Source organism: Streptomyces sp. NBC_00872, from assembly GCF_045161915.1.
Classification (GTDB): domain Bacteria; phylum Actinomycetota; class Actinomycetes; order Streptomycetales; family Streptomycetaceae; genus Streptomyces.
The window spans coordinates 7,823,237-7,880,907 of sequence record NZ_CP108806.1 but is presented as its reverse complement, the minus strand read 5'-3'; the positions used below and the strand labels follow the sequence as shown (position 1 = coordinate 7,880,907).

49 protein-coding genes and 5 pseudogenes (1 of these 54 cut by a window edge) are annotated in these 57,671 nt (G+C 68.9%); 21 read left to right on the top strand and 33 right to left on the bottom strand.

Annotation, left to right across the window (positions count from 1 at the left end; all coding sequences use genetic code 11):
* The 4 genes from OG214_RS33770 to OG214_RS33755 form a co-directional block, all read left to right on the top strand.
* A protein-coding gene (locus OG214_RS33770) for a hydantoinase/oxoprolinase family protein (RefSeq protein WP_405986864.1) crosses the window boundary here: on the top strand, positions 1–323 show its 3' end. It extends 1,807 nt beyond the left edge of the window; 323 of the gene's 2,130 nt are visible here — the last part of the coding sequence; its start codon lies beyond the left edge, outside the window; its stop codon occupies positions 321–323.
* 122 nt (positions 324–445) lie between these two features.
* Positions 446–1,108, top strand: coding sequence for a hypothetical protein (locus OG214_RS33765; RefSeq protein WP_405987684.1), 663 nt, complete (start codon positions 446–448; stop codon positions 1,106–1,108).
* 4 nt (positions 1,109–1,112) lie between these two features.
* Positions 1,113–2,399 carry a transporter gene (locus tag OG214_RS33760; RefSeq protein WP_405986863.1) on the top strand — a complete coding sequence of 429 codons (1,287 nt, stop codon included), beginning with the start codon at positions 1,113–1,115 and terminating at the stop codon, positions 2,397–2,399.
* 109 nt (positions 2,400–2,508) lie between these two features.
* Entirely contained in the window at positions 2,509–3,576 is a 1,068-nt protein-coding gene (locus OG214_RS33755) for a hypothetical protein (protein ID WP_405986862.1), read from the top strand.
* A gap of 104 nt (positions 3,577–3,680) precedes the next feature.
* Here the strand turns inward: OG214_RS33755 and OG214_RS33750 are convergent, their stop codons facing one another.
* The 13 genes from OG214_RS33750 to OG214_RS33690 form a co-directional block, all read right to left on the bottom strand.
* Positions 3,681–4,454, bottom strand: coding sequence for a methyltransferase domain-containing protein (locus OG214_RS33750; RefSeq protein WP_405986861.1), 774 nt, complete (start codon positions 4,452–4,454; stop codon positions 3,681–3,683).
* An 80-nt stretch (positions 4,455–4,534) separates the two neighbouring features.
* Positions 4,535–5,761 (bottom strand): metallopeptidase TldD-related protein, encoded by a 1,227-nt coding sequence (locus OG214_RS33745; protein WP_405986860.1) that lies wholly within the window; start codon positions 5,759–5,761, stop codon positions 4,535–4,537.
* 3 nt (positions 5,762–5,764) lie between these two features.
* Positions 5,765–7,138, bottom strand: a complete 1,374-nt coding sequence (locus OG214_RS33740) for an MFS transporter (protein WP_405986859.1) — start codon at positions 7,136–7,138, stop codon at positions 5,765–5,767.
* A 40-nt stretch (positions 7,139–7,178) separates the two neighbouring features.
* Positions 7,179–9,389 (bottom strand): JmjC domain-containing protein, encoded by a 2,211-nt coding sequence (locus OG214_RS33735; RefSeq protein WP_405986858.1) that lies wholly within the window; start codon positions 9,387–9,389, stop codon positions 7,179–7,181.
* The gene (locus OG214_RS33730; protein WP_405986857.1) at positions 9,379–10,644 is read right to left on the bottom strand and encodes a hypothetical protein; all 1,266 of its coding nucleotides are present in this window, start codon (positions 10,642–10,644) and stop codon (positions 9,379–9,381) included. The genes OG214_RS33735 and OG214_RS33730 overlap by 11 nt, the downstream gene beginning before the upstream one ends.
* Positions 10,641–11,525: a hypothetical protein gene (locus OG214_RS33725; protein WP_405986856.1), complete on the bottom strand. Its 885-nt coding sequence runs from the start codon at positions 11,523–11,525 to the stop codon at positions 10,641–10,643. The genes OG214_RS33730 and OG214_RS33725 overlap by 4 nt, the downstream gene beginning before the upstream one ends.
* On the bottom strand, positions 11,522–12,571 hold the full coding sequence (locus tag OG214_RS33720; protein ID WP_405986855.1) for a DUF692 family multinuclear iron-containing protein: 1,050 nt from the start codon (positions 12,569–12,571) through the stop codon (positions 11,522–11,524). Before OG214_RS33720 ends, OG214_RS33725 begins: the two co-directional genes overlap by 4 nt.
* The gene (locus tag OG214_RS33715; RefSeq protein WP_405986854.1) at positions 12,568–14,565 is read right to left on the bottom strand and encodes a B12-binding domain-containing radical SAM protein; all 1,998 of its coding nucleotides are present in this window, start codon (positions 14,563–14,565) and stop codon (positions 12,568–12,570) included. The genes OG214_RS33720 and OG214_RS33715 overlap by 4 nt, the downstream gene beginning before the upstream one ends.
* Positions 14,566–14,665: 100 nt before the next feature.
* A complete protein-coding gene (locus OG214_RS33710; RefSeq protein WP_363082162.1) occupies positions 14,666–14,803 on the bottom strand; it encodes a hypothetical protein in 138 nt (45 codons plus the stop codon).
* 243 nt (positions 14,804–15,046) lie between these two features.
* Complete coding sequence (locus OG214_RS33705) at positions 15,047–16,723, bottom strand: phosphodiester glycosidase family protein (RefSeq protein ID WP_405986853.1); 1,677 nt, start codon at positions 16,721–16,723, stop codon at positions 15,047–15,049.
* A gap of 254 nt (positions 16,724–16,977) precedes the next feature.
* A complete protein-coding gene (locus tag OG214_RS33700) occupies positions 16,978–18,186 on the bottom strand; it encodes an IS701 family transposase (RefSeq protein WP_405986852.1) in 1,209 nt (402 codons plus the stop codon).
* Positions 18,187–18,605: 419 nt separating this feature from the next.
* Positions 18,606–19,760 carry an IS701 family transposase gene (locus OG214_RS33695; protein WP_405986851.1) on the bottom strand — a complete coding sequence of 385 codons (1,155 nt, stop codon included), beginning with the start codon at positions 19,758–19,760 and terminating at the stop codon, positions 18,606–18,608.
* 367 nt (positions 19,761–20,127) lie between these two features.
* A complete protein-coding gene (locus OG214_RS33690) occupies positions 20,128–20,781 on the bottom strand; it encodes a ScbR family autoregulator-binding transcription factor (RefSeq protein ID WP_405986850.1) in 654 nt (217 codons plus the stop codon).
* 157 nt (positions 20,782–20,938) lie between these two features.
* Between OG214_RS33690 and OG214_RS33685 the strand changes: the two genes are divergently transcribed.
* Positions 20,939–21,901, top strand: a complete 963-nt coding sequence (locus OG214_RS33685; RefSeq protein ID WP_405986849.1) for a ScbA/BarX family gamma-butyrolactone biosynthesis protein — start codon at positions 20,939–20,941, stop codon at positions 21,899–21,901.
* 78 nt (positions 21,902–21,979) lie between these two features.
* Here the strand turns inward: OG214_RS33685 and OG214_RS33680 are convergent, their stop codons facing one another.
* Both OG214_RS33680 and OG214_RS33675 read right to left on the bottom strand, forming a co-directional pair.
* Positions 21,980–22,744 carry an SDR family NAD(P)-dependent oxidoreductase gene (locus OG214_RS33680; RefSeq protein WP_382859585.1) on the bottom strand — a complete coding sequence of 255 codons (765 nt, stop codon included), beginning with the start codon at positions 22,742–22,744 and terminating at the stop codon, positions 21,980–21,982.
* Positions 22,745–22,828: 84 nt separating this feature from the next.
* The gene (locus tag OG214_RS33675) at positions 22,829–23,536 is read right to left on the bottom strand and encodes a ScbR family autoregulator-binding transcription factor (protein ID WP_363082155.1); all 708 of its coding nucleotides are present in this window, start codon (positions 23,534–23,536) and stop codon (positions 22,829–22,831) included.
* 399 nt (positions 23,537–23,935) lie between these two features.
* On the opposite strand from OG214_RS33675, the gene car reads away from it, so the two are divergent.
* Positions 23,936–27,436 carry a carboxylic acid reductase gene (gene car, locus OG214_RS33670; protein WP_405986848.1) on the top strand — a complete coding sequence of 1,167 codons (3,501 nt, stop codon included), beginning with the start codon at positions 23,936–23,938 and terminating at the stop codon, positions 27,434–27,436.
* A gap of 113 nt (positions 27,437–27,549) precedes the next feature.
* Positions 27,550–28,260, top strand: coding sequence for a methyltransferase domain-containing protein (locus OG214_RS33665; RefSeq protein WP_363082153.1), 711 nt, complete (start codon positions 27,550–27,552; stop codon positions 28,258–28,260).
* Between the two features lie 124 nt (positions 28,261–28,384).
* Here the strand turns inward: OG214_RS33665 and OG214_RS33660 are convergent, their stop codons facing one another.
* Positions 28,385–28,828 (bottom strand): MarR family winged helix-turn-helix transcriptional regulator, encoded by a 444-nt coding sequence (locus OG214_RS33660; protein WP_382859859.1) that lies wholly within the window; start codon positions 28,826–28,828, stop codon positions 28,385–28,387.
* A gap of 187 nt (positions 28,829–29,015) precedes the next feature.
* On the opposite strand from OG214_RS33660, the gene OG214_RS33655 reads away from it, so the two are divergent.
* Entirely contained in the window at positions 29,016–30,407 is a 1,392-nt protein-coding gene (locus tag OG214_RS33655; protein ID WP_363082151.1) for an MFS transporter, read from the top strand.
* Positions 30,408–30,622: 215 nt separating this feature from the next.
* Here the strand turns inward: OG214_RS33655 and OG214_RS33650 are convergent, their stop codons facing one another.
* Together OG214_RS33650 and OG214_RS33645 are read right to left on the bottom strand one after the other, a co-directional pair.
* A complete protein-coding gene (locus OG214_RS33650; protein ID WP_405986847.1) occupies positions 30,623–32,533 on the bottom strand; it encodes an anthranilate synthase family protein in 1,911 nt (636 codons plus the stop codon).
* On the bottom strand, positions 32,530–33,207 hold the full coding sequence (locus OG214_RS33645; RefSeq protein ID WP_363086006.1) for an isochorismatase family protein: 678 nt from the start codon (positions 33,205–33,207) through the stop codon (positions 32,530–32,532). The genes OG214_RS33650 and OG214_RS33645 overlap by 4 nt, the downstream gene beginning before the upstream one ends.
* A 30-nt stretch (positions 33,208–33,237) precedes the next feature.
* On the opposite strand from OG214_RS33645, the gene OG214_RS33640 reads away from it, so the two are divergent.
* Complete coding sequence (locus OG214_RS33640; protein ID WP_405986846.1) at positions 33,238–33,360, top strand: hypothetical protein; 123 nt, start codon at positions 33,238–33,240, stop codon at positions 33,358–33,360.
* A gap of 90 nt (positions 33,361–33,450) precedes the next feature.
* Here the strand turns inward: OG214_RS33640 and OG214_RS33635 are convergent, their stop codons facing one another.
* Positions 33,451–34,656, bottom strand: a complete 1,206-nt coding sequence (locus tag OG214_RS33635) for a 3-deoxy-7-phosphoheptulonate synthase (protein WP_405986845.1) — start codon at positions 34,654–34,656, stop codon at positions 33,451–33,453.
* A gap of 515 nt (positions 34,657–35,171) precedes the next feature.
* Here OG214_RS33635 and OG214_RS33630 point away from each other — a divergent pair.
* On the top strand, positions 35,172–35,513 hold the full coding sequence (locus OG214_RS33630; RefSeq protein ID WP_405986844.1) for a hypothetical protein: 342 nt from the start codon (positions 35,172–35,174) through the stop codon (positions 35,511–35,513).
* Between the two features lie 115 nt (positions 35,514–35,628).
* Here OG214_RS33630 and OG214_RS33625 read toward each other — a convergent pair whose 3' ends face one another.
* The 6 genes from OG214_RS33625 to OG214_RS33600 all read right to left on the bottom strand — a co-directional run bounded on the left by OG214_RS33625 (position 35,629) and on the right by OG214_RS33600 (position 43,903).
* A complete protein-coding gene (locus tag OG214_RS33625; RefSeq protein ID WP_363086282.1) occupies positions 35,629–35,829 on the bottom strand; it encodes a DUF4236 domain-containing protein in 201 nt (66 codons plus the stop codon).
* Positions 35,830–35,940: 111 nt separating this feature from the next.
* Positions 35,941–37,317: a nitrate/nitrite transporter gene (locus OG214_RS33620; RefSeq protein ID WP_405986843.1), complete on the bottom strand. Its 1,377-nt coding sequence runs from the start codon at positions 37,315–37,317 to the stop codon at positions 35,941–35,943.
* A gap of 211 nt (positions 37,318–37,528) precedes the next feature.
* Positions 37,529–37,891: a nitrite reductase small subunit NirD gene (gene nirD / locus OG214_RS33615; RefSeq protein ID WP_405986842.1), complete on the bottom strand. Its 363-nt coding sequence runs from the start codon at positions 37,889–37,891 to the stop codon at positions 37,529–37,531.
* Positions 37,888–40,422: a nitrite reductase large subunit NirB gene (gene nirB, locus OG214_RS33610; protein ID WP_405987683.1), complete on the bottom strand. Its 2,535-nt coding sequence runs from the start codon at positions 40,420–40,422 to the stop codon at positions 37,888–37,890. The genes nirD and nirB overlap by 4 nt, the downstream gene beginning before the upstream one ends.
* Before the next feature lie 143 nt (positions 40,423–40,565).
* Complete coding sequence (locus OG214_RS33605) at positions 40,566–41,783, bottom strand: NAD(P)/FAD-dependent oxidoreductase (protein WP_405986841.1); 1,218 nt, start codon at positions 41,781–41,783, stop codon at positions 40,566–40,568.
* A complete protein-coding gene (locus OG214_RS33600) occupies positions 41,780–43,903 on the bottom strand; it encodes a molybdopterin oxidoreductase family protein (RefSeq protein WP_405986840.1) in 2,124 nt (707 codons plus the stop codon). The genes OG214_RS33605 and OG214_RS33600 overlap by 4 nt, the downstream gene beginning before the upstream one ends.
* 192 nt (positions 43,904–44,095) lie before the next feature.
* On the opposite strand from OG214_RS33600, the gene OG214_RS33595 reads away from it, so the two are divergent.
* Together OG214_RS33595 and OG214_RS33590 are read left to right on the top strand one after the other, a co-directional pair.
* The gene (locus OG214_RS33595) at positions 44,096–45,250 is read left to right on the top strand and encodes a uroporphyrinogen-III synthase (RefSeq protein WP_363082815.1); all 1,155 of its coding nucleotides are present in this window, start codon (positions 44,096–44,098) and stop codon (positions 45,248–45,250) included.
* On the top strand, positions 45,247–45,924 hold the full coding sequence (locus OG214_RS33590) for a sirohydrochlorin chelatase (RefSeq protein WP_405986839.1): 678 nt from the start codon (positions 45,247–45,249) through the stop codon (positions 45,922–45,924). Before OG214_RS33595 ends, OG214_RS33590 begins: the two co-directional genes overlap by 4 nt.
* Before the next feature lie 153 nt (positions 45,925–46,077).
* On the opposite strand, the gene OG214_RS33585 is transcribed toward OG214_RS33590, so the two are convergent.
* Positions 46,078–46,320: a hypothetical protein gene (locus tag OG214_RS33585; protein WP_363082813.1), complete on the bottom strand. Its 243-nt coding sequence runs from the start codon at positions 46,318–46,320 to the stop codon at positions 46,078–46,080.
* 272 nt (positions 46,321–46,592) lie between these two features.
* The gene (locus tag OG214_RS33580; RefSeq protein WP_363082812.1) at positions 46,593–47,081 is read right to left on the bottom strand and encodes a hypothetical protein; all 489 of its coding nucleotides are present in this window, start codon (positions 47,079–47,081) and stop codon (positions 46,593–46,595) included.
* Here OG214_RS33580 and OG214_RS33575 point away from each other — a divergent pair.
* The 4 genes and pseudogenes from OG214_RS33575 to OG214_RS33560 all read left to right on the top strand — a co-directional run bounded on the left by OG214_RS33575 (position 47,080) and on the right by OG214_RS33560 (position 50,372).
* A complete protein-coding gene (locus tag OG214_RS33575) occupies positions 47,080–47,643 on the top strand; it encodes a hypothetical protein (RefSeq protein ID WP_363082811.1) in 564 nt (187 codons plus the stop codon). The genes OG214_RS33580 and OG214_RS33575 overlap by 2 nt on opposite strands.
* 197 nt (positions 47,644–47,840) lie before the next feature.
* Positions 47,841–49,049 (top strand): hypothetical protein, encoded by a 1,209-nt coding sequence (locus tag OG214_RS33570; protein ID WP_405986838.1) that lies wholly within the window; start codon positions 47,841–47,843, stop codon positions 49,047–49,049.
* An 80-nt stretch (positions 49,050–49,129) separates the two neighbouring features.
* A pseudogene (locus tag OG214_RS33565) lies at positions 49,130–49,977 on the top strand (IS5 family transposase).
* Positions 49,974–50,372: a hypothetical protein gene (locus OG214_RS33560; protein ID WP_331746043.1), complete on the top strand. Its 399-nt coding sequence runs from the start codon at positions 49,974–49,976 to the stop codon at positions 50,370–50,372. The pseudogene OG214_RS33565 and the gene OG214_RS33560 overlap by 4 nt, the downstream one beginning before the upstream one ends.
* Before the next feature lie 121 nt (positions 50,373–50,493).
* Here the strand turns inward: OG214_RS33560 and OG214_RS33555 are convergent, their stop codons facing one another.
* The 3 genes from OG214_RS33555 to OG214_RS33545 all read right to left on the bottom strand — a co-directional run bounded on the left by OG214_RS33555 (position 50,494) and on the right by OG214_RS33545 (position 51,510).
* Complete coding sequence (locus OG214_RS33555; protein ID WP_405986837.1) at positions 50,494–50,640, bottom strand: hypothetical protein; 147 nt, start codon at positions 50,638–50,640, stop codon at positions 50,494–50,496.
* 93 nt (positions 50,641–50,733) lie between these two features.
* On the bottom strand, positions 50,734–50,883 hold the full coding sequence (locus tag OG214_RS33550; RefSeq protein WP_405986836.1) for a hypothetical protein: 150 nt from the start codon (positions 50,881–50,883) through the stop codon (positions 50,734–50,736).
* A 447-nt stretch (positions 50,884–51,330) separates the two neighbouring features.
* Positions 51,331–51,510: a hypothetical protein gene (locus OG214_RS33545; RefSeq protein WP_405986835.1), complete on the bottom strand. Its 180-nt coding sequence runs from the start codon at positions 51,508–51,510 to the stop codon at positions 51,331–51,333.
* Here OG214_RS33545 and OG214_RS33540 point away from each other — a divergent pair.
* From OG214_RS33540 to OG214_RS33530, 3 genes and pseudogenes are all read left to right on the top strand, one after another.
* A pseudogene (locus tag OG214_RS33540) lies at positions 51,431–51,634 on the top strand (RHS repeat-associated core domain-containing protein); the annotation flags it as partial. The gene OG214_RS33545 and the pseudogene OG214_RS33540 overlap by 80 nt on opposite strands.
* 358 nt (positions 51,635–51,992) lie before the next feature.
* Positions 51,993–52,982, top strand: a complete 990-nt coding sequence (locus tag OG214_RS33535; protein ID WP_405986834.1) for a polymorphic toxin-type HINT domain-containing protein — start codon at positions 51,993–51,995, stop codon at positions 52,980–52,982.
* Entirely contained in the window at positions 52,973–53,443 is a 471-nt protein-coding gene (locus OG214_RS33530) for a hypothetical protein (protein ID WP_363082820.1), read from the top strand. The genes OG214_RS33535 and OG214_RS33530 overlap by 10 nt, the downstream gene beginning before the upstream one ends.
* A 219-nt stretch (positions 53,444–53,662) precedes the next feature.
* Here OG214_RS33530 and OG214_RS33525 read toward each other — a convergent pair.
* From OG214_RS33525 to OG214_RS33515, 3 genes and pseudogenes are all read right to left on the bottom strand, one after another.
* A pseudogene (locus OG214_RS33525) lies at positions 53,663–54,955 on the bottom strand (tyrosine-type recombinase/integrase); the annotation flags it as partial.
* Positions 54,955–55,179, bottom strand: coding sequence for a helix-turn-helix domain-containing protein (locus tag OG214_RS33520; RefSeq protein ID WP_405986833.1), 225 nt, complete (start codon positions 55,177–55,179; stop codon positions 54,955–54,957). The pseudogene OG214_RS33525 and the gene OG214_RS33520, both read right to left, overlap by 1 nt.
* Positions 55,179–56,620: pseudogene (locus OG214_RS33515) on the bottom strand (replication initiator). The gene OG214_RS33520 and the pseudogene OG214_RS33515 overlap by 1 nt, the downstream one beginning before the upstream one ends.
* Between OG214_RS33515 and OG214_RS33510 the strand changes: the two are divergent.
* Positions 56,504–56,830, top strand: a pseudogene (locus tag OG214_RS33510) (NUDIX hydrolase); the annotation flags it as partial. The pseudogenes OG214_RS33515 and OG214_RS33510 sit on opposite strands and share 117 nt — an antisense overlap.
* Before the next feature lie 441 nt (positions 56,831–57,271).
* Positions 57,272–57,568, top strand: coding sequence for an immunity 53 family protein (locus tag OG214_RS33505; RefSeq protein ID WP_363086290.1), 297 nt, complete (start codon positions 57,272–57,274; stop codon positions 57,566–57,568).
* Positions 57,569–57,671 lie beyond the last annotated feature (103 nt).

The following is a 57,671-nucleotide window of genomic DNA, read 5'->3' as shown; positions in this document are numbered from 1 at the left end:
TCCGCGGCGGATTCCGTGCCACCCGGCACCCGGTGCGGGTCGTCGACGCCGACGGGGTCGTACGGCTGCACGCGCGGGACGCCCGCGTCGAGACCACCACGGTCGGCTCGGCGCCGCAGGTACTCGCCTCGCTCGTCGAGGAGGCCACGTCCTACGGCGACGGCGGGGTGCGCGCCCCGGCGCTGCGTCTGCTCGTCGGCGCCAGGATCGCCGATCTCTCCGGGGTCCTCGACCCGCAGCCGCTGCTGGCGCTCGCCCGCGGCGAACTGCGCTCCCGCGCGGCCGACGAACCTCTCGTCGCCGTGGTGGAGGCACGGACATGACCGTCACACGCCCGGAGACGGGCCTCGCGGACCGGCACCCGTTCACGGACCCGCGTGGACTCGCGGACCCACGTGGAATCGCGGACCCCCGTGGGCTCACGGACCCATGTGAACTCGCGGGTCTGCGGCGGCTCGCGGATCTCGACGACACCGAGTTCGGCGCGCGGCTGCTCGCGGACACCCCCACCCATGAAAGCCGCGACCCGGAGCTGCTGCGCCGATGGGCGCGCGCCGCCGCCGAGTTCGGGGCCGCGCTCGCTCCCGTCGCGAGCACGGCACGTGTCGTGGAACGGGACGGCGGCCTGGAGCGGGGGCTGCTCGCCCGCTACACCTCCAGACCGCCGACCGTCGAGCTGCACACCGACGCCATAGCCGCCGCCGAGGACCTCGCACAACGCCTCGGCTGGGGCGACTGGTATCCGGCCGGATCCGTACGCGCCGCGGCCCTCGCCCATGAGGCGGTCCACGAGCGGCTCCACCACGGCCCCGCGAAGAAGGCGCTCAGGCGGGCACTCGGCCACACCGTGCTGCGCGTCGGCCGCCGCCGGGTGTACGGCCATGTCGCGGGCGCGGACGAGATCGCCGCGCACGCCTACGCCCGCGCGGTCTGCGGTCTGGGCCGCAGTCCCCTCCTGCTGACGGCCGCGCTCGCCGCCTGGGCCGAGCCGGGGGCCGCCCGTCCGACGCACGACCCGCAGGGCACGCACAACCCGCAGGGCACGTACGGCCCGCACGGCACGTACGGCCCGCACGGCACGTACGGCCCGCACGGAAGAGAGAAGTAACGCCATGGGCATCGTCATCCTGCTGATCATGGCGGCCGGTGTGGCCGCGATGCTCAGCCGCAAACTACCCACGGCCTTCGCCCTCGTTCTGCTGGCCGTGGTCATCGCCTTCGTCTCGGGCGCCCCGCTGACCGGCGACAGCAGTGTGCTCGACACGGTCCTCCAGGAAGGTGCCCCCGCACTCGCCGCCACCATGATCGCGATCCTGCTGGGCTCCTGGCTCGGCAAACTCCTCCACGAGACCGGGATCGCGGGCACACTCGTCCGCAAGATCGTCGAATTCGGCGGTGACCGGCCGGTCGTGGTCGCACTCGGCGTCCTCGCCGTCTCCACCCTGGTCGGTACGGTGACGGGTTCCGCGCCCGCCGCGATGCTCGCCGGCATCATCGGTATCCCGGCGATGATCGCCGTCGGTATCCCGAAGGTCACCGCCGCGGGCACGATCCTGATGGGTATCGCGGCCGGTATGCCCTTCGAGCTGCCGGTCTGGCAGTTCTTCTCCAGCGCGCTGGAACTGCCCGTACCGACCGTGCGCGGCTTCATGCTCAAGCTGTTCCCCTTCGCGCTCCTCGCGGCCGTCCTGTTCGTCCTCGTCGAGACCCGCCGCAAGGGTGTCGAACACGCCTGGGCGCTCCGCTCCGTCGCCGACAAGCCCCAACGGCCCTCCCGGCGCGAGCAGTTGGGGGACGCGCCCTGGTACGCGCTGCTCACCCCGGTCGTACCGCTCGTCCTCGCCCTGGGCTTCGAGACCGCCATCATCCCCTCGCTGCTGGCGGGGATCCTGTACGCGCTGGTCACCACCACCCGGCCACGGGAGATGAACAAGCGGCTGCTGCGCACCCTGTACGCGGGCTTCGAGGTCGCGGCGGCGCCCATCGCGCTCTTCGTCGCCATCGGCATCCTGCTGGCGGCGGTGAAGCTGCCTGGCTCGGTGGACGCGCTCGAACCCCTGGTCAAGGCCGTCAGTCCGCAGAACCCCCTGCTGTTCGTGCTGGTGTTCACCCTGCTCGTACCGCTGTGTCTCTACCGCGGCCCGCTGAATGTGTACGGGCTCGGCGCCGGTATCGCGGGCGTCCTGATCGCCGCCGGCGTGTACCCGGCCGTGGCGGTGCTCGGCCTGACCACCTCGTACAACCAGGTCTTCGGTGTCGCTGATCCGACCAGCACCCAGACGGTGTGGGCCGCCCAGTACGCGGGCGTCACACCACAGCAGGTGATGGCGCGCACACTCCCGTACGTCTGGTTCGTCGCCCTCGGCGGCTTCGGTGTCACCGCCGCCCTCTACCTCTGAGGCGTCCTCAGCTCCGATCTCTGAGGCGTCCCCAGCTCCGATCCGCCTGTCTCTGAGGCTTTTCCCCACACCCCACCTGTGGCACATCACTCCCAGGACGGAGTCCCCCATGATCGAGCCGCACCACCCCAGCCGCCGGGTCTTCCTGCGTGGCGCCATGGCCACCTCGGCGGTCATCGCCGTCGGCGCGACGGCGGAAGCCGCGTCGGCCGCCCCGGCCGCCGGCACCCCCGTTGCCGCCGCTCCGGCCCCTGCCGCTCCGGCCCCTGCTGCCGCCGCCGCTCCCGGCGGATTCCCCGACTACCGTTACGTCAAGACGCTCCTGACGCCCTCACAGCTCAGGTACAACCCCACGGGCGAGATCATCTTCCCCTGCATACGCGGCGCTTCGGGACGCCTGGCGGCCCCGCTCGGCCGCTACTACCTGTACTACGCGCCGCACGACGCGCCCGGCGGTATCTGCCTCGCCTACGGCGACTCCATCGAGGGCCCGTTCACCGAGTATCCGCGCAACCCGATCGTGTCCAACAGCTGGCAGCCCCACTACTCCGTCAGCCATGTCTCGTCCCCGCACGTCATGTGGAACGAGAGCGCCAAGGAGATGTGGCTGTACTTCCACGGCGAGAACACCACGACCCGGCTGGCCCGCTCCAAGGACGGCGTCAACTTCACCTACGACAAGGTGGTGCTGTCCACCTCGATGATGCCGGCGGGGACGACGGAGACCTCGTACGCCCGGGTCTTCGCGCACGAACTGCCCGCGAGGAACGCGCACTTCGTCATGCTCTTCATGCTGAACAACACCACCAACCACCGGGACATCTGCTGGGGCTGGTCCCCGGACGGCCGTCAGTGGACCTTCGATCAGAAGCCGCTGATCAGCCACGCGGACGTGGGCGCGGTGAACATCGGGGGTCCGCATCTGCTGACCCGCGACGGCAGCGCGTTCGTCGTCTACAACAAGGACAAGGAGAGCGGCGGCGACCTTATGATCACCGAGGTCGGCGCCGACTTCACACGCCGCGACCACCTCGGTCTGTTCTACAACTCCTCCGCCGGAGCCCCCGACAACGGTCGCAGCGCCGCCCCGAGCTTCGGCACACAGGACGGAGTGCCCTACATGGTCTACGAGTCGGGGGAACGCCTGAAGGGCGCCATCGCCGTCGCCCGGGGCTGACGGTGACGCCACATCCGGCGTAGCCTCCGCGTCCTTGCCGCGCCGTGCCCCCATCGGCGCGGCAAGGACGCGACGCCACGAGGTGTGCGGACTTGCCGGATAGCTCAGCGGGAGCAGATCACGCTGACAAGGGAGAACGACGCGAAGAACGTCCCCTGGGAGAGGTCCGCGAACCAGCGGTGGCCACGGTCCCGGTCGATATGGCCGGCCTCGATGGCCTGTTGCATATTGCGGCCGAGTCCCAGCGTGTGGTCCGCGTCCTGGAAGTCGCGGAACACCGGTGTCGTGGCGCGGACCGTCTCGACGCCGAAGCCCGCCTGCTCGGCGAGGCGGGCAAGGCGGCGGCCGATGGTGGCGTGACGTACCACCTCCGCGGTGGTGTAGCGGGTGAAGGCGCGGCTTGTCTCCAGGTCTTCCGCGTCGACGACCAGGGTGTCCCAGTCGGGTTCGACAAGACCGATCAGAGCGCCCGGCCGGGTGGCGTGACGCAGCTGTACGAGTACGTCGGCGGGTTCGGCGACGTGCATGAGAACCCGGTCGATCTTGGCCCGGTCCACCGTCCCCGGCTCGACGGGAAGGGCATGGGCGTCCCCCTCGCGGATCTCCACACCAGGCAGGTGTTCCGTACGCCGACGGGCCTCGGCGAGCATGGCGGGATCACGATCCACACCGATCACCGAGCCCCGCTCACCGGCGCGTTCCGCCAGCGCGGCCAGGTCGGTGCCCGGACCGCATCCCACGTCCAGCACGGTCTGACCCGGCCGTACGTCCAACAGGTCGATCAGCTCCCGCTTGTACGCACGACCGGCATCGCCGGCGGCGGCCCGCAGCATATAGGCGGCCTGGTCGGGTCGGGACACCCCGAGTTTCGTCGACATGCGCGTAAGTCAATCACTCGGGCCGATCATGACGACCGTCTTTGAGTCAGCCTCCGAACGAGGACAGGCCGACGGACGGTTCAGTTCGCGGACGCGCCCCGCATCGGCACCACGGTCAGCCGGCCGAAAGACATGGACGGGCTCTCCACGCTGACCGGCAGCTCCTGCCCGTTCTTGCCGCAGCCGGTGACCGGATTGAAGACAACCGGGTCGTCCGCCACCTCGCGCAGCTCCCGCAGCGCGGCTGTCTTGCGGCCCTTGATGTCGAGACGGCGGACGAGCACCCCGGTGAGTTCACCGTCCTCGATCCACTCCGCATAGGCCGGGCGGACCACGAACATCTCCTCCACCGAACCACCGCCCCACGCGCCACGGCAGTACAGCCCGCGCCGCACGGACCGGATCAGGTCGGCGGACGGCGTGGCCCCCGCGGTCACCCGCAGGGCCGACATCCTCGGCTGGACGAGTCCGGCCCCGAAGGACCGTCGGCCGTTGCCGGTACGCGGCAGTCCCTGGCGGGCCGCCTCCGCGGCGTCGGTCATCACACCCGCCACCGTTCCCGCGTCCACCAGCGGTGTCGCGGTCGCGAGGGTCCCTTCGTCATCACACCGGTACGAGGTCTCCAGTCCCTCGGCCGGACCGTCCAGCACGGTGAGAGCTTCCGTACCGACCCGCGTGCCCAGCTCCAGCCCCGAACGTGCCGCGTAGTGACGGTAGTTGTCGGCCTCCAGGCTGTGCCCGAGTGTCTCGTGGACAAAGTGCACCGCGACTTCGGGAGCCAGCACCACGGCCCCCGTGAACTCCGCCTCCAGGGGCACGGCCGCCGAGGCGGCTCGGATCTCACCCGCCACCTGGGCCGCCGCCGACCGCAACGCGGCGACCGGATCCGCACCGGCCCACTGCCACAGCAGTGGTACCGGCCGGCCTGGCGTGGGCACCTGGATCTGTACGAGGGTCTCCAGCCGGATCCGCCGGACCGGTTCCTCGCCGCCCGCGACACCGTCCGCCCGACGGCTCTCCCCGCCACTCGTCCCGCCGCTCGTCCCGCCGCTCGTCCCGCATCTCTCTCTGCCGCTCGCCCGGTGGCTCACCGTGCGGCGGCCCACTCGGGCGACGACCCCTGCCTCTCCCGCTCCCACGCGCTCGGCGATCTCCCGAGCCGTACGGTGCACCGCGAGGGCCGTCGCACGCACCCGGGCCGGTCCCGTCGGCGGAGCGTCCTCGTCGCGACCGGTGGCCCGCTCGGTGATCGCCGGTTCCGATGACGGACCGGAGACCGTCACCCCGCGATACGCGCCCTCGTCCACGCGTCAGGCCTCGCTCACCACCGGACGCCCGGCCTCGGCTTCGGCCTCGGCCTCGGCCTCCGGATGGGAGTCCGGCGCCGCGCGCCCGCCGAACTCCCGTACGCCGGATACGAGGAGCGGTACCAGCGTGCTCACCACGAACAGCGCGGCACCGGTCAGCGTGATCACCCATACGGGCACCTTCGCGAGCGCGAGCCCCACCAGCGCGTAGCCGACCGGCGCCGCCGCTGTGGAGGACAGCCAGTCCAACGACATGACGCGGCCCAGGAGTTCATCCGGAATGGTCCGCTGGAGGGCACTCATCCACAGCACCTGGAACGAAGCGAGCCCGGCACCGGCGGGAATCGCGGCAAGGGTCAGTACGGGAACGGAACTGGTCACCCCGAGAAGCCCCACCGCCAGCCCGAACGGCAGCAGTGAGAGCAGCGCCACCGTGCCGGAACCGCTGCGAATCCCGCGACGTACCAGGATCCCGCCGATCAGCGCGCCCGCGGAGAAGGCGGCCAGTACGACCCCGTAGGCGACCGTGTCCGACGTCGATCGCAGGAGCCGCTCCGGCAGCAGGACGAACCAGACCGGGACGGTGGTCAGCACATGGAACAACGACATCAGCAGGATCGCCCAGACCCATGGCCGCGACCGGGCCTCACGGAATCCCTCCAGCACCTCTCGGATCACCGAACCGCCCCAGGCCGACTCCGCGGGTTTCCCGGCCGGCTCCGTGGATTTCTCCGCCGTGGCAGTGGCAGTGGCCGTGGCCTTGGTCTTGGTCCTGGCCTTCTCCTTCACACCGAGCAGCAGCAGGGCGCTGGCCGCGAAGGTGGCGGCGTCGAAGAGCAGCGCGCTGCGGGCGCCGATCAACGCGACCACCGCGCCGGCCACCGTGGGGCCTAGGATGCCGATCGTGCGCTCGGTCGCCGTGGTCAGTGAATTCGCCGCTTCCAGTTGCCGCTTGGGGACGATCCGGGGAAGCAGCGACTCGTAGGCCGGGTCGAAGAAGGCCTCTCCCGCGCCGACCAGCAGCACCAGCAGCGCGAGCGCCCATGTCGGCGCGCCGAGCACGGCCATCGCCGCACCGGCGACGACGACGGCGCGCAGTACGTCGACGCTCCACATGATCCTGATACGCGGAAAGCGGTCGGCCACCACTCCCCCGATGAGCACGCACAGAGCCATGCCCAGGGCGCGGGCGGCGAGCACGGCCCCGAACCCGGTGACGCTGTCGTCCTCGATGAGCACCGTTGTGGCGATGGCGAACGGGAACATCTGGTCACCCAGCGAACTCGTCAACTGGCTGATCCATACCCGGGCGAACGTCGGATCGCGCAGCACTGCGCGCCAGGAACCGGTCGTCCCGGTGGTGTCGGCGGATGTCATCGAGGTGCTCTGTCCCCTGTCCGGTCCTGCTCGTATGTCGTCATAGGCCCTGCTTCTGTGTCGTCATAAAGGCTTCGAACCAGCCGTCCGGATCCGGTGGCGGTCCTGACAGCTCCTCAAGGACCAGGGCCGCCGCCCGTTCCCCGTCGGCCGCCACGCCGACGGCTCCGGTCTCCCGGCCGAGCAGACGGCGGCTCAGTTCGTTCCGCGTATTCGCCGCGAAGATCTGTCCGCACACCCACTTGGCCGAGCGGGACGAGCCGTCCCATGGGGACTCCAGCGGCGGCAGCGGCTGCTCCGGGTCGGGGAACAGGTCGGTGATGAGCCGCCATTGGGCCCGCGCGAGCACGGTCACCAGACCGGCGGCCAGGGTCCGGGCCGACGCCGGTTCGTCGGGGGGCGAGGAGAGCCATTCGTCCGGCGTGCCGGGCTGGGTGAAGACCAGCAGCTGTGCCTCGGCGGCGGCCAGGGCCTCGGGCCAGCGGTCGGCCAGCAGGGCCACGGCGTCCGCCGCGCGGGCGGAGAGGTCCGCGGTGGGGGTGGGCGGTCGCCCGCAGTGCCAGGACACACCGTGCGGACCGGCCTGGTCCCACCAGCCATGAGCCCTCTCCAGCAGATGGAGCGAGGAGCCGGGGACCGTGGCCAGCGGTTCCACGACGGCGGGGTGCCAGGTGCCGTCGGCCGTACGGAGTGACGGGACGCCGCTCGTCTCCTCGAAGCGCACACCGGCGTTCTCGGCCAACTCACCCCGGGCCGACCACCGTTCTCCGGGCAGCAACGCCACGATCCCGCCCGGATCGGATCGGGCGACGGTCAGCGGGTGGCCCGCCGGCACCTCGGGATGCCGGACGGCGAGCCCGAGGAGGACGGACGCCACCTGCGGAACGAACTCGTCACCGGTCTGCCGGTAGTCGGCGGCGGCCTCGTGTTCCGCGCGTCGTACGGCCCCCAACAGGACCGGGTGGCGGCCCAGTTCCGCCAGTTCCCGCTCATCGGCCGCCGCCAGCAGGCCGATCACCGTCCGAGCGGTTCGCCGGATGTCCGGCCGGCCGCCCCAGTCGGCGCTCCGGTGGCGCAGCAGACGCAGCAGCCGGATGAGCACGTGACGGGTGTGCTCACCGCGAGCGGATGCCCAGAGGCCCGCGGAGGTGGGACCGGAGAGCAGGTCCCGCGCCTTCGGCAGCTCCCGTGGCCGGCTGGCCAGTTCGCGGAGCGCCCCGCCGCCCAGGGAGAGGGACAGGGGCGACGGCCGGGCGCCGCCCGACGCCTCGTCTTCCGTACCCGCACCCGCGTCCGTGCCCGTAGCCGCGTCCGTGCCCGTAGCCGTACCCCCGCCCCCGCCCGCGTCCGTGCCCGCGCCCGCGCCCCCGCCCGCGCCCGCGCCCGCGGCGACGGTCCGTTGCGCGCTCAGGCCGTGTGCGACTCCGGCTCGGTGCCGTTCCCGCAGGGCGGCCCGGATCCGGCTTCGCAGTGCGGGATCGGTGAGGCTGTCCCACAGCGTGTCGAGCCTGTCCCGGCCGGCGGGCAGCGGCTGCCACCACGCTCGCTGTGATCTCAACTCCTCGGCGATCAGGGGAAGTACGGAGTCCAGGGCATTGGCCGAGTTGAGGGCGACGCTGACACTCAGGGAAGGGCCGTCACTGACTCCCCAGTGACTCCAGAAGATCGGCAGATAGAGGATATCCCCGGGCGCGAGCACGAATTCGAGTGCGTCGTCCGGCATATAGGCCGTGCCGACCGAGTGGTCGCCGACCATACGGCGCCGCAGCGAGTCCTCGGGCAGGCCGGACGGCGGGGAGAGCTGCCAGCGTTTGGTGCCTTCCTGCTGGAGCACGAAGTTGTCGCTGTCGTCGAAGTGGCAGCCGATGCCCGAGGGCGCCAGGGTCTGGACCGCGTCGCACCAGACGTTCGGCCAGTCCAGGGTCTGCCGGACCGTGTCGCTGAGCGCGGCCAGCCGCGGACTGGCGAGGTCCGCGACCCGTACGAACCAGGCCTCGCCCGGACGTTCGACGACCTGTACGGGATCCTCGCGGACCATCCGCTCCCGGATGCCGTCGAACTCGGCGACAGTCAGAGGCGGGTCGAGGAGCCCCCGGGTGGCGGCGCGCAGCACGAACGGCTTGCGGCGGAAATACTCGCCGAAGAACATGTCCCGGCTCATACCGGGGAGGAAGCCGCCGGTGGACGCTCCCGGAGGGAGGGGCCCTGTGGGGTGGATGCCGGAGGAGCGGATGCCGCTGTCAGGAGCCATTCCACACCTCCGCGAGACTTCCGGCGTGCCGCTGTGCCTCGCGCTCCGCCGCGGCGTCGCCACTTCGGCGGCCGGCCAGGGCGAGCAGATCGGCCGCTTCACGGTGCAGGGGGATGACCTCCAGCGTGCGGCGGGCCCGCCGTACCCCGTCGGGACCGTTGCCGAGGCGCAGCGCGCAGATCGCTCCCAGGAGGCTCGCGTGGGCGTCCAGGGTGTCGGAGATCCGCTCGGTGCAGAGGTCGAACAATTCGAGGGCGGTGCCGTGCCGCCCCGCCCGCATGGCCGCGATCCCGGCCCTATAGGCGGGCCAGGTGGTGTGGGCTCCCAGCGAACGGGCCAGGTGCACACCGTCGACGGCATCGTCGATCCGGCCCGACTGGGCGTCCAGGACCGCACGCAGGGTGACCCCTTCCGGGCCCATGCCCGCGAGTTCCCCGTCCCACAGCCGGGCCAGTTCCGCCGGAGCGACCGGCGCGCCGAGCGCGGCCGCCAGCAGGCTGCGCTCGGGCGAGGCGCTGTACCCGTCCCGGATGAACGTGTCCGCCGTGGGCGCCCGTAACGTCATGCCCAGTTCATCGGCCAGTTCGCCTGCCAGTGAGGTGAATTCCGGCGGGACGAATCCGCTGGACACACTCATGGAGCCGCTCCAACTGCGGATCTTCGTCCTCGCCCCGCCGAGCTTCGCCGTCACCTCGCCGACGGTGTGGTCGACGGTGCCGTCACTGTCGACGAAGAAGTCGAGATCGAAGTCGGCCGCGGTGATCCCGTCCAGGACCTCCGGCCCCAGACCGGGCAGACCGGTGCAGGAGACGGTGCCGACGGGCAGTTCCGCCCGGACGCCCCACGGCTCCCGGGAGAAGGTCTCGATCACCCGCCGGCCCACGTGCGGTACGAGACTCAGGGCGCCCAGCAGCGACGCGGCGGGGTCACGGCCCGCCGCGCCGGGGACGACCCAGCACACGGAGGCCAGCCAGCCGCCGGCCAGCGCCGGATAGAGAAAGTCGTCCAGTCCGTAACGGCCGTGCCCCGGCTCACGGAAGGGCAGGCGCCTGCACTCGGCGGCCAGGTCGCGGGGGCGTCCGCGCAGCCGGGACAGTGCCGCGCAGTCGTCCTCGGGCACATGCTTCAGATCGAGATGGCGGTCGAAGAAGAGCAGTCTCTCCTCACGGAACTCCCGGACGTCCCAGACCGGGAGGACATGGCCGTGCTCCGGCACCACGGTCAGACCGTCACCCGCCTCTTCGAGCGATGTCACCAGATACCTCGCATCCGCAGGGCTTCCCGGACCTTCTCCGCCGCCGGTTCTCCGGGGCGGGACAGCGCGTCGGCCACCCTCCACGAGACAGGCCCGAAAGCCACGCCCCGGGGCGTGGCCGAGTACAGACACCACCTCTCTCCGCCATCGCCGGGGACCGCCGTGCCCCAGCCCGTGAGGACCTCCGCCGGATAGCGGCGCAGGACCGCGTGGCCGTTGTCGGTGGGCATGACGCCCTCGATGCCGACCCGGAAGGCGACCGGGCGTTCCTGGACCAGCGCGGTGAACACCGCCAGCAGCATCTCGTGCTGGAGCGTGCACCGCAGTGTCCGCGCCATTCGCGCGTCATCGGACTCGGCCGTCGCCACACCGGCGGGCGCGGCCGTCTCCACATCGGCAGGCGCGGGCAGCTCCACATCGGCGGGCCCAGGGGACAAGCTCATCGCGAAGGTCGCGAAAGCCTCCTCCAACGAGGTCCCCTCGCCCGCGTAGGGCACGACCCGGTAGCCGTCGAACTCGGGTGACCGGACGAATCCGGCGAGCAGCCGCTTCCGGGTCCAGCCCGCCCGTTCCAGCAGCGTGAGGGAGCGCGGGAACGCCCCGGCGATTCCGCCGGCCCCCTCGCCGCTCCAGAGATTGCCGCGGAACCGCCGTGCGGTGTAGTCGAGTTCCCGCTGGTCGATACTGCTCAGACAGGAGAGTTCGGCGTCGTTCCTAGCCAGTTCCCCGGCGCCCCGCTCGCCGAGGCGCTCCCGGTAGTCGTCGTCGGTGAGCAGCCGCAGCAGCAGCTCCGTCAGTTCATCACCGGAGAGGTCGCCGCCGGAGAGGTCATCGCCGGAGAGGTCGCCGCCGTCAAGTCCGGGTCCCGTGGCGGTCGTCATGAGGCGCTCCGTCCAGGGCACGCGGCCCATTCGGCGACGAGGAGACGCAGACGTTCGTAGTTGCGACGGGATTTCTCGATGAGCACGCCGTCCTCACCGTAGACCGGGTCCTCATAGGTGACCCCGAGCAGATTCGGGCATACGGGCAGCAGATGACGGGTCAGTTCGAGCTGCTCGTCCAGGAGGATCCCGTGGTGAAGGTCCCGGAACTTCCCGCCGACGATCTGGCAGCCGGACAGGTGCAGCTCGCGGCAGCGGTCCAGCGGCAGCCGCTCGATCTCGTCGTACATGGACTCTCCGGTACGGCCCCGCAGCCATTGGTAGCTCAGGATGTGGCCGACATCCAGGGTGACCCACACGTCCGCGTCGTCCGCGAGGCGCTTGAAGTAGTCGAAGCCGTCGAGGCCGCCCAGGATGAAGGAACCGCCTTCGGTGTACCCGGGGAATTCGACATGCAGGGGCGGTTCCAGCAGCTCACGGGTCTGTCTGGCGTTCTCGGTCGCCAGTTCCAGACCGCGCTCGGTCATGACGGGCGGCAGGGGGTACGGCAGCGGCCGACCGCGCAGGCTCCAGATGCCCAGGTCCTCGACCACCCAGGAGAATCCGTAGCGCGCGTGCAGCTCATTGGTGAAGTCGGTGACCGGACGGCGGTCGTACACCTCGGGCGTTCCCATGTTCAGCAGCGTCTGGTGAAAGGCGCGGGGCGCTCCCGCCGGCATGGCCTCGTAGAGACGGTCGTAGGCGCGCACATAGTCGGTGGCGCGCAGCCTGGCCCTGTTACGGGGCTGGAACGCGAAGAAGGAGTAGTCGAAGTGGCCGGCATGGCGCTTGAGGAACGCCCTTACGCGGGGGGTGACATCACCGCCCTCGGCGGTCTCGGCGAATCCGGTCTTCTCGCCCCAGGGCAGATCCATGCCCACGCCCAGTCCGAGCCGGGTGTTCGCCCGCTCCGCCGCGGAGGCCCCGGGAGCCGGTGCGGCCCGTGCGGCCGGTGTGGTCCGTGCGGCCTGTGCGGACCCCGCGGCCGGTGGCACATGGACAGTCATGAGGAGCTCCGTGCGACGAGAGAGGCCGTGAGCGGTACGCGGACGGCGGTATCGGATGCGACAAGGCGGCCCAGCAGCTTGGCTCCGGGCTCGGTGCGCGCCGTCAGTACGTCCGCCGCTTCCTCCGCGACACCGATGTGTTCGCGGGGGAGAGCGAAGATCTGCTGCCAGACGAGATCGGCCAGCAGCAACGACCGCGTATCGCCGCCGGTCAACGCGTCGGCCGCGCTCATCGGCACGGGGCGCGCCCAAGGGCGCAGTCGTGCCCGCCAGATCGGGGTCACGCCGCCCTCGGTGCGACGCAGATGGGGTGGCAGCGCGTCGTTGCCCTGCGGCTTGACCGTCTCGAAGGTGTCCGTCAGCCGTCGCAGCGATTCGGCGCGTCCGGCACCGCCCGGCGCTGTCATCGGCAGACCGTGCCGTCCGCCCAGGTAGTTCAGTTCGGGGTTCGCGGTGAGCGGTCCCGAGCGGTCGAGAGCGACACCGTAGCGCCCCGGCTCGGCGGAGAGCAGTGTGCCGGGTTCCGCCACCATGAGCTGGAGAACATCGATTCCGATTCTGGTCTCGTTGTCCTGGAGGAATGTCCGTGATGCCTCCGCCTCGGCCTGGGTTTCGTCGAACAGACCGCCCATGACCGAGAGCCGGAGGTTGATCCCGGCGCCCACCACATTGTCGACGATGGTCTGGTAGTCGTCGGAGATGACGCCCTTGTCCATACGGTCGAGCAGACGCTGGGTACGGGTCTCATAGCCGACGCTCATCAGAACGCAGCCAAGATCCGCCAGTTCCTGGCAGAAATCCTCGTCCAACAGAACGGATTCAAGTCTGTTCCGGGTGCTGAACGTCACTCGCAGGCCCCGGCGGCGCACTTCCCGCATGGCCTGCGCGATCAGCCGCAGATTGGTGTTCTCGTCGACGACGGCCACGAAGTCGACGCCGTGCCGCACTACCGTCGCTTCCACCGCGTCGGCGATCTGCTTCGGTGTGCCCTGCTGATACGCGCCTTTCGGCAGCGATCTGTTGCCGTAGGAGCAGAATACGCACCGTCCCCAGTAGCAGCCGACGCAGGAGACGATCGCGAGCTGGAAATCCTCGGCGACATAGGAACGCAGAGGGAGTCCGGCGAAGTCCGGCGGACCCGTGTCGCGGAACGTCATCCGTACCGGCAGGACCTCACCGCCGCCCCGGCCGTCGCCGCCCCGGCCGCCGATCCGGACGACCCCGGGCACCTCGTCCTCGGGCGTGCCACCGTCCAACGCGTCGAGCGCCGCCGCCAGAGGCTCCTCGCCGGCGGTGACGCACAGGGCGTCGACACTGTCGCCGACCGAGGAGAGCCGGACGAGCTCCTCATGTCTGAGCATCACCTGCTGGCCACCGAGCCAGATCCGGGCGTCCGGCATGAACTCGCGTGCCCAGGAGGCGATCAGAAGCGCCGGTGCGAGCTGGCTGAAGAAGGCGACGGACAGACCGATCACCCGTGGCCGGGCGCCGGTGAGGGTATGTCTCACCAGCCGGCGCAGCGTGGCGGTGGGTTCGTCGAGGGCGTCCTCCCCGAGCGATCCCACCTTCCCCACCTGCTCGTCCAGGACGTCCAGACCGCTCCACGCACGGGTCAGGAAGGAGTCCTCCAGGATCAGTTCGACCGCCTGGTTGGCCAGCCGTACGGCTCGGGCGGGGCCCAGTGAGCCCGAGCCTTCCTTGGTGAGGACATGGCCGCGCAGTCGCTCCAGATTCTCGACGGCGGTCTCGGCCATGGCGGCGCGGTACCAGGAACGCGTCCCGTCCGCGGTCCGGTGGCGGTCACGCGCCCTCAGGAGCGGTCCGGGCTTGAGCAGTTCATGGAAGAGCCCGAGATTCAGATCGGCCGGAAGCACCGTCCGGCCCAGGGCGCGCAGATGCCCGGCCAGATAGGGAAGACTGAGATAGGGGAAAAGGCGCGCTTCGGTCTGCGGAGGGAAAATGAGAACCACATCGACCGGACCCGCGTCCACCATTCTCCACTCCCCCAGGCCATCTCGAAATCCGGATACATATGCGATCGACAGTGGATGTGGCGTGGGGCCAGACATGGACCTGGCCCCACGCCGGACCGGACTAGTCCTCCTGAGAGGCCTCGACCAGCGACTTGAAACGGAACGCGTGGAAAGCGCCGCCGACCTTCAGCTCGGAGGACTCGATGACCTGGAGGTCATCCAGCTCGCCGAACTCGTCGGCCGTGGTGTTCTCAGACATGCTGAACTCCCTTTGCACGTGGGTGGTTGCGCACTTGAGCACATCAGCGTACAAGGATGGGGCTGAACCACTCAAGAATGAATATCCGGCCCGACTGGCCGAAAGGGCGAATTAACGAATGGTCGCCTTATCTGATTTAAAGCACGGAAGCAGTTCTCTAAAGTCGTATTCAACGATTGAAACAACAGCGCCCGGCCGGGGAAGAAATCCCCGGCCGGGCGCCTGTGCGGTGGGTGGGTCCGGTCAGCCTCGGCGGGCCGGCAGGATCTGGATGGTGTCGCCCACGGCGCGCTCACCGGTCGCGTCCGAGGTGATGTTGACGAGCTTGCCGCCGACCACCATCGCGCTGGAGCCGCCGCCGTCCAGGTTGAGGGCCTGCTCCGCGCCCAGGGAACGCATGAAGCGCGCGGCCTCCGCCAGTGTGAACCCCTCGCTGACGCCCGGCTGACGCCCGTCGACAGTGACCAGGAGCAGTCGCCCGTGCCCGTCGATACCGGCCATGGTCCGGGGCTGGCGCACATTCGACCACGCGAAGCCGAACGAGAGGTCCAGGGGGTCGAGCGTGCCCTCGGTGGCGGCGTCGATGGCGATCCGGCCGTTCTTCACCAGCGTCGGCGCGGCGCTGACGATGCTGTCGTGCGCGCCGAGTTCGACCTGCCGTCCCGCGGAGTCGCGGATGACCTCTCGTACCGGGATCCGCTCGCCCTCGCGGCCATGGGCGGTCAGCCAGTCGGCCGCGCCGCCGATGCCCTGGAGGACGGACCCGCCGGCCGGGACCGTACCGCCGCGCGGGCCCGCGGAGACCACGCGGTCCTTGGAGTCGAGCACGACCTGGGTACCGGCGCCCTCGGGCAGGGCGGCACGGAACCTCGGGGTGAACTTCACCAGGTCGTCGGGGAGGGAGCAGGTGGTGTCATGGCGGGCCAGTCCGGTGGGGACACCACCGGGACGGCCGCAGTTGCGCACCTTTCCCGGAAGCCGGTTGATGCCCTGCACGGCGTACGTGGAGGACTTCCCCCGGGCGGTGACCGTGGTGGACAGATCGGCTATCCGGGGGTGCCGCCCGCCGTCCGCCAGGATCAGCGCGGCGCGGGAGCCGACGGCCATCGACTCCAACTCGCCGTCGTAGGCGGCGATACCGGCCACCGTGCCCTGCACGCCGTCCGCGTCGGAGGTGATGAAGAAGCCGCCGTTGACGGCGAGCAGGGAACCGTTCTCCACGGCGACGGAGGACGTCGTCTCGCGGTCCGCGACATTGCCGTCATGAGTGCTCGCCACCGAGCCGCGGAAGCGGGCCGGGTCGATGACCGCGACATGGACGCTCTCCCGGTCGGCGAGCTGCCTGCCGTCGTAGCCGGTCCACTCCACGGCCGTACGGAAACCGCCCGCCGTGACAGCCTGGTTGGCGCTCTGGGCCTCGGCCTGGGTGGCGTACGAGCCCACCCGCACCTGCCAGCCCATGGTGCCGCGCGGTGTGTCCGCGTACTCGTCCCACACGACCCGTTCCGCACGCGCCTCGAACCCGGCGGCGCGCAGCCCGCGCTCGGTGGTGTCGGCCCAGGCGCGGTCGCCCAGCGGGGCCCAGGTCGCCGCGCCCGTCAGCCGGTTGACGGCGGGAGCCTGGATCGTGACCGTCCAGACCGGCGTGACGCCCTTGTTCTGGATGACACCGGTGCGCACCTGCACGCCGGGCGCCACGGTGTCCGTCTCCCACCGCGTCTGCTGGAAGGCGGAGGCGGAAGTGGGAGCGGGAGCCGAGAGCGCGACGGGCGCGGCCGGGGCGACGGCCTGCGCCGCCCCGGAAAGGGTCAGGGGATTGACAGCAGCGAGCACGACGGCCGCGCCCAGCGCGATACGTGTCCGCAGAATTCGGCGGTCCGCACCGGCTCCGCGCGGGTGCTTTCCGTCTTGGTCGTACATGATTTCCCCTTACAGGTTGGCGCTCGGTATGGCCCGGCTCCACGGCACGGTGTCCACAAGATCCGAGGGCCATCCCAGCCATGTACGGGGGCGAGCACGCCAACAGCCAGGGGCGCCGCGCGGAAGGCCGGATGAAGGAGCGACACAGCGGGTACGCACCGGGCCGGTCTCGTCCACGCCGTCGAGCCCGGCGGTCCGGTATTCACCGCGGCCGCACAGCCTGGTGCGACCGCCGGAGAAGAACCGTGTCCCGGTCACCGGGTGTAATTGGCGAGCGCGACGACCGCGTGAGCGGCCGAGGCGAGTGTGACATGACGGTGCCACCCGCTGAAGGAACGCCCCGTGAAATCCCGGATACCCACCCGGTCCGCGATCTCCGCGAAGTCCCGGTCGACCTTTCCGGTGAGTTTGCTCAGTCTCAGCAGGGATGCGGGCGACATGGATGTCAGATTGGTCAGCCACAGTTCCGCGGGCCAACGGCCGCCGTCCTTTCCTGTCCCCAGCAGCACCAACTCCCCGCGTCCCGCGGTGTGCCCGCCCTCCATAGGCCCTGGCTGTGCGGAGGGGAAAGGCAGACCGACTCGGACGGTCGCGGCCAGATTCATCCGTCTCGCCGTCTCCGGACCGGAGTCCTTCCCCATGACCGGCCGCCGCATGTCCTTGGCCAGGCTCATGATCTGGTACGCGGGCAGTAACTTGCCCCCATGGCCGGGAAGAATGGAATCCGCCACCGCCAGACGGAGATCGCCGCCGACTCTCGCGAGGATGGGCATGCCCGTGGCGCCGAGTCTCTCGACGATCGTTGCCGCGTGTGCCTCGCCGATGTCGAGCACAACGGGCCGTACGGGCAGCCCCCATCGCTTCGTGGTTTCGAGGCAGGCCTCGATCATGCATTCACTCAGCGTCTCCGCGGCCACTCCGTCCGGAATCGACACCTGACTCCGGCGGAGGTCGTCCTTGAGCCAGGCCTGAGGTAGATGAAGACGCCAGTTCACCGGAGTGCTCATCTCTTCCGAGACCGCCCAGACTCCGATGGCGCGCTGCGCGTTCAGCACCTGTCCCAAGGTCGGGAAGAAATGCTTGTCCACTCCTACCGAGTGGTGTCCGGTCTTGGGGATGATCATCGGCTGTACCACCCAGGCCTGCGGAGGCGAGATACCCACCCAGTAGTTGGCGAGCGCCCGGCGAATCAGGATCCAGTCCCAGGTGGAATCGCAGATGAAGTGATGGAGGTTCTGCTCCGAAGCCTGCTCACCGAGCAGCGCCGCGATGTTGCGTATCGACTTGCGTCCCTGGGTCTCCAGTAAGCCACGTAAGTACAGCATGCCTTTTCTGCACTGGTCGCTACGGGTCAGTGAGGTGAACAGGATCGAGCAGAGTTCGGCGAACAGCACATCGTGGGAACTGGACTGAAATGGGGCACGTGCGCCTCGTGCGATCGGGCGGGTGGAGGAATGCGTCATGGGGGTGTCCCGTTCCTGTTCGGTCCGGTTGTTCCGGTCGGCTGGCGACTGCGGATGCCCGGAGCGAGACGCCCGGAAAGTCCGTCCGGTGACGGTTCTCGTGGCGGCGCGGTGTGTGACCGACAGGTGGGGGTGTGGCTTTCCGTGGCCGTCGTCTCGCGGGGCTGGAGCGCCGGCACAGCGGGCATCGGACGGGGTGTCAGCGACTTCGGAGCCTGGGTCCGTCCGCCATCGGTGGTGATCCGGAAAGGACCGATGAGGCTGAACCGCACGACGCAGCTCCTGTTCCGACGCGTGTGACGCCCGTGACGGTGCTTGCTGTCCCGGACCTGACATTAAGGACCGGACGCGGCGGAGCCATCACACGCGGGGCGAGAGTGTCATGTTACCGGACGGTAGTCCCGTTAGTGTGGCTCACGTCACCTATCGGTCGGGCTCGTGCCCGCCGCCGGGCCCCGTAATTCCAGGGCGGCGACAAGATGGGCGACAGAGGCGAGCGTGATGTGACGGTGCCAGCCCGGGAACGACCGACCCGCGAAATCCCGCACGCCCACACACTCGGAGATCGCGGCGAAGTCCCGTACGACGACGCCCGGCAGCCGGGTGAGCCGCAGGGCGGGGACGGCGGAGGAGACCTCGGCGTTGGTGAGCCAGAGCCGCCGGCGCGGATGACCGACCGGGCGCCACTCGCCCAGCAGCAGCATTCTGTCGCTCCGCGAAGGCGATGCCACCACGGGGATCGCCACCGCCGTCGTGGGCCCGTCGCCCGGGTTCACCTGTTGCCGGAGCCGGGGAAGGGACTCCGCGAGCTCCCCCGCCGTGCGCTCCCGGCCGCCGTACTTGGGCAGTTCCGAACGGTCGAGCCGCAACTGCGCGTCCGGACCCACACGAACGATGAACGGAATCCCCATCGACGAGAGAAAGCGCGCGATCGACACGGCGTCCACGTCCGCGACATCCACGACAACCGGCCCGCGCGGCACGTCCTTGATACCCAGGACATTGGCCACCGCCACACGGACGCACTCCTCGACGGTGGCGACCGCGGCATCGGGGGGAACGCTCGCGCGCTGCCGCAACGGATCCGCCATCCAGCGGGCGGACAGACGTAACTGCCAGTCGACGGGCACGGCGGACCGGCCGGACACCAGCCATGCCCCCACCGCGCGCTGCCCGTTGACGACCCGCCCCAACGGCAGAGACTGCTGGTCGACGCCGACGGAGTGGGACCCGGCCTTGGGTATCAGCGTCGGCCTGATCACCCAGGCGTCCGGTGCCAGCGTCCGCTGCGCGTGCCGGGCGAGGGCATGCCGTACCGGCATCCACTCCCAGGGCGATGTGCTGATGAAGTGATGCACACTCTGCTGCGCCGCGGCGCCGTCGAGCTGCGCCGCGATGCTCCGCAGCGTCTTACGCCCCCGCACCGACAGCAGACCACGGACATACTGCTCGGCCTTGACCCGCTGCCCGCTGCGCTGCAACGAGCCGAACAGCCACTCGCGGAGCTCCGGGTCCAGAGCCGCCTGGACGGTCAACTGCTCGTCCGAGCACGCATGCCGATGAAGGTCTCGCATCGTGGATCCCCCTGTAACACGCCACTCCGGCCAGGCGGAGCGAAGCACCGCGCCGCATCGGTGCCGTCAACCCCGAGCCTCCAAAAGAGGACTGCTGTCCCGTTTCTTTATACAGGCCCTCACAGGAAACGACTGCCCTGCTGCGGCCAGGAGATCTGTTGCGACCTGCACGAATCTCCACGCGGAATACCGCGTACCGTTTCGGCCGACACACCACCGGTCCCCGGTGCATCGGTAGTCGCCGGGGAAAAACAGGTCGCGCTGAAGGTTTTTGAAAGAAGGCGTTTGCCTTGTCACCGGAAAGCAGGATGCCTGTGCCCACCGCGCGACGCGACGCCAGGTCAGGTCAGGTCAGGTCAGGAGCGCCTCACGGCGACGGGGAAGAACCCACCGAGTTCCCGGCCGCCTTGAGGAGACGCTCGGCGCGGTACGGGGAGATGTCCAGTTTCGCCAGCACGCCGGCGCTGGCGATATTGGGAAGAACGAGTTCGAAGAGACAGGAGATCTCCTGGGACAGGTCGTGGTCCGGCAGAGTCTCGGTGATCTGCTGTACCCCGGTCCACGCTCCGACGAGCAGCCGGGCGGTGTCGCCCGGGTCGACATGCACGAGCAACTCACCCCGCTCCTTGGCCTCGGTGAGCAACTCCTCCCCCACAGCGATCCAGTCGGGCCAGCGGGTGCCCAGAAGACCACGGGCCTTGACGTCGACGGACAGCCGGACCGAGGCGCTGAGCAGTGGTTCCCTGGGCAGGCGGTAGGCGAGGAGCAGCGCCAGGTCCACCCACTCCTGGAGCTTGAAGGCCTGCGGAGCGAGTCCTTCCATGGTCACCGCCTCGTCTAGCACACCGCGCGCGAGCTGCTCCTTCGTGGTGAAGTGGAAGTACAGGCCACCGCGGGTGAGCTGGATCCGTTCGATGAGACCGCCGATGGTGGTGGCGTCGTATCCGAGCTCGTTGAACATCTCGGCAGCGGCCTCAAGGATGATCCTGCGGGTCTGGATCGCACGTTCCTGCCTCACCACCTCACGCCTCCTCAGACTCTCTCTTTACCAATGCGTGAACTCGCATTTACCTTGGGTGGAAACCGGACGGAGAGCCGGTACTTTAACAGCCACATTTCACTGAGCTGGGCGCAGGCCGGTCAGTCCATGCGCAGGCCAGTCGGTCCAAGGGGGGACCTTGCACTACTTCGCTCTCGCACCGCGTCCATTCACACCGCCGTCGACACCTTCGTCGACACCGCCGTCGACATCTCCGTCGGCTCTTCTCGGCGCCTACGCGCATCTGAAGCGCGACGAATCCATACTCGTCACGGGCTGGGAACGTGTCGGCGCCCATGAGTTCACGGTGGGTGTCCGATGGCCCGCCGTCCACGAGGACCTGCCGTACGATCCACGATTACTCACGCAGACCATCAGACAGAGCGGTCTGGTGATCGCGCACGCCGCGTACGACGTTCCGCTGACCCACCAAACCATGCTGGGCACACTCGACTTCACGGTCACCCCGGGCTTCCGCACTCCTCGCGACCGGGCCTCGACGCTGGAGGTCCGGATCACCGTGTCGGGGACGGGAAGCAGCCGACGCGCCACCAGCTCTCTGCGTCTGAGCTTCCATATCCTCCGGGGCGGTGCCACGGTGGCTCGGGCCAACTCCGAATTCCGCTGGATCTCACCGTCGGTCTACCGGCGGGTGCGCGGCGCCCACCTCACCGTCGACTGGGGAGCCTGGCCGCTCCCGGCGCCCATAGACACCGAGCTCGCAGGCCGGGCCTCCACCACCGACGTGGTCCTCGCGCCCGGCGGCCGGCCGCACCGCTGGCTGCTGCGCAACGACATAGGCAACCATCTGCTCTTCGACCATCCCGTGGACCATGTGCCGGGACTGGCTCTGCTGGAGGCCGCCTACCAGGCCGCACACGCTCTGCTGGCCCCGGCGCCCTTCATGGCGGATCGGGTCGCCATCGCCTACGACAGGTATGTCGAGTTCGACCGGCCGTGCTGGATCGAGGCCGAACCGCTGCCCGCGCCCGGCCCCGGCCGGTGTGCCGTCCGGGTCGGCGGCACACAGGACGGGGAATCGGCGTTCCGCGTCACCTTCGACGGGGTGAGGCGGCGAAGGACGAGCGCGCGGCCCGGATAGGCCCGCTCATCCCCTTCGGCCGGCTTACCGGCTTCGACCGGCTTACCGTCTTCTCTCGGCTCACGGGCTTCGGCCGGCTCACTGATTGACGAAGCCGCCGTCCACCGGCAGCACGGTGCCGGTCAGGAACGGGCATCGGTCACTGAGCAGCCAGGCGGCCGCCGCCGCGATCTCCTCCGGTTCCGCCGTCCGTCCTTGGGGAGTCACCGAGTTGGCCAGCTCCTCAAGGCCGGGGTTACGGCCGAACCAGTCGGCAGTTATCTCGCTTCGTGTGGTTCCGGGGGCCACCGCGTTCACCCGGATGCCCTGCTTGGCGTACTCGTCGGCGGCGGCCCTGGTGAAGCCGATGACCGCGTGCTTGGAGGCGATGTATGGAGCGGCGGCGGGGATGGCCACCAGGCCGCCCACACTGCTGTTGTTGACGATGGAACCCCCGCCGTGCTCCAGCATCGCCGCTAACTCGTACCGTAAGCAGTTGAAGACACCGCGGACGTTGGTGTCCATGATGCTGTCGTAGACATCGTCGGACATCAGATGCAGCGGGGTGCGGTCCCCGCCGATTCCCGCGTTGTTGAAGGCCGCGTCAAGGCGTCCGTACTCGGTCAGCGCGAAGTCCACCGCCCTGGCGGCTTCCTTGGCGACGGACACATCGCTCACCACATAGGCGGCTCGCGCCCCCTTGTCGCGCAGTTCGCCGACCAGGGTGGCCAGGCGGTCTTCCCGGCGAGCGGTGAGGACCACCGCGGCGCCTTCCTCGGCGAACACCCGTGCCGCCGCCGCACCTATACCGCTGCTCGCCCCTGTGATGAGAGCGACTTTGCCGGAGAGGAGATCTCTGCTCATGGGCGAAGTCTGGCAGGCCCGTTCCCGGCGCGAGCGGGGTTTGCCCCGCCCGCCATGTCGTCCGCGCAAGGCCCGTCCGGGCCGTCAGCAGCCCGACAGCGCGTCGCAGGCCCGTGTCATCCCGCCGCCACCGCCCCGGACTTCGTCCAAGGGCCACTCGCGCTTCCTCAAGGGCGCCGCGCGGCTTCCCGTCGCGTCGATCTGGGTACGTACCGCCTCCGCCGACAGCTGCGGCAGCATCAGCCGCCAGAACGGCGTGACCGCCTGGCGTGAGTGCCAGTGGGCGTCGCTGCGCCCCAGCACCTCGACCCCCGCTATCACGGCCGTAATGGCGGAAACGGCATCGTCGAGCACCACATCGGCGGCCAGACTGCCCTGGTCCCTGGCGACGGTCAGCATGAGCTGGACCCAGTCCTGCCACTGCTCCCACAGATTCATACCGCCCTGCCAGGTCGCGTCGCTGCCGAGGCCGAACCCGGCCCTCAGCACCGGATCGCAGGAGAGCCGGTGTGCCAGCGTGTGCGAGGTGTCGACGAGGAGCTGCAGCGGCGCGGGGTGCCTGAGCGGGACGTTCCCCGTGATGTACAGCAGTGTCTGGGCCGCGGCGGACTCGACCGCCTCCCCCAGGGCCCGCTTGTTCCCGAAGTGGAAGTGCAGCGCGCCGTGGCTGACACCGGCGCGGGCGCAGATCTGCGCGACGGAGGAATCCGCGAATCCGGCCCGGCCGAAGACCTCTGCGGCGGAACGGATCAGTTCTCGACGCGTACGTACGGCACGATCCTGCTTGGCCATGGGGCGCTCCGGGAGGGTGATGAGCGATGGGTGAAACGCACGTGAACATGCCATAGAGCGATGACAGAGGACCCTGATACCGGGTCGACCGTCATAAGGCCTGGCTGGATCGCGCCCTGCGCGGATCGGCACCCGGGAGGGCACCGCCGGGGCCACCGCTGCCTACGCACTCGGCCTTGAAAACGGCACAGGCATATCCACATGCATCGTACAAATGTTACCACGGCAACAGCTCGCCCAGTAAGGACCGTTACTGATCCTGGCGCGATATCGCACCCGCCGGGCCGCCTCGCCGTATGCCATGGTCCTATTCATCGCCTGACCAGCGACTACGGCAAGATCAAAGGAGATTGGGCACCCCCCGGCGATCCGGGGAACGCCCGGTCCCAACCGGCCGACATGACAGATCGTCGATTGTTTATTCCAGGACCCGGTACAACGCTGGGTAGCATCGGGCAAAAGTCGGCCAGTGATGCGATGCGGAGACCCAGAATGCGGCTTGCGCAAACGTTGGCACATGTAATGGAACGCCATGCGGACCGGCCCGCCGTCGGTGAACGCGCCAAGGAGTTCACGCCCGACCCCGACACGGGACGCGTTTCACTCCGTCTGCTGCCACGATACGAAACGACCAGCTTCACCGAACTGTGGGGTCGTGTCCGTGCGGTGGCAAATGAATGGCACCACAATCCAGAACATGCGTTGCGCGCGGGCGAGCGGGTCGCCATCCTCGGTTTCGCGAGCCGTGATTACGCGACGGTCGATCTGGCCTGTATCCATCTCGGCGCGGTCACCGTCCCGCTCCAGACAAGTTCCCCTCTGTCGCAGCTGGAATCGATAGTCGGCGAGATCGAACCGTTCATCGTCGCCGCAAGCATCGAACGTCTCGATGTCGCAGTCGAATTGATACTGAGAAACACGTCGGCGCGGCGCCTGGTGGTCTTCGACTACCATCCGGAAGTGAACGATCAGTTCGAGAAGTTCACCTCCGCCCGCGAGCGCCTGGCGCAGGCCGGCCGCGATGTGGCCGTCGAGTCCCTGTCGGACATTCTCGAACGCGGCTCCACGCTGCCCGCGGCGCCCTTGTTCACGCCCGCCGACAATGAGGATCCGCTGGCTCTGCTCATCTACACGTCGGGAAGTACGGGGACGCCGAAGGGCGCCATGTACACCGAACGGCTGGCGCGTGCGATGTGGGGCGGCGTCTGGTCGAAACTCTTCTCCGACACGCACGCGGTCAATATCAATTACATGCCGATGAGCCATGTCGCGGGACACTCCTCGCTGAAGAACAGCATGGCGCGCGGCGGGACCAGCTACTTCACGGCGAGCAGCGATCTGTCGACCTTCTTCGAGGACATCGCACTGGCACGTCCTACGGAACTGTCGTTGGTGCCACGAGTATGCGAAATGCTGTTCCAGAAGTACCAGAGCGAACTCGACCGGCGTGCGGCAGCCGGTGCGGACCGCCATGCGATCGAGTCGGAAGTCAAGGCGGAGATGCGTAAGAATCTCCTTGGCGGCCGTCTCACCTGGGCCAGTTGCGGCTCCGCGCCGCTTTCCGTGGAACTGGCCGCGTTCATCGAGTCCCTGCTGGATCTCAAGCTGCATATCCTCTACGGTTCCACGGAGGCCGCCGTCATCTCGGTCGACAACAAGCTGCTGCGCCCGCCGGTGATCGATTACAAGCTCATCGATGTGCCCGAGCTCGGTTACTACCGGACGGACTCTCCGCACCCCCGGGGAGAGCTTCTGCTGAAGACCGATGCCATCATCCCCGGGTACTACAAACAGCCCGAGCTGACGACGCAGATCATCGACGAGGACGGCTTCTACAAGACGGGCGACATCGTCGCGGAGCTCGGGCCGGACCAGTTCATCATCGTGGACCGCCGCAAGAACGTGCTGAAGCTCTCGCAGGGCGAGTTCGTGGCCACCTCGCGTCTGGAGGCCATCCTCGCCCTCAGTCCCCTGGTCAGGCAGATCTTCGTGTACGGCAACAGCGAACGGTCCTATCTGCTCGCCGTGGTCGTGCCCACTCCGGACGCCCTCGACCAGTTCGGCGCGGAGAGTGACACCCTCAAGCAGCTTCTCAGTGAGTCCTTCCAGCAGATCGCGAAGGAAGCCGAACTCAACTCCTATGAGATTCCGCGTGACTTCCTGATCGAGACCGAACCCTTCAGCCAGGCGAACGGCCTTCTCTCGGACCACAGGAAGCTGCTGTGGCCCCAACTCCTGGCGCGGTACGGAAAGCGCCTCGAAAAGCTGTACTCCAACATCACCGCGCGCGAGACCGAGGAATTGGCCGAGGTGCGCCGTGCGGGTACCGAAGGGCCCGTACTGGAAACGATCCAGCGGGCCACCCGGGCGCTGCTCGCGAGCTCAATGGTCGAGATAAGTCCCACCGCGCACTTCAGGGACCTCGGCGGGGACTCCCTGTCCGCGGTGACTTTCTCCAATCTCCTCCATGACATCTTCGGAATCCGCGTCCCCGTGGACATGGTCATCAGCCCGGCGTACGACCTCCAGCAGGTGGCCGACTACATCGAGACAAAGCGCGAGACCGGGCTGACACAGACCACCTTCGCGTCCGTGCACGGCCAGGACAGTACCGAGGTCTATGCCAAGGACCTCACCCTGGGCAAGTTCATCGATGAGGGGACGATCGCTGACGCCCGGAGTCTTCCCCGTCCGACCGGAACACCCCGGACCGTGCTGCTGACAGGGGCGAGCGGCTATCTCGGCCGCTTCTTGTGCCTGGAATGGCTGGAGCGGCTGGCCGGGACGGACGGGAAACTGATCTGCGTGGTGCGCGGAAGGGACGCGGCCGCGGCCAGGAAACGACTCGACGAGGCTTTCAGCAGTGGAGACGCGGATCTGGTCCGCACGTTCCAGGATTTGGCCGCCGGGCATCTGGAAGTCCTGGCAGGCGATATGGCGGAGCCGCAGCTGGGTCTGGACGACCGGACCTGGAAGCGGTTGTCCGACGACGTGGATCTGATCGTCCATGCCGGCGCCCTGGTGAACCATGTCCTTCCGTACAACAATCTGTTCGAAGCCAATGTCCTGGGAACCGCCGAGCTCATCCGGCTGGGGATCACAAGCCGGATCAAGCCGTTCACCTACATATCCAGCGTGGCGGTCGCCACCTCCCGGGCCGGACAGCCGGCCCTGGACGAGGACTCCGACGTAAGGGTCGCCATTCCCGTCCAGCAGATCCATGAGGGTTACGCCGGCGGTTACGCGACGAGCAAGTGGGCCGGGGAAGTCCTGCTCCGGGAAGCACACGATCTGTGCGGCCTCCCGGTCACCACTTTCCGGTCGAACATGATTCTCGCGCACAGCCGGTACACCGGACAGCTCAATGTGCCGGACATGTTCACGCGCCTTCTCTTCAGCGTCATCGCCACCGGTATCGCGCCGCGTTCCTTCTACCGTACCGACGGCGAAGGAAACCCCCAGCGCGCTCACTACGACGGTCTGCCCGTGGATTTCACCGCCGCGTCCGTCGTGGGACTGGGCGGGCGGAGCACGGAGGGATACCGGACCTTCAGTCTGGTGAATCCGCACGACGACGGAATATCGCTCGACGTCTTCGTGGACTGGCTGAACGATACGGGTCACCGGATCGAGCGGGTGGACGACTACGGAGACTGGTTCGCCCGGTTCGAGGCGGCCATGCGCGCGCTGCCCGAAGAGCAGCGGCAGTATTCGGCGCTGCCGCTCATCCATGGATTCAAGCAGCCCGAAGAAGTCATCCGTGGGTCCTTCATTCCGTCCGTCCGATTCCGTGCCGCTGTTCAGGCGGCCAAGATCGGCCCGGCCGAGGACATACCCCAGCTGTCGCCGTCGCTCATCACCAAGTACGCCACCGACCTGAAGCGGCTCACGTCCGTGTGAACCGGACCCGCCCTGTCAGGACCGGCGGCGCGGCGACGTCCGCGGCCACCGCACACCGCACACCCATCTGCCAACACCCAACGCCCACCACCGACACCTGTCCAAGGAGAATCATGGATCAGACATCCGAGAAGTTCGAGGAGCGCTACCGCCTCGGGCAGAAACTCGTCGAGCAGTTGGGCACCGTCGGGACCGATCCCTCCACCTTCGAACTCCTTGGCAGGGAATGGGACTTGGTCCCCGGGACCTACGCACCCCGTCCGGGTACCGGCACCGAGTGGTACACCGGCGCCATCCCCTACCCCTCGGGCGGCCGTTTCCTGGAGATCGGCTGCGGGGCGGGCGTCACCGCCGTCTGGGCGGCGCTGCACGGCTGTGCGCATGTGACCGCGACCGACATCACCGACACCGCGGTCGACAGCGCCGTCCGTAACGCCAAACGGCACGGTGTCGAAGACCGGGTGCGGGTGCTGCGCAGCGATCTGTTCGCGGAGCTCGACCCCGCCGACCGCTTCGACACGGTCTTCTGGAACTGCAGTGTCATCGAGGCACCGCGGGAATTCGAGTTCACCCGGGACTTCGAATGGGCGATCTTCGACCGCGGCTACACGGCCCTCGGCCGCTATCTCGCGGAGGTGCACGACTGGCTGCTGCCCGGCGGGCGCGCCCTGGTCACCTTCAACAGCCTGGGTGACGCGGACCGTATCGCCCAACTCGCCGCCGAGGCCGACACATCGCTGACGCTGCTGGACAGCGCCGGCCGGCGGCTGGAGGGTGTGGACGTCACCTACAAGGTCTTCGAGATAGTCCGGAACGGCCGCTGACCGAGGACCGTCCGGGAACCGGGAACCGTCCGCCCCCTGCGCGCGGCCCCGGGCGCACACATGGCGACGGTACACTCGGCGCCGTCGACGCCCCCCGCGGCGCACCGCCGTCGCCAGGCCCCGGCTAGTCCGCAGGGGGGAGATCGGCGAGTGCGTCGACCAGGGGCGCCAGTTCGGAGAGTTCCTCCGCCTCTCGCAGGGCACCGGCCAGCGAATCGTCGTGGGTCGGCCGCGCCCGTTCCAGCGCGGCCCGGCCCTCGGCGGTGACCTCCGTGTATACGCCTCGGCGGTCGTCGGGGCACAGGTACCGCTGGAGCAGTCCACGCTGTTCGAGCCGGCCGACCAGCCGGGTGGTGGCCGACTGGCTCAGCACCACCGCCTTGGCGAGCTGATTCATCCGCAGACAGGAACCGCCCTCCCGGGAGAGCACGTCGAGCACTCCGTACTCGCTCACCGACAGGCCGTGTTCACGCTGCAACGCCCGTTCGAGCGCGTCCTCGATCCGTGCGTGCAGCGCGGCCAGAGTGCGCCAACCCTGCGCGCGGGCCTCGGCGGAGTCGTCACTGATCGACACGGGCACCACACCCCCCTTGCGAACGGCTGCTTGCTTAAGGCAGTATCAGGCTTGTGCAATATAGCGCGTGTACAACTATCGCGGACGCTGGTTGAACGCGCTTCGGACAGTCTATTGGGAGGGGACGTGCCTAATGTCAGGCAGCTCGACTCCGAGTGAACAGCGGGCGGGAGGCGACGCCTTGGCAGCGCCCGAGGCGCCAGCACCCGAGGTACAGAAGGATTCTCTGCGCTGGTCGCCGCGATTATGGATCTCGATCCTCATCTTCAGCGGGGTGATCCTGCTCGACGGGCTCGACATCTCGATGATCGTCGTGGCGATCCCGGAGATCCAGAGCGAGCTCGGAATGACCGCCGCCACCGCGCAGTGGCTGGTGGGCGCCTACATTCTGGCGTTCGGCAGCTTCCTGCTCCTGGGTGGACGAGTCGCCGACTTGTTCGGCCGGCGGCGGGTGCTGGTGATCGCCATGGCCGCGTTCGCGATCGTGTCGCTGTTCGGCGCGCTCGCCGATGACGCGATGCTGCTGATCATCTCGCGCTTCGTCAAGGGCATGGCGGCGGGTTTCGCCGCACCGGCGGCCATGTCGCTGCTGACCACGACCTTCCCCGAAGGCCCGCAGCGGAACAAGGCGTTCGGCATCTTCAATGTCTTCGAAGCGTCGGGATACTCATCCGGACTGCTGGTGGGCGGCCTGCTCGCGGGGCTGAACTGGCGGTCCATCTTCATCCTGCCGATCCCGCTCTCCGTGCTGCTGCTGTTGGGCGCCCTGCGCTTCCTGCCGCCGGACCCACCGCGCACCGAGCGGCCACGGCTCGACATCGGCGGCGCCGCGACACTGCTCGCCGGGATGCTGCTGCTCGTCTTCACCGTGGTCTCCGCGGCGGAGGTCGGCTGGGGTTCACTGCGGACGATCGGCGGATTCGTCCTGTCCGCGCTGCTGCTCGCCGGTTTCCTCGTGATCGAGCGCACGGTGAAGGAACCACTGATCCGGCTGGGCGTATTCCGCAACCGGGGCCTGGTGACCGCCAACATCAGCATCGGCCTCCTGTACGGAGGCGCCATGGGCTTCCAGTTCCTGCTGGCCCTGTACTTGCAGGATCTGGAAGGCTGGAAACCGTGGCAGATGGCGCTGGTGCTGCTGCCCGCGGGTCTCATGGTGGTCGTCATCGGGCCCAAACTCGGGGCTCTGATGGACCGGTTCGGTGTGACCAAGGTCCTCATGGTCGGGCTCGTGGCGTTCCTTCCGTGCTACTTGCTGATGCTGCGCATCGGCCCCGAGCCGGACCTGTGGATGGTGCTGCTGCCGGCGTCGGTGCTGTGGGGTGTGGGCTTCGCGCTCAGCATCGCGACACTGATGGTCGCCGGCACCAACGGAGTGCCCGACGAGGAACAGGGACTCGCGGCCGGGCTGCTCAACAGCTCGCTCCAGGTCGGCGGTGCCTTCGGCCTCGCGGTCGTCACGGCGGCGATCCTGCCCGGTACCGAGCTGTCCATGCTCTACCCGGGACTGGTGGTCATCCTGGCGTTCGCGGTCCTGACACTTCTGGCGCAGCTCATGCCCAAACAGAAGTGACCCCGGATCCCGACACTCCGGATCCCGACACTCCGGATCCCGGCGTGCGAAGCCGCCCGGCGGTGTGAGGAAGCGCCGTCGAACGGTGTTTCCGCGTCACGACGAAACGGTCGTCATCGTAATCACGATGACGACCGTTTCGCTTCGGGCCGTAGCGGTTCATCCAGGGCCAGGGCTTGTCCGACAGGCCCTGGTGCCCGCCGCCGGGCGCCATGTCATGGCGTTCGTCCGCTCAGCACCTCTGCCATGAGTGCGCCGACGAGGCGTACGCCGTCCTCGGTGAGCACCGACTCGGCGTGGAACTGCAGCGAGGCGAAGTGCGGGCCGCGCAGCGCGTGCACCTCACCGGTCTCCGGATCCCGGCTGACCTCCACCGTGCCCACGCCCCCGCAGTCGACCCTGTCCTCCATGGCACGGGCGGCGAACGTGTTGTAGAAGCCGACCCGCTCCCGGGTACCGAAGAGGTCGATCTCCCGCTGCACTCCCTGGTTGGGGAACTCCCTGCGCACCAGGGCGAGTCCGAGCCGCGTACTGAGCACCTGGTGGCTCAGGCAGACCGCGAGGAACGGGCGTCGTTCGTCGAGCAGTGTGCCGATCGTCGAGCGCAGATGGGCGATCTTGGGGTGGCTCGTCTCGCGCGGATCCCCCGGCCCCGGGCCCATGACGACGAGATCGTAACCGTCCAGGGTGTAGGGCTCGTCGAAACGACGGACCGTCACCGACAGCCCCATGGACCGGAGTTGGTGGCCGATCATCGAGGTGAAGGTGTCCTCGGCGTCCACGACGAGCACCCGGCGGCCCGCCAGTACGGGCTCGGGCCGGATCCGCGCCGCGTCGTCCGCCAGCCAGAAGCCGGCGATGGTCTCGTTGCGCCGCTCCAGGGCGGCCCGTACGTTCGGGTGTTCGGCGAACCGTACGGGACCGTCCGCCTGCAGGGCCGCGAGCAGCCCGGCCGCCTTCGCCCGGGTCTCGAAGACCTCGGAGGCGGGATCGGAGTGGCGTACGAGCGTGGCGCCCACCCCGATCCGCACCCGTCCCCCGCTGTCGATGTCGGCGGTGCGGATGAGGATGGACGAGTCCATGGTGGAACCGCCGTGTTCATCACGGCCGATGAGAGCCACGACTCCGCTGTAGTAGCCACGCCCCTGCGGCTCGTACTTGTTGATGACGCGGCACGCGCTCTCCAGCGGACTGCCGGTGACCGTCGGCGCGAACATCGTCTCGTGCAGGATCTCGCGGGGATCGCGCGTGCTGCGTCCCTCGATGAAATATTCGGTGTGCGCGAGCCGGGCCATCTCCTTGAGATAGGGGCCCACCACCCGGCCGCCCGAGTCGCAGATCCGGGCCATCATCTTGAGTTCTTCGTCGACGACCATATACAGCTCGTCGGCTTCCTTGCGGTCGGCGAGGAAGTCCATCACCTCCGACAGCGTGGGGCCGGACGACGGGTAACGGTAGGTGCCGCTGATGGGATTCATGACAGCGTTGCCGCCCGAGAGGCTGATGTGCCGCTCGGGCGTGGCACCGACGAACGTCCGGCTGCCGGTGTGGACGACGAACGTCCAGTAGGCGCCCGATTCCCCCCGCATGAGCCGCCGGAAGAACGACAGCGCGCTGTGCGGTGTGTAGCCGGTGATGTCGGCGACGAACGAACGCTTGATGACGAAGTTCGCTCCCTCGCCCTCGCCGATCTCATCTGCGATGACCCTGCGGACCGTGTCGGCGTAGGTGTCGTCGTCCACGTCGAAGTGGCCGTCGGCCAGGGCGATCGGCACGTCGGGGAGCCGTCGCAGCGCCTCGTCCACCGGCAGCAGGCCCTGGCCGGTGACGGTCATCGCGATCAGCGGCTCACCGTCGTCGGCGCAGGTGAAGCCGCGCTCGGCGATCTGCCGGTAGGGGACGACCGCCAGCACCTCATGGCGAGGGCCGCCGGTGTGCGGGAACTCCTCGGGTACGGGAATGTCCGCCAGCGTCTTCGGCGTCGAGATCTCACCGACCAGGACATCCAGCACTCCCTGGCCGGTCGCCTCCGGGCGGTGGAGCAGCGCGAACGCGGGAGGCCGGGGCCCCAGCACCCGGTCGAGCAGATCTGCGGCCACCTCCACCGACTCCTCGGTCCCGGTCATGCGCCGGCCTCGCGTACACCGAGTCCGGCCATGGTGGCGGACGTGTCGAGCTGGGCGAGGATTCCGTCCGTGGTGGCGACCACCGCGCAGCGCTGCGCCGCGTACTCGACGGCCAGCCGGTGGTACTCCTCGGAGAAGTCCGCGACGGCATCGGCCACCAGGAACGGCTGGATGTCGTTGGTGAACGCCTCGACCGCGCTCATCAGCACACCGACATGGGCGTACACACCGCAGATGACGAGCTGGTCGCGGCCGCGCTCACGCATCCATTCGAGCAGACCGGAACGGAAGAAGGCGCTGTAGCGCCATTTGGTGAACACCCCGTCTTCCGGTGCCGGGGCGAGCGGTTCGACGACCTGACGGTCCACGGGATCCACCCGCATACCCGGTCCCCAGAAGTCCTTGAGCAGGCCGCGTTGTTCGTCGGTCATACCGCCGGGCTGCGCCGTGTACGCCACGGGCATGCCCAGCGCGACGCCGCGCTCGCGGAGCAGGACGGCGTTCCGTACGAGCTGATCGCGGACGGTCCCGGGGAACGGCCGCAGGAAGTAGCGCTGCATGTCGTGTACGAGCAGCACCGCGCGCTCGGGGTCCACGGTCCACTGGGCGGTGTTGCCGGGCAAGTCGCCCGCTGTCGGCATCGGGTACGGCGCGATGGGGGGTATCCCCGCCATGACCTTCCTCTCCTGGATCGAATTGTTCTTGTGACCGGAAACCCCGAAGCGGCCGGCGAAATGACCGACGGAATGGCTGACGCGAAGGCCGGGGAAATGGCCGGCGTGACCGTCGGCGAAATGGCTGACGCGACGGCCGGTGAGAAGCCATGAGCGGACCCGGACAGTTGTGTCATCCGGGTCGCCTTCGGCGGTGGCCGCCTTCGCGCGGCGCTGTCGCGGAACCGGTCGCGGATGTCGAAGCTAAGCGGCGGCGCCCAGCGGCGTCGACCGACCGGTCATCCACCAGGCCGAGATCACGGAAAGGGCCTGGCCCGGGTTGAGCCGGGGGTCGCAGAAGGTCGTGTACTTGGCCCCGACGTCATCGATCCGGGACTCGCTCTCGACGCATTCCGTGACATCGTCGGGGGTGGTCTCCAGATGGAGTCCGCCCGCGATGCCGCCCGCGTTCCTGACCGCGTGCTGGAACTCTCCGACCTCCCGCGTGACCGTCCGCAGATAACGGGTCTTGAGCCCGTCCGGAGTGCTGACGGTGTTGCCGTGCATGGGGTCGGTGAGCCAGATCACCGGGTGTCCCGCGGCGCCGACGGCCTCGACGAGCGCGGGCAGCCGCTCGGCCACCGCCTCGGCGCCCATCCGGGCGATGAGGGTGAGCCTGCCCCTTTCGCGCTCGGGGTCGAGCCGTTCGCACAGGGCCAGCAGCTCGTCGACCGTCATGCGCGGGCCGACCTTGCAGGCCACCGGGTTGATGACCTCGGCGAGCAGAGCGACATGCGCGCCGTCGACCTGTCGGGTCCGCTCGCCGATCCAGGGCCAGTGTGTGGAGGCGAGCAGCAGCCGCCCCTGTTCGTCCCGGCGCAGCATGGGGATTTCGTAGTCGAGCAGCAGCGCCTCGTGGCTTGTCCATATGGGCGCGCCGATACGGGTCCGTCCGCCGTGGTCCGGCCAGCCCAGATACCCCATGACGTCGCGGGCGGACCGGTAGCCCGCCAGCAGCCGCTCCGGATCGGCGCGTCTGAGCTCGGGGTCGGGTTCCGGGCTGTTGACCATATGACCGCGGTAGACGGGCAGTTCGAGGTCGCCGACCCACTCGGTGGGTTTGGAGCGGGGCTTGGCGAACTGTCCGGCCATCCGGCCGGCGCGCACCACCGGTTTGCAGGTGTCCATCTGGAGCGCGCCCGCGAGCATGTCCAGCAGTCCCGCCTTGCGCGCGACATAGACCGGCGTGCACTCCGCGGGGTCCTCCGCGCAGTCACCCGCCTGCACCACATGCGCCTCTCCCTCGGCGACCCGGGCCAGCAGCGAGCGCAGCGTGCGTACGTCCCCGGCATCGACGAGCGCGGGACGAGTCGCCAGTTCCTTCCTCACCTGCCGTACCTGTAACGGGTCCTCCCACGGTGGCTGCTGGAAAGCTCGTCTGAGCCGAATATCGACCAGAGCGTTGTCCACTGATTTATCCAATCGCGAATGGGCGATGAGCACAGTTGCCCCAGGGCCGACAGAACGAGCATTCTGCGGCGGATATCAAAGCAGCACGCGAGCACCATCGAGCAAGCAGCGAATACCAATGGAAACAAAGCGACCAAAAACAAAATCCGCATACGACATGCAAGGACAGAAAAGACAAGACAAGATGACCGCGGCACCGAACCAAATCGCACCCGCCTACCGGCGGATCTCCGCAGCGGCCTAAATCATGTGACGAAACGAAGACGCCGCCAATATTCGCCGCCGTACTCCGTCAGGTGACGAATACTTCGTCAGGTGACGAGTAACTCCATCAAGTTGCCGCGGAGGTCCGCCGCGGCGGATCTTGGCGGATGGCGACGAGGACGGGCCGGCGGGCCGGCGGGCCGCAAGAACGGCCGACGGCCGACGGCCGGCCGGGTACGCGGCGTACCGAGCGACGGGCCTCAACCGATATCCCCGCGACTGCGGACTCGCTGTTGTGGCAGCCTGCCGGCATGCCGGCAGAGCTGCGGGAACACACGGGCCGTCACTACGCCGTCCAGTTCCACTACGCCCTGCCCGACGACGCTTGGGCCGTGGAGCTGAGCGAGGCTGTGCCCGCACCAGCCGCGTGGGCCGAGATCCCCAACGCGGCGTCCCACCTGCCGGGACCCGCCTTCCTGGTCGCGTTCATCCCTGACGAGGACCCCGATCTGGAACCGACCGTGCACATCCACAGCCATGACGAGCACGTCATCCCCTACGAGATCATGGTCTGGTTCATGGAACAGGTGACTGATCAGGTGCAACGCTGCCGGGCCGTGCCGGCCGAAGGAAATTCCGAAGCAGTGGGATGATCTTCACCTGCGGACGGCGACCGGATTTCGCCACCACAACGTGAGGCGGGCCCAGGATCGACCGGATCCTGGGCCCGCCTCACGTGGTGGTCGACACCCGCGACCCGCGGCCCGCTCAGTGGCCGCCGCGCTTGGTCGTCCTGCGCCAGCCGAAGGGGCCGGGCAGATCCATCGACGTCGTACGCCGCCCGGTACTGCTCGACGTGTGCCGCGGCCCGTGCTTGCCGCCACCGGTGGTGACGGACCAGGAGCGCTTGTTGATGTTGAGTCGCACCCCCGGCAGGATCCGGAAACTCTTACGGAATGTGATCGGCATCCGCGCCTCCTCTGTCAGGAGTCGGGTGCCCCGTGGATGCCGATGCATGTCTGCCGGCCGACCGGACCGCCTCCGCTTCAAGTCCGGAAGGAATGCCCGGTTCACCCCGCGCTACACGTCGGATAGCCGCGCAGGGGACGTGCGGAGGTAGACGGCCCAGGTCAGTACCAGGCACAGGCCGTACCCCACCAGGAAGCAGAGGTACGCGGCGTTCCCGTTGTGCGTGGTCAGGAACGACTGCCGGAACGCCACGTTCACCAGTACCCCGCCGAACGCGCCCACCGCGCCCGCGATGCCGATGAGCGCGGACGCACGTGTGCGGGAGTCGCGCTCGGCCGTCTCCGGGTCCGCGCCGGAGGCCACCGCCGTGCGCGCCTTGGCGCGGAAGATGGCCGGGATCATCTTGTAGGTGGAGCCGTTGCCGACACCGCTGAAGACGAACAGCGCCACGAAGCCGGCGATGAACAGGCCCAACGACTCCCGCTGGGATGCGACCAGCACCACGGCCGCGGCGGCCGCCATCGCCGCGAAGTTCCACAGCGTCACCTTCGCCCCGCCGAAGCGATCCGCGAGCAGTCCGCCGACCGGCCGGATCAGCGAGCCGAGCAAGGGGCCGAGGAAGGTGAGATACGCGGCCTTCACGGGGGTGTCGAACTGCGCGTGGAACTGCACCTGCAGCACCTGCCCGAAGGCGAAACTGAAGCCGATGAAGGAACCGAAGGTGCCGATGTAGAGCAGCGACATCACCCACGTGTGCGGATCGCGGGAGACGTCGCGCATCGCCCGCCTGTCGTTGCGTATCGCGGTGAGATTGTCCATCTTCCACGCCGCGCCGAGGGCGGCGAGGACGATCAGCGGGATGTACACCAGCGGCAGCAGCCGCGGCTGCGCGGCCCCCGCGGTCGCGAGGATCAGCAGGCCCGCCAACTGGACCACGGGCACACCCAGATTGCCTCCGCCCGCGTTGACGCCCAGTGCCCAGCCCTTGAGCCGCTGCGGATAGAACGCGTTGATGTTCGCCATCGAGGACGCGAAGTTGCCGCCGCCGACCCCCGCGACACAGGCCACGGTGAGGAGCGTTCCGTAGGAGACGCCGGGTTCGAGCACGATCCCGGCAAGGATGGTCGGGACCAGGAGCAGCAGTGCGCTGAAGACCGTCCAGTTACGTCCGCCGAACTTCGCCACGGCGAAGGTGTACGGCAGCCGGAGCACCGAACCGAGCGCGGTGGGCAGGGCGGTGAGCAGGAACTTGCCGGCGGGGTCGACGTGGTAATCCGGCCCGAGGAAGAGAACGAGCACGGACCAGAGGCTCCATACGGAGAAGCCGATGTGCTCGGAGAGGACCGAGAACACCAGGTTCCGCCGAGCGATCCGCGCTCCGGCCTCCTCCCAGAAGCCGACGTCCTCCGGACGCCAGTCGTCGATGGTCCGGACCCGCGCCGCAGCCGGTGTCGCGGTGTTCTCGGAGTTGCTGACCGTTGTACTCATGGGCACCTGCCGGAGCGGAGAGGGAGTCTGCTGACACGTCTGACGCGTCTGGCGCTTCGCCACGCAGCAACGTAGGAAGGCGAGATTTCGGCTGACGGCGCGTGGTGGCTCGGTGGTGGAACGTCCTGCGCACGAGGCCTGACGGGGGGCGTGAGGACGGGCACTCGGCAAGCCGCGCGCCCTCTCGGGTTCGCGCGTGGTCCCCGCTCGCCTACGGCTGGACTCTCGCAGGCCACACCCTCAGCACCGCCGGCGATCCGTCCGGGGCCGTCTCCTCGTCCAGACAGACACCCGTGCGCAGATCGAAGGCCTGTTTGTACATGGGTGAGAGCACCACCGGGACCGCCCCGCGGCTCCCCAGCAGTCCGCGCGAGAGCACGTACGCCCCGCTGAACGGATCGCGGTTGTCGACCGCGTACACCTCCCCCGCGCGGTCGCGGTACAGCGCGACCTGCGCGCCGCCCACCAGCAGCGCGACCCCGCGCCCCGGGGTCAGCTCCGCGTACCCGCACACCGGAACCCATCCCGCGCCGTCGTGGATCTCCACCCGCGCCGCGCTCGTCGTCCCGCTCATCGGACGCGTACCTCCAGGTCGGGACCGGCGATCAGGGCCGGTGCCGGGGCCGGTGCCGGGCGGATCTGGTCCCGCTCCGCGACGAAGCGGATCGTCGGGTCGGGGACGCCCGGCGCGTTGGTGAACGAGACGAAGCGGCGCAGCCGCTCCGGATCGGCCAGGGTGGCCGCCCATTCGTCCTCGTAGGTCTCGATGTGGCGGGCCATCAGTTCGTCGAGGTCGGCGCGGATACCGAGGGAATCGTCCAGGACGACGGCCCGCAGGTGGTCCATGCCGCCCTCCAGCCGTTCCAGCCAGGAGGCCGTCCGCTCCAGCCGGTCCGCGGTGCGGATGTAGAACATCAGGAACCGGTCGATGGTACGGATCAGCGTCTCCCGGTCCAGGTCGGCCGCCAGCAGATCCGCGTGACGTGGCGTCATCCCCCCGTTGCCGCCCACATAGAGGTTCCACCCGGCCGCGGTCGCGATCACCCCGAAGTCCTTGCCCTGCGCCTCGGCGCACTCCCGTGCGCAGCCGGAGACCGCGGACTTCAGTTTGTGCGGTGAGCGCAGCCCTCGGTAGCGCAGCTCCAGTTCGATCGCCAGGCCGACCGCGTCCTGTACGCCGTAGCGGCACCAGGTCTCGCCGACGCACGACTTCACGGTGCGCAGCGCTTTGCCGTAGGCGTGCCCGGACTCGAAGCCGGCGTCGACGAGTCGGCGCCAGATCGGGGGGAGCTGGTCCACGGTCGCGCCGAAGAGGTCGATCCGCTGGCCGCCGGTGATCTTCGTGTAGAGGCCGAAGTCGCGGGCGATCTCGCCGATGACTATCAAGCCCTGGGGGGTGATCTCGCCACCGGGGATCCGCGGCACCACGGAGTAGGAGCCGTTGCGCTGGATGTTGGCCAGGAAGTGGTCGTTGGTGTCCTGCAAGGCCGCCTGCTCGCCGTCCAGGATGTGGCCGTTGCCGAGGCCCGCCAGGATGGAGGCGACCACGGGCTTGCAGATGTCGCAGCCCTCGCCGCCCGGCGCGCTGCCGTGCTCGTCGATCAGCCGGGAGAAGGAGCCGATGCCCCTGACCCGGACGATCTCGTACAGCTCGGCGCGGGTCTGCGTGAAGTGCTCGCACAGGCCCTTGGCGACCTCGACCCCGCTCGCGGCCAGTTCCTCGGCCACGATGCCGCCGAGCAGCTTGACGCAACTCCCGCAGCCGGTACCGGCCTTGGTGCACTTCTTGACCTCGGGGACGCTCGCGCAGCCCTGCTCGTGCACGGCGGCCCGGATCTCGCCCTTACTGACGTTGTGGCAGGAACAGACGACCGCCTCGTCCGGCAGCGCGAGCGGGCCGGGAACCACGCCGATCGAGGCGGGCAGCACCAGCTGCTCCGGCGGGGCGGGCAGCGGGGAACCGCTCAGCGCCAGCGGGCGCAGCAGCGCGTAGGAGTCGGCGTCGCCGACCAGGACGCCTCCGAGCAGCGCGCCGTCCGCGCCGATGACGAGCTTCTTGTAGACACCCGCGCGGCTGTTGGCGTAGAGCACCTCCAGTGCGCCCTCGGTGGTGCCGTGCGCGTCGCCGAAGCTGGCCACGTCCACACCGAGCAGTTTGAGCTTGGTGGAGGTGTCCGCTCCGGTGAAGGAGCCGGTGCCGCCCGCGAGTTCGCGGGCGGCGGCCTCGGCCATCGCGTAGCCGGGGGCGACCAGCCCGTAGACCCGGCCGTCGGCGGCCAGCGCGCATTCGCCGATGGCCCGGACCGCGGGGTCGGCGGTGCGGCACCGCGCGTCGACGACGATACCGCCGCGCTCGCCGACCGGCAGGCCGCAGTCGCGGGCGAGCTGGTCGCGCGGGCGCACTCCGGCGGAGAAGACCACCAGGTCGGCGGCGAGTTCGGTGCCGTCGGACAGGGTCATACCGCGTACCCGGCCGCTCTCGTCCGTAGTGACCGCCCGCGTGCCGACGCCGGTGTGCACCAGCACGCCGAGGTCCTCGATCTTGCGGCGCAGCACCTCGCCCCCGCCCTCGTCCATCTGGATCGGCATCAGCCGCGGGGCGAATTCGACGACATGGGTCTCCAGCCCCATGGCCCGCAGCGCGCCGGCCGCCTCCAGCCCGAGCAGTCCGCCGCCGACCACGGCGCCGACCCGGGCACCGGCGGCGCCGGCCCGGATCGCCTCCAGGTCCTCGATGGTGCGGTAGACGTGGCAGCCCTCGGCGTCGTGCCCGGGGACCGGCGGTACGAACGGGTACGAGCCGGTGGCCAGCACCAGGGTGTCGTAGTGGAGTCGGTGCCCGGAGGCGGTGGTGACGATCCGTGCGTCGCGGTCGACCGCGACGGCCGGGTCGCCGAGCCGCAGGTCGATGCCGTGCTCGGCGAGGAAGCCGGGCGGGCACAGGGACAGTTCCTCGGTCGAGGTACCGGAGAACCATGAGGTCAGACGCACCCGGTCGTAAGCGGGGCGGGGTTCCTCGGCGAGCACGGTGACCCGCAGGACCGGGGCTCCTGTCCCGGCGTCCGGCTGCTCGAACAGCGCCTCCAGGAAGCGCTGGCCGACCATGCCGTGGCCGATCAGCACCAGGTGTTCGCGGTCCGTGCCACCGATGCGGTCCTTTCCATCGATGCGGTCCGTACCACCGGTGCGGTCCGTACCACCGACGCGGTCCTTGCCGCCGATGCGGTCCTTGCCGTCCGTGCGCGTCATCAACGGGCTCCTCGGGTGGTGAGCAGATGCAGGGGGTCCTCGGGCAGCGGCTCGTCCCGCTCGTACGCCCGGGTCAGAGCGCCGACCGTGGCCAGATCGCCCAGCAGGATGCCGCCGACGAGCCGGTCGCCGCGCAGCACGAGCTTCTTGTAGGAGCCGCGGGTGGCGTCGGCCAGCCGCAGCACGTGGTGGCCGGAGTCGGCCTGGTGCGTCTCGTCGTCCACCTCGCCGAAGGCGGCGTACTCCAGCGGCCCTGCCGAGAGCCGGGTCAGCGGGCGGGAGCCTGTGTACTCCCTGTCCGGCTCGGCCCCGGACAGTCTCGCGGCCAGGACGTCGGCCTGCTCCCAGGCCGGGCCGGACAGACCGTGCACGGTGCCGCGGTGCTCGGTGCAGTCGCCGATGGCGTACACGCCGGGATGGGAGGCGGCCAGCCGGTCGTCCACCACCACGCCGGTGCGCACCAGGAGTCCGGCCGTGTGGGCGAGCCCGGTACGCGGGCGCACCCCGCAGGCCAGCACCACCAGATCGGTGGTCAGCAGGTAGCCGTTGGCCAACTCCACCCCGTCGACCCGACCGCCGCCGTGTAGCGTCCGGGCCCGGTTGCAGAGGTAGACCTCGACGCCCAGCCCGGCCAGGGTGCTCCGTAGCGCCGCGCCCGCCTGTGCGTCGAGTTGGCGCTCGATCAGGTGCGGGCCCTGGTGCACGATCTCCACCGGAAGCCCGAGTGCGGCCAGCGCGCGGGCGGCGCTGACGCCGAGCACACCGCCGCCGATCACCACGGCGCGCGCGGCTCCGGCCGCGGCCTCGGCCAGGCCGCGGCAGTCGGCGAGGGTGCGCAGTGCGTGCACCCCGGCGATCAGGTCACCGCCGGGGGCGCGCAGGCCGTGGATCGGTGGCAGTACCGGATTGGCGCCGGTCGCCAGCACCAGTTCGTCGTACCCGGCCCGCTCCCCGCCCGGAAGTCCCAACGTGCGTGCGGCCAGGTCCAGTGCGACAACCTCGGCGCCGGTGCGCAGCAGGGCGGTGCCGGCCGGCAGGGCGATGGCCTCCGGGTCGTAGCGGCCGGTGAGTACGTCGGCGAGCAGCACCCGGTTGTAGGGGGCGCGCGGTTCCGCGCCGTAGAGCGTCACCTGGGCCTTCCCGCCGAGCTCCTGGTACTGCTGGGCGAACCGGGCGGCGGCCATGCCCGCGCCGACCACCGCGATACGCGCGTTCATATCTTGCTCCCCGCCCGCTCGCTTCCCGCCCGCTCGACCCGCACCGCGCAGACCTTGAACTCCGGCATCCGCGAGGTCGGGTCCAGGGCCGGATTGGTCAGCGAGTTGGCCCGCCCCGCGCCGCCCCAGTGGAAGGGCATGAACACGGTGTCGGGCCGGATGCTCTCGGTCACCCGGGCCGGCGCGACCGCCCGCCCGCGTCGGCTGGTCACCGCGAGCAGCTCGCCCTCGGCCACCCCGAGCCGGTGTGCGAGCTGCGGGTGCAGCTCCACGAACGGGCCGGGTGCGGCCCGGTTGAGCTCGGGCACGCGGCGGGTCTGCGCGCCGCTCTGGTACTGGGAGACCACCCGGCCCGTGGTCAGGAACAGCGGATAGTCGGCGTCCGGCTGCTCCGCCGCCGGACGGTGCGAGACGGCGGCGAACCTGGCCCGGCCGTCCGGTGTGGCGAAGCGGTCCAGGAACAGCCGCGGCGTGCCGGGGTGCGGTGCGCCGCTGCCGTCGCCGGCCGGGCAGGGCCAGAACACCCCGTCCTCGCGTCGGATCCGGGCGTAACTGATGCCCGAGTAGTCCGCTTGGCCACCCGCCGAGGCCCGCCGCAGCTCCTCGAAGACCTGCTCGGGGTCCTCGGAGAAGCCCTGTTCCACCCCCAGCCGCCGGGCGAGTCCGCTCAGCACGGCCAGATCGCTGCGTACACCCGGTGGCGCGGGGACCGCCTGCTGACGCAGAATCACCCGCCCCTCCAGGTTGGTGGTGGTGCCGGTCTCCTCGGCCCACTGCGCCGACGGCAGTACGACATCGGCCAGCTCGGCCGTCTCGGACAGCACCAGATCGCTCACCACGAGGAAGTCGAGGCTCCGCAGCCGCTCGGCGATGTGCCCCGCCCGGGGCGCGGAGACCACCGGGTTGGACCCCATCAGCAAGAGCGCCCGCACGCCGTCCTCCTGCCCGAGGCAGTCCAGCAGCTCGTACGCCGAGCGCCCCGAGCGCGGCAGCCGCTCCGGGTCCACCCCCCACACGGCGGCGACGTGCGCCCGCGCCGCCGGGTCCTCGATCGAGCGGTAGCCGGGGAGCTGGTCGGCCTTCTGCCCGTGCTCCCGGCCGCCCTGCCCGTTGCCCTGGCCGGTCAGGCAGCCGTACCCGGAGTAACGGCGGCCGGCCTTGCCGGTGGCCAGACACAGATTGATCCAGGCGCTGACGGTGTCGGTGCCCTTGCTCTGCTGCTCCGGGCCGCGGGCGGTGAGCACCATGCCGGTCTCCGCGTCCGCGAACATGCCTGCGGCCTCCCGCAGTTGGGCCACCGGTACACCGGTCAGCCGCTCCACCCGCTCCGGCCAGTGCGCCATCGCACAGGCGCGGGCTGCCTCGAAGCCGGTGGTGCGCTCGTCGATGAAGTCCTTGTCGAGCCTCCCGTCCGCGATCACCAGGTGCAGCAGGCCGAGCGCGAGCGCCAGATCGGTGCCTGGCGGCGGCTGCAGATGCAGATCGGCCAGCTCGGCGGTCCTGGTCCGACGCGGGTCCACCACGATCAGCTGCCCGCCGTTCTCGCGCAGTTCGCGGAAGTAGCGCAGGGCCGGCGGCATGGTCTCGGCGGGGTTGGCGCCGACCAGGATCACACAGCCGCTGCGCGCGATGTCCGCCATCGGGAACGGCAGCCCGCGGTCGATCCCGAACGCCTGCCGGTGCGCGGCAGCCGCCGAGGACATGCAGAAGCGACCGTTGTAGTCGATGTTCGCGGTACGCAGCGCCACACGGGCGAACTTGCCCAGCAGGTACGCCTTCTCGTTGGTCAGCCCGCCCCCGCCGAAGACCCCCACCGCGTCCCGGCCGTACCGCTCGGCGGCACCCGACAGTCCGGCGGCGGCCCGGTCCAGCGCCTCGTCCCACGACGCCTCGCGCAACTCGCCGCCCCGCCGGTCGCGCACCAGCGGTGCGGTCAGCCGGGCGACCCGGTCGAGCAGCGCTGCGGCGCTGCGCCCCTTGCCGCACAGCGCGCCGAGGTTGACCGGAAAGCCCGGCCGCTCCACGACTTCCACCGGCACCGCCGCTCCGGAAGGCGCGGTGCGCAGCCGCATGCCGCACTGCAGCGAGCAGTACGGGCAGTGGGTGTCCGTCGTCGTCATGGCACTGAGCGTCATCCGGACCGGTTACGCGATCGGGTCACGCGCATTGCGACCGGGATACACGTCCCTCATGGAGCCCCCGGGACAAGGTGGGGGTAACGACATCTTCCGTAACAGCACACCGTGCTTCGCTAACCCCCACGTGACGGCCACGCAACGCGGCCGAAACCCCACGGGCTGAGCCTGCACAGCATGGAAACCGTCAGCACGTCCACCGGCGGCCCTCCGGCCACCGAGCCGGTCGGCCCGCTGGTCGGCTACACGATCGGGGTGACCGCCGCGCGCCGCCGCGACGAGCTCACCGCCCTGCTGCGCCGGCGAGGCGCGCGCGTGGTCGAAGCGCCCACCATGCGGATCGTCCCGCTGGAGGACGACGCGGCACTGCGCCGGGCCACCGAGCTGTGCCTGACCGCCCCGCTGGACTACGTGGTCGCCACCACCGGAGTCGGCTGGCGCGGCTGGATGAGCGCCGCCGAGGGCTGGGGACAGGGCGGCCGGCTGGCCCAGACCTGCCGGGACGCGGTGGTGCTCAGCCGCGGCCCGAAGGCGACCGGCGCGGTCCGTGCCACCGGACTGGACGAGACCTTCTCACCGCGCTCCGAGGCGAACGACGAGCTGCTGACCTGGCTGCTCGCCCGGAATCTGACGGGGCGCCGGATCGCGGTGCAGGAACACGGCGCCCCGCTGGACGGCTTCACCGCCGCGCTGCGTGAACGCGGCGCCGAAGTGATCGAGGTCCCGGTCTACCGCTGGGCCCCGCCCGAGGACCCGGAGCCGGTACGCCGCCTGGTGCTGCAGACGATACGCCGGGAGGTACACGCCATCGCCTTCACCAGCGCGCCGGCGATCACCGCCTTCCTCCACGCGGCGGACACGCTGGGACTGCGTCCCGAGATCCTGACCGCGCTGCGCGAGGACGTACTGCCGGTGTGCGTCGGCCCGGTCTGCGCCCGGCCGCTGGAGAGCGTCGGCGTACCCGTGGTCTGCCCCGAACGCGGACGGCTCGGGGCGATGGTGCGCACCATCACCGAGACGGTCCCGGTGCGCAACCGCCGCGAACTGGAAGCCGGCGGGCGCACCCTGGCGCTGCAGGGCAGCGCGCTCGTCGTCGGCGAGGAGAGTTACTGGCTGCCACCGGTCTCCGCGGCGGTGCTGCGGGCGCTGGCCGAACACCCGGGCTGGGTGGTCAGCCGCGCCGACCTGCTGCGCCGGGTCTGGGCGGGCACGACCACGGACGAGCACGCGGTCGAGGCCGCGGTCGCGCGACTGCGTGGCGCGCTGGGACCGCACGCGGGGCTGGTACGGACGGTACCGAAGCGCGGGTACCGGCTGGAGGTCGGCGGGTGACGGGCCCGACCCTCGTCGCCGTCGCCCACGGCACCCGCGACCCCGTCGGCGTCGCCACCGTCGAAGCCCTGCTCGGCCTGGTCCGTTCGCTGCGGCCCGGGGTGCGGGTCGAGGTCGGCTATCTGGACCTCGCGCGGCCCTCGCTGGACGAGACCTTGGCCGCGCTGCGGGGCAAGGCCGTGCTCGTCCCGCTGCTTCTGGGCGCGGGCTACCACGTGCACACCGACATCCCGACGGCGCTGGCCGCCGCACCACATCTGCGGGCGTCCGTCGCCCGCGCGCTGGGCCCTGACCCGCTGCTGGCCACCGCGCTGTCGGCGCGGCTCGCCGAGGCGGGGTGGGCCGGGAGCCCGGTCGTCCTCGCCGCCGCGGGCTCCACGGATCCCGCGGCCAACGCGGACACCGCCCGCATGGCCACGATGCTTCAGGCCCGGCTGAGCGCGCCCGTCCTCCCCTCCTACCTCTGCGCCGGCTCCCCCACACCGGCCCAGGCCGTCGCCCACCTGCACGCCGAGGGTCACGACTCCGTCGCCGTCGCCGGCTACCTTCTTGCCCCCGGCTTCTTCTCCCGCCGGGCCGCCCGCTCGGGCGCGGTCCTCACTTCGGCACCGCTGGGAACACACACGGCGGTGGCGGAACTGATCCTCCGCCGGTACGACGAAGCACGCGCATGAGTTGCGCTGTCGAGGTCGCGCCGGCTGTCCAGGTCGCGCCTGCGCCCTCGTGACGGAGTGCCAGCACAACCGCCACAGGGCCCCCTTGAGGCCCCCTGCCGTCAACAATCAAGTCGGCGGTCTCCTTCAGGTGAGCTCTCCCCGTCTGTCAGCTCATTGGATGTCGAGCACGGGCGTGTGCCGGGCGTCGGCTCGGCAGGCAAAGACGCGAAGCTCTCCCGAACGTCCAACGTCGACCCCCGTCGGCTCATAGGCGATTGCCAGCGCCTCTCGGTCCAGCTCCCTGTCCTCCAGGGGCCACCACCGGTCACTGGCGCCGTCCCACTCGCTGCTGTCCACCTTGAGAAGCAGCGCGACCGGCCCTTCGCAAAATCCGCCGAAAAGTGGCGCGGCCACATCCTGACCGGCACGCCGTGTTCATACGCGGCACGCGCGCCAGTGGCCAACACTTGGGCGGGGTGAGATCACGATTGACGCCCGAACTTGGGCCTGACGGTAGGCAACACGGGTGCTGCCGATACCGCATCCGGTCGCGCTTGTGGCATTGCCGAACGCGCTGGACGACGGGACGGGGACGATATTCCTTCTGGAGCAGTCAGCGCTGGACAGTGACGCCGTCCAAAGAATTCGCGCACTGCCGCACCTGGCGCCTTCCGTCCCCCAGCGGGTCAATCAGTTTCGAACCAATGCCTGTCCGGCCATTCCGGCATCCAGTCCTTTGCCACTTCGCCGTCGAACACACCGACCAACCAGTCAATGACCGGCAAGCTGGACTCGTACCAGTCCCCCCAGTTTCTCCGAAAGGCCGAGACGGTCCACACACCTGAATCTCGATCCTCCAGGAAAAGACGATCACCCTCGATCGTATGCCCCCACAGAAGCATGCCTCCACGATCCGGAAGGACAGGCCGAGGAATGGTGCGCGAATTTCCTCGCCGCACGTAGTCGCTCATCCACTCCCCTTTCTCAGCCATCGTCTCCGGTCCGCAGATAAACAGGAAGTCGCTGATCAGAGCATCCCCGTAGGACAATCCAACGCTCTTGAAATCGGGCGGCAATTGAATCCCCCAAGCCGCCTCGACCTCCCCGAACGAGCGTCCATCCGATCCCCACGGCGACGGGCCCAGCAGCTGTTCCACGTCTTTCATCTCCAGCATGCCAACGCTCCCACAATTGATGCAGACCGATCTGACCGGTGGCGCACCGGACATGGTCAGCGAGTACGAGTATCTGGGCGACGCCGGCTGGAAGATGGCCGAGCCCGACGGCATCACGGACGACAAGTACCGTACGCGCAGCGACTGGCGCGGCTACGGAAAGGTGCGTGTCACCAACTCCGGCGATACGGTCAGCTCCGCCAACACCCGCACCGAGCACACCTTCCTGCGCGGACTCGGCGGTCAGGTGACCGACTCCACGGGCACGGAGCACGCGGACAGCAACGAGCTCTCCGGCCAGGAACTGGAGACGGCGACCTACAACGGCGCCTTCACGGCCGACAAGATCGTCTCCAAGAGCATCAACACCACGTGGTCCCGCACGACGGCGACTCGGGTCAACAGCTGGGGTACCGACCGCGCGTACTTCGTGCGTCCCGAGACGACCACGTCGTACACCGCGCTGGAGAGCGGCGGCTGGCAGGAGACCCAAGTCCACCACGCGCTACGACGCGGCGACCGGCCGGGCGACCGAGGTCGACGACTTCGGTGCCACCGGTGATCCTTCGGACAACCGTTGTGTCCGGACCCAGTACGCGGACAACACGGCGAAGCACATGCTCTCCTTCGTCTCCCGGGTGGAGCAGGTGGCCGTCGCCTGCGGCACGACACCCGACCGAAGGACCCAGGTCATCTCCGACGACCTGACGTACTACGACGGTCTCGGACTCATGGGGCTCCCCGGCCGCACAGGTCGACATGAACGAGAAACGTACCGACCTCGGTTATGACGCCCTGGGCCGTCTCACCTCCGTATGGCTGCCCGACCGGCCCAAGGCCAGCGACTTCCCACCCTCCATCAAATACACGTATGTGGTGCGGAAGACGGGCGGGCCGGTAGCCGTCAAGACGGAGAAGCTCGAGAGACAGAAGGACGGCACCGAGCGGTACGGCGTCGAATACGCCCTGTACGACGGAATGCTCCGCCCCCGCCAGCAGCAGACCGAAGGCCCCGACGGCGGCCGTATCATCGCCGACACCTTCTATGACGGACTGGGCAATATCGCCAAGGCCAACGCCGACTACTTCACCACCGAGGCCCCGAAGGACCAGGTCTTCGACGCGGTCGACAAGGGGGTGAACGGCCAGACCCTCACCGAGTACGACGGGGCGGGCCGTACGACCGCGGAGATCTTCCGCAGCGCCGGTGAGGAGAAATGGCGTACGACGTACACCTATGGGGGCGACCGGGTCCATGTCGACCCGCCCGTCGGTACGCCGCCGACCACCACCATCACCAACGGCCGGGGCCTGACCACGGACATCCGCCGCTACAAGGGCGACGAGCCCCAGCCGGCCGGCACCCCCGCCGACTACGAGAACACGCACTACTCCTACACACCGGCGGACCAGCTCAAGACCGTCCAGGACGCGGCGGGCAACGTCTGGACCACCGGCTACGACCAGCGTGGACGCAAGATATGGAGCGAGGACCCCGACACCGGCAGAACCGACTACGGCTATGACGAGCTGGACCGGCCGACGTCCGTCACCGATGCGCGGCGCAAGAAGATATCGACCAAGTACGACGCGATCGGCCGCCCCGTCTCCACCTGGGAGGGCGAACCGGACACGGGGACGAGACTGACGGTCTCCACCTACGACATCGTCGCCAAGGGCGAGCCGTACGGGACCTACCGGTATGCCAACGGGGTCGTACAGTCGTCGACCCTCAACGTTCAGCTCGACAACATGTACCAGCCGACCCTTACCCGGGTCACCCTCGCGGGCACCGAGGACGCGGCGCTGAAGGCTTCCTACGACTTCGGCACCCAGTACAACCAGGACGGCACCGTCCAGTCCATGAGCATGCCGGCAGCGGGAGGACTGCCGGCCGAGACCCTCGTCTACACCTACGACGAACTGCAGCGACCGACGGCTCTCAGTGGGCGGTTCGTGAGTCTTTGAGTGGTTCTGCTGTCGCCTGATGGTGTGGCAGCGGGGCGGAATCTGCCGGTCCGCGGTTGTTGATCTGGTGATGTGTTCGGGTGAGTGAACGCAAGCCGTATCCGAGTGACTTATCGGACGAGCAGTGGTCGTTGATCGAGCCGGTGATCACCGCGTGGAAGGGCCGGCACCGCTCGGTCAGCGGCCACCAGGGCGCGTACGACATGCGGGAGATCGTGAACGCGATCCTCTACCAGGGGCGGACCGGCTGCCAGTGGGCCTATCTCCCGCACGACCTGCCGCAGAAGAGCGCGACGTACTACTACTTCGCCGCCTGGCGGGACGACGGGACCGACCAGGTCATCCATGAACTCCTGCGCTGCCAGGTCCGCGAACGCGCCCGACGATTAGAGGACCCGACCTTGGTGGTGCTGGACACCCAGAGTGTCCATGTGGCCGCCGGGGTCCCCGTCTCCACGAGTGGCCATGATCCGGCCAAGCGGGTGCCCGGCCGCAAGCGGGGCCTTGCCGTGGACGTCCTCGGCCTGGTCATCGCGGTCGTCGTCCTCGCTGCGAACACCCACGACAACGCCGCGGAAATCTCCTGCTGGACCAGGTCGCCGAGCACGCCGGCGGAAGTGTCCGCAAAGCCCTGGTCGACCAGGGCTTCAAGAACCAGGTCGTCGCGCACGGCGCCGGCCTGGGGATCGACGTCGAGATCGTCCAACGCAACCCGCAGGTCAAGGGGTTCGTGCCGCAGCCGAAGCGGTGGAGGGTCGAGCAGACCTACGGGATCCTGATACTGCACCGGCGCCTGGTCCGCGACTACGAGCACCGCCCGTCCTCCTCCGTCTCCCGCGTCTACTGGGCGATGACCCACGTCATGACCCGGCGCCTCACCGGCGCGAACGCCCCCACCTGGCGCGAGACGGCGGCGGTGGCGGCGTGAACCTCCGGCCCCTGCTCGATGCCCTGGACCTGCAGGAAGACGCCGCCCGGGCCCTGGCCGACGACCTTCGTGCGCAGATCGACGGCCTGCAGACCCGGTTGCGGGAGGCCGAGATGCACCTGGAGCACCTCGCGATCACCCGCAAGACCGTCACCAGCCTTGCCGACCGGCTCCCGGCCGTCGCGCCGGACCTGCCCGAGCATCCGGACTACCCCCGCATCCTTGCCGCCTTCAACCACACGACCGGGCCGCTACGGGCCAAGGACGTCTGCGAAGCCCTCGGCCACGAACTGCTGCCGAAGAACGTCGAAGGCACCCGCGCCAAACTGAAACGCCTGGTCAAACTCGGCATCCTCACCGAGGCCGACACCGGCAACTTCGCTCGAAAGCAATAGCCGACCGAACCTCCACCAGCGTCCTTGCTCCCACCTCAGCCAGAAAAGGACATCACCTTACGAACCGCCCACTCAGAACGACACTCGGCGGGACTTCGGGCAGCTACGTCACCAAGGCGGCCTACTCGCCGACGTCGCAACTCCAGCAGCTCGAACTGTCCACGGGGGCGTCCGGCTCCAGAAAGACATGGCTGTCGTACGAGTACGAGCGCGGTACCGAGCGGCTCACCCAGTCGCGGACCGAGGTCGAGAGTGTCGCCGAGGTCACGTCGGAAGCCCGCTACACCTATGACGCGTCGGGCAACGTCACCACCATCGCGGATGTACCGACCGGTGGCCAGGCGGATGTCCAGTGCTTCACCTATGACTGGCAGCGCAGACTGGACACTGCCTGGGCGACGTCCAACTCCTCCGACGGATCGGTCGGCACGGGCAGGACGAACACCGCCTGCGCCGCCGACCCGGCTCCGGCCACCATCGGGGGACCCGCCCCGTACTGGCACTCCTTCACCTACGACACCGCGGGCAACCGCAAGCAGCAGACCCTGCACGCGGCCGGCGGCAGTCCCGAGACCGTCCGCACCTACACCTACGGTGACGCCGACCTGAACGGCACACCGGGTGAAGCCGATGACGGCGGTCCGCACACCCTGAGCAGAATGGTGCGGGACGTAGCGGCGGGCGGCGGCAATCCGGCGGTCCACGCGCAGGACACCTATACCTACGACCCTTCCGGCAACGCGCGGCAGAGCGTCCGGAACGGTACGACCCAGGACATGACCTGGAACGCCGAGGGGCGTCTGGACACCTCGACCACCGGCGGTGTCACGGCTTCCTTCGCCTACGACGCCGTCGGTGAACGGCTGCTGCGCAAAGAGGCAGGACGGACAACCCTCTATCTGCCGGGTATGGAGCTGAGTCTCGACACCGCCACGAAGAAGGTCGAGGCCACCCGCTACTACTCCTTCGCGGGCCGGACGGTCGCGATGCGCACCACCGGGGGCGTGAAGTTCCTCGCCGGTGACCGGCACGGAACGATGTCGGTCGCCGTCGACGCCATGACCGGCGCGACGGTGCGCCGCAGGATGGATCCGTTCGGCAACGAGCGCGGTACGTCCAGTCCCTGGGTGGACGACAAGGGCTTCCTCGGCAAGCCGGCTGACACGTCGACAGGCTTCACCCACCTCGGCGCGCGCGAGTACGAGCCCGAGAACGGCCGGTTCATCTCGGCCGACCCGGTCATCGACGTGACCGACCCGCAGCAGATGAACGGCTACGCGTACAGCAACAACAATCCGGTCACCTACTCCGATCCGACCGGCCCTCTGCCCCGCGGACCTGTGCGGCATCGGCTACCCCATCGGCGGCACGGGCCAGGTCGCCGGGGACCCGCTCCGTTTCGTCACCGTCGCTCCGACCCAGGGCAGGGACTGGGACTACCGGACCCCGGCCAAGAAGACGTACGACCAGGCACGGGCCAAGGCCGACGCGGCGAAGATCCGGGCACAGGCCGCGGCCAAGGAACTCGCGGGCATCCTCGCCGACGAACTGGGCCTCACCGATGCGCTGGACTGCTTCACCACCGGCAGTCTCGGCGCCTGCGGGGCGACCTTCCTCAATGTGGCGAGCAGCTTCGTCGGCGGCATCCTCGGGAAACTCGCCGCGAAGTACGGCATGCCGTGGAAGTGGAAGAAGGCCGTAGCACTCGGCAAACGCATAGCGGGTCTGGTCGACAAGCTCATCAAGAACTTCACGTCCTGGCTGAAGTTCGACAAGAAGGCCGAGAAGCTGGCGGGTGCGGTCGACGACGGCTGCAACAGCTTCACCGCCGAAACGAAAGTCCTGATGGCCGACGGCACCACCAAAGCCATCAAGGACATCGACATCGGGGACAAGGTCGTGGCGACCGACCCCGAATCGGGCAAAACCAGAACCGAGACCGTCACCGCCGAGATCAAGGGCAAGGGCACCAAGAACCTGGTCCAGGTCACCCTGGACACCGACGGCAAGCAGGGCGACCGAACGGCCTCGGTCACAGCCACCGACGGCCACCCCTTCTGGGTCCCCGAACTCGACGAGTGGATCGACGCCACCGACCTCCACCCCGGCCAGTGGCTCCGCACCAGCGCCGGCACCTACGTCCAGATCACCGCGATCACCCGCTGGACCCAGCAATCCACGGTCCACAACCTGACCGTCGCAGACATCCACACCTACTATGTCCTGGCCGGTACGACGCCGGTCCTGGTTCACAATCAGGACATTGGCCCTGGTCAAATGCACTTGTGGCGTGCGGTCCTTCCGGGTGAACTGTCTGAAATTTACAGCACGCGCGCTTATAGGAGTCCTATGGGTGCCAAATGGTTCTCGTTCACGGAGGAGGGGGCAGCTGAGTACGCGCGGCGCGCGTATGCTGCTCGAGGAGAGAAAGACGGACCATACACAATGACTCGTACTGTCATAAATAAGGCCGATATTCCAGATCTCGCGAACATGCCTCACACTTCCGATGTCGTCGATGGTGGCGTTGCGCTCGAGGATGATGTGGTGGCAAAGCTGGGGAGGCCGCGGATCCTACCGAGTATGAGTACATCGATGGGATGCCCGTGAGATACGTAATTGCATCATCCACCAAGAGGATCATCGATGAGTGCAGGGAGAAGTTGACGGGCGTTCCGGGTCTCGAATTCAGGGTCGGTTCAGTCTCGGAGACATGGATCGGCTGCGATGCCGCTGTGGTGTGGTGGCCCCTGGCTCACGAATGGTATGGCGGCATGCCAGAGCCCGGAGTTGCACAGGTCCTATTTAATACCGTGGGGGATGATGCGCCGGCGGTCATTTTGGCGACCCCTGCTGGGCCCGGCAGGACTTCTGGAGTCGGTCCTACGGATCTGGAAATCGAGGACTATACATTCAACTCCCTGGATGCATGCGCTCGAGAATACATGCGCCTATTCCCTGATCGTCGTGAGAGTGCAGATATTCTCGTCCATCTGGAAGCATCTGGTCTCGACAGAAGGGACATGGGAGCTCCTATCCGTGGGATGGCGAGATTTCTTCACGCGAAGTGACGTCGGATAATATGAGATGCGCGCCCCTTTCGTACTCAGGTGCTGTTGCTGAGGTCGGTCCCAGTGCTTTGGGCTACTGCTGGCCATAATTTGGTGCCCGTCGAGCGCCGTAGGGCGGCAGGTTTCCCCAATGACGCGGATGCCCCGCCGGATTCGTTTCCGGCGGGGCGTTTTGCCGTCTTGACGGCAGTAGTTGACGGCAACGTCAGCGGACGGGGCTGCACAAAGTGGCGGTTCGTCACTGTCGTCGGGCCGCGTGGCGGGCTCGGCAGGGGTGCGGAGGGCGTTGCCGAGGAGGTCGATGGTGTCGCGCTGGAGGCGGAGGCGGACGTGTGCGTACACGGTGGCGGTCACACCGATGTGGGCGTGGCCGAGGAGCTCTTTGATGACGACGAGTTCGACGCCCTGTTCCAGGAGGAGCGTGGCCGCCGATTGGCGGAGGTCGTGGAAGCGGATGCGGCGGAGGGTGGCCCGGCGGAGCAGGGTGTTGAAGTGTCGGGTGAGGGTGGCGCCCTCGATCGGGGAGCCGTCGGTCCGGGTGAAGACGTAGCCGCTTGCCTTTCAGCCCGCCCCTGCCGTTTCGCGCTTCTGGCGTTGCCGGGCGCGGTGCTGTTCGAGGGAGCGCAGGCACTGCGTCGGCAGGGCGATACGACGTTCGGAACTCTGCGTCTTGGTCGGGAGTGCGGTCAGGCCACTGGAGTTGGTGCGCTGGAGGGTGTGGCGGATGCTGGCGGTTCCGTCGGCGAGGTCGAGGTCTTCCCAGCGCAGGCCGAGGAGTTCGCCCTTGCGGAGGCCGGTGTGGAGAGCGAGTTTGAACAGGGCGTGCAGCCGGTGTCCGCGCGCGACGGCAAGGAACTGGCGCGCTTCGTCGGCGGTGAGGGGTTCGAAGCGGCGGGGCCGAGGCGTGCCGATGCGGACGTTCCGGGCGACGTTGCGCGGGATCTCCTCCTCGCGTACCGCGTGCTCCAGGGCCGACTTGAGCACGGAGTGCACGTCGGCCAGGGGCAGAGGGGAGAGACGCTTGCGGCAGCACTTCCCGGCCGCGCAGCACTGGGGCTGGTCGCGCTTGGTGTCGAGGCCGCGTGCGCAGCACTGGCAGGTGGCGCGGAGCTGGTCGAGCCAGGTGCGGACGTCCTTGGCCGCGAGTTTGGCGAGCTTCTTCCGTCCCAGTCCGGGGAGTAGGTAAAGGCGGACGCAGCCGGTGTAGCGGGTGTGGGAGGTCTCGCGGAGCCGGTGGACGGCGACGGTCTCCAGTCAGTACGTCAGGTACGCGGCCACGCTGCCCTGCGCGGACGGTGCCGGGACGCCCTTGTTGCTGGCGGCGATCTTCTCGGTGAGCTTCGTCAACGCTTCCTTGCGAGTGGTGCCGTAGACGCGGATGCGGCGGCGGGTGTTGCCGGGGGCGAGGACGTATCCGGCGGCTTCCCAGCGGCCGTCTTTTCGCTGGTGGACGGTGCCGTCCCCGTTGGCGCGTGTGCGGCGGGAGGCGGGGGTGTCCCGGGGTGTGGTCATCAGGCGGCTTCCTGTTCAAGGCGGGTGCGGATGAAGTCGGTGAGGGCGTGGGTGGGGATGCGGCGGGCGCGGCCGAGGGTGATCGAGGTTCGCTGGCCGGAGCGGAGCAGGTCGTAGACGGCGGAGCGGCCGAGCTGGAGGCGGGCCATGACCTGGGGCACCGTCAGCAACTCCAGCACCCGCGCCCCTTCCGTGTGGAGGACTGCGAGCGGGGGCGAGGCCATCAACAGCCCCTTTCGGCCGCGAACTGCCGTTCGAGCTCCTTGCTGTGCCACACGTGGGAGGCGAGGAGTGCGGCGCCGGGGCTGTAGCCCGAGCCGAGGTAGTCCCAGTGGCCAACGACGAGAGTTGTCGTCGGGTCGGACTCGGGCAGGCCGGCGCGGGCGCGCGCCTGTTCGGTACGCCAGGCACGGCGGGCGGCGCGCAGGGCACCGAGGGTGGTGGAGTAGCGGCGGGACTTGGTGGAGAAGTGGCCGCGGAAGCCGAGCATGTGCGCCCACTTCCAGAGCTTGAGGTCGGCGAACTCCGGGCGCTTTCCCAGCTCCCAGCAGGTGCGAATCATCTGCCGCACGTGACGTGCGACGGCGAGGCGTGGCAGCGGGCGGGCCTGCCCGGTGCCGCCACAGGCGGTGCACTGGAGGGGCGTTCCGTGAGGCAGGAGGGTGGCGCCGCGTCCCTGGCAGGGGCGGCAGAACAGGGCGCGGTCGAGGGTGCCGGAGGCGTCGGCGGACTTGGTGGCGTACTTGGCCACGTAGGCGGCAACGGCCTGGTCGGTCAGTTCGGCGTCGGTGCCGAAGGCGGCGATCTGCGCACGTCGAGCTGTGTTCCCCAGTTGAGTTCGCGCTCCCCGATCGCGTCCGACGCGACGGCCACCCGGACCCGGAGGGCTGCGGCCCGGATGGCGTCGGTGAGCACGGCGACGGTGGCCGACGTGGGCGGGGGTGTGGTGTTACCGTCGAGGCCGTCGAACCGGATGACGGCGTGGAAGTGGACCAGGCCGCGCTGCTGGTACTCGGCGACCTTCACGAAAGAGACCCGCAGGACCTCATGGGCAGCCTTCTGAGTCATGCCGAGCCCGGCGGCGATCTCGCGGCGCAAGTAGGTGGTGAAGCGGGCCCACAGGGTGGAGGCATGGGCGTTGAACAGGACCGCGCCCTCGTAGTCGCACGCCCCGGGGTTGAGCGGTGTCCCGATCAAGGCGTCCGTGGGGTCGTGGAGCTTGCGGCAGCGGCAGGGGCGGATGTCGCCGCCGGGGGTGGTGAGGCGGTTGTGGACGGGGCCGAAGGACGGCGGGGTGAGGGTGGCGAAGACGCGGGGGTGGGTGCGGAACTTGTCGGGGACGGTCTTGCCGCCGGAGAGGCCGGTGCGGATGAGGTGGTAGGCGTCAGCGGTGTAGAGGCGGGAGCGGGCCGGGCAGCGGGAGGCGCGGCGGTTGCCGCACGTGGTGAGCAGGCTGCGCGTCGGTTCGGTGGAGGAGGTGCAGGAGCGCAGGACCTCACCCGTCGCCGTGTCGACGGTGGCGGTGTGGCGGGTCAGGCGTACGGGTTCGGTGGCATGGACCTCGCCGACTCCCTGCCAGGCACGGCCGTCCGCGAGGTCAAGGAAGAGACTGGCCTCGACGTCGAGATCACCGGTTTGGTCGGCACCTACACCGACCCGAAGCACATCATCGCCTACACCGACGGCGAGGTCCGGCGCCAGTTCAACGTCTGCTTCACCGCCCGCATCACTGGCGGCCAGCTGGAGATCTCCGACGAGTCCACGGAACTCCGGGTCGTGCCGCCGGAAGAGATCGAGCAGTTGCCGATGCACCACACCCAACGACTCAGGCTCCAGCACTTCCTGGAACACCGCGAGAAGCCGTACCTGGGCTGAACCGCCTGACGGCAGTAGCGACGGCAACAACCCCGCACAACCACGGACACCCACGCACGTCACCGGACCGGCAAACCGCACTTGACCTGCGAAAAAGCAGGTAGAGGGGTCCGCGTAGCACACGTACTATGTGCTGGCGGGCGATACGCCGGTGCTGGTCCACAATTCTCGCGGGAATCTGTGTCCGCATCCAGACGCGGAAGGGCCCCACACGTCGTTTCGTCGCGACGGAACGACTGGGGAGATCGACCACTATGAATCCTATGATCGGCCGTCGGACTCCCGGGATCCGAGGCCGTTTATTCCGACGAAACGAGTCGATGTAAAGGGCAAACCTCACTACGACAAGCAGACTAAGACGAGAATTCCGACCCCGCACGTAAACCTTCCGGATGGATCAGCAATTCCTGCGGAACCCTGGGAAATCCCTAGAAGAAACCCATGACCTCGAACTTGAAGGTTCTCCAGCAGTGGTACGCAGCAGCCTGTGACGGAGACTGGGAGCACTCATACGGCATTCGAATCGAAACAACCGATAATCCTGGATGGATCCTCTCTGTCGACCTGACCCGAACCGCTCTTTACGGTCGCATGTGCGAGAGGGAAGATCAATGCGCTGACGGGTCTTGGGTGTCGATAAAGAGCGACGGATTCGAGTTTGTTGCAGCATGTGATCCAGGCTCGCTGGAGAGGGTGATCGGCTATTTCATCGAATTCGCTACTGCCGGATCGGAGTGATGGCTGGCCGTTTGGTCGCAGGGGATGAAAACCCGGCTAGCAGATGGGTCTTGAGGGACCTTTGACGGCAGTCGGTGACGGCAACGTCGAGGGGGCAGGTGTG

Bases quoted from the DNA above. Each gene is read 5' to 3' on its own strand.
- OG214_RS33760 (WP_405986863.1), top strand. From the start codon at position 1,113: ATGGGCATCGTCATCCTGCTGATCATGGCGGCCGGTGTGGCCGCGATG.
- OG214_RS33755 (WP_405986862.1), top strand. From the start codon at position 2,509: ATGATCGAGCCGCACCACCCCAGCCGCCGGGTCTTCCTGCGTGGCGCC.
- OG214_RS33750 (WP_405986861.1), bottom strand. From the start codon at position 4,454: ATGTCGACGAAACTCGGGGTGTCCCGACCCGACCAGGCCGCCTATATG.
- OG214_RS33740 (WP_405986859.1), bottom strand. From the start codon at position 7,138: ATGACATCCGCCGACACCACCGGGACGACCGGTTCCTGGCGCGCAGTG.
- OG214_RS33735 (WP_405986858.1), bottom strand. From the start codon at position 9,389: ATGGCTCCTGACAGCGGCATCCGCTCCTCCGGCATCCACCCCACAGGG.
- OG214_RS33725 (WP_405986856.1), bottom strand. From the start codon at position 11,525: ATGACGACCGCCACGGGACCCGGACTTGACGGCGGCGACCTCTCCGGC.
- OG214_RS33720 (WP_405986855.1), bottom strand. From the start codon at position 12,571: ATGACTGTCCATGTGCCACCGGCCGCGGGGTCCGCACAGGCCGCACGG.
- OG214_RS33715 (WP_405986854.1), bottom strand. From the start codon at position 14,565: ATGGTGGACGCGGGTCCGGTCGATGTGGTTCTCATTTTCCCTCCGCAG.
- OG214_RS33710 (WP_363082162.1), bottom strand. From the start codon at position 14,803: ATGTCTGAGAACACCACGGCCGACGAGTTCGGCGAGCTGGATGACCTC.
- OG214_RS33705 (WP_405986853.1), bottom strand. From the start codon at position 16,723: ATGTACGACCAAGACGGAAAGCACCCGCGCGGAGCCGGTGCGGACCGC.
- OG214_RS33700 (WP_405986852.1), bottom strand. From the start codon at position 18,186: ATGACGCATTCCTCCACCCGCCCGATCGCACGAGGCGCACGTGCCCCA.
- OG214_RS33695 (WP_405986851.1), bottom strand. From the start codon at position 19,760: ATGCGAGACCTTCATCGGCATGCGTGCTCGGACGAGCAGTTGACCGTC.
- OG214_RS33680 (WP_382859585.1), bottom strand. From the start codon at position 22,744: ATGAGCAGAGATCTCCTCTCCGGCAAAGTCGCTCTCATCACAGGGGCG.
- OG214_RS33675 (WP_363082155.1), bottom strand. From the start codon at position 23,536: ATGGCCAAGCAGGATCGTGCCGTACGTACGCGTCGAGAACTGATCCGT.
- car (WP_405986848.1), top strand. From the start codon at position 23,936: ATGACAGATCGTCGATTGTTTATTCCAGGACCCGGTACAACGCTGGGT.
- OG214_RS33665 (WP_363082153.1), top strand. From the start codon at position 27,550: ATGGATCAGACATCCGAGAAGTTCGAGGAGCGCTACCGCCTCGGGCAG.
- OG214_RS33650 (WP_405986847.1), bottom strand. From the start codon at position 32,533: ATGACCGGGACCGAGGAGTCGGTGGAGGTGGCCGCAGATCTGCTCGAC.
- OG214_RS33645 (WP_363086006.1), bottom strand. From the start codon at position 33,207: ATGGCGGGGATACCCCCCATCGCGCCGTACCCGATGCCGACAGCGGGC.
- OG214_RS33630 (WP_405986844.1), top strand. From the start codon at position 35,172: ATGCCGGCAGAGCTGCGGGAACACACGGGCCGTCACTACGCCGTCCAG.
- OG214_RS33625 (WP_363086282.1), bottom strand. From the start codon at position 35,829: ATGCCGATCACATTCCGTAAGAGTTTCCGGATCCTGCCGGGGGTGCGA.
- OG214_RS33620 (WP_405986843.1), bottom strand. From the start codon at position 37,317: ATGAGTACAACGGTCAGCAACTCCGAGAACACCGCGACACCGGCTGCG.
- nirD (WP_405986842.1), bottom strand. From the start codon at position 37,891: ATGAGCGGGACGACGAGCGCGGCGCGGGTGGAGATCCACGACGGCGCG.
- nirB (WP_405987683.1), bottom strand. From the start codon at position 40,422: ATGGTCGGCCAGCGCTTCCTGGAGGCGCTGTTCGAGCAGCCGGACGCC.
- OG214_RS33605 (WP_405986841.1), bottom strand. From the start codon at position 41,783: ATGAACGCGCGTATCGCGGTGGTCGGCGCGGGCATGGCCGCCGCCCGG.
- OG214_RS33600 (WP_405986840.1), bottom strand. From the start codon at position 43,903: ATGACGACGACGGACACCCACTGCCCGTACTGCTCGCTGCAGTGCGGC.
- OG214_RS33595 (WP_363082815.1), top strand. From the start codon at position 44,096: ATGGAAACCGTCAGCACGTCCACCGGCGGCCCTCCGGCCACCGAGCCG.
- OG214_RS33575 (WP_363082811.1), top strand. From the start codon at position 47,080: ATGCCAACGCTCCCACAATTGATGCAGACCGATCTGACCGGTGGCGCA.
- OG214_RS33580 (WP_363082812.1), bottom strand. From the start codon at position 47,081: ATGCTGGAGATGAAAGACGTGGAACAGCTGCTGGGCCCGTCGCCGTGG.
- OG214_RS33570 (WP_405986838.1), top strand. From the start codon at position 47,841: ATGAACGAGAAACGTACCGACCTCGGTTATGACGCCCTGGGCCGTCTC.
- OG214_RS33530 (WP_363082820.1), top strand. From the start codon at position 52,973: ATGCCCGTGAGATACGTAATTGCATCATCCACCAAGAGGATCATCGAT.
- OG214_RS33520 (WP_405986833.1), bottom strand. From the start codon at position 55,179: ATGGCCTCGCCCCCGCTCGCAGTCCTCCACACGGAAGGGGCGCGGGTG.
- OG214_RS33505 (WP_363086290.1), top strand. From the start codon at position 57,272: ATGACCTCGAACTTGAAGGTTCTCCAGCAGTGGTACGCAGCAGCCTGT.